Origin of the sequence: Shinella sp. (genome assembly GCF_035998705.1) — a bacterium.
Taxonomy (GTDB): Bacteria; Pseudomonadota; Alphaproteobacteria; order Rhizobiales; family Rhizobiaceae; genus Shinella.
On sequence record NZ_DASYHH010000009.1, the window covers coordinates 164,630 to 222,156 of the forward strand.

47 protein-coding genes and 1 pseudogene (2 of these 48 running past the window's edge) are annotated in these 57,527 nt (G+C 64.2%); 26 read left to right on the forward strand and 22 right to left on the reverse strand.

Annotation, left to right across the window (positions count from 1 at the left end; all coding sequences use genetic code 11):
- The 5 genes in view from lpxD to lpxB are tightly spaced (at most 5 nt apart) and all read left to right on the forward strand, a layout consistent with a single transcriptional unit that may run on beyond the window.
- On the forward strand, window positions 1-81 hold the end of the coding sequence (lpxD, locus tag VGN93_RS07565; RefSeq protein WP_327507007.1) for a UDP-3-O-(3-hydroxymyristoyl)glucosamine N-acyltransferase. It extends 984 nt beyond the left edge of the window; only the last 81 of its 1,065 coding nucleotides appear in the window; the start codon falls outside the window, past its left edge; it ends in the stop codon at window positions 79-81.
- Window positions 74-541 (forward strand): 3-hydroxyacyl-ACP dehydratase FabZ, encoded by a 468-nt coding sequence (gene fabZ, locus VGN93_RS07570; protein WP_319319804.1) that lies wholly within the window; start codon window positions 74-76, stop codon window positions 539-541. Before lpxD ends, fabZ begins: the two co-directional genes overlap by 8 nt.
- Window positions 538-1,353, forward strand: coding sequence for an acyl-ACP--UDP-N-acetylglucosamine O-acyltransferase (gene lpxA / locus VGN93_RS07575; protein ID WP_327507008.1), 816 nt, complete (start codon window positions 538-540; stop codon window positions 1,351-1,353). The genes fabZ and lpxA overlap by 4 nt, the downstream gene beginning before the upstream one ends.
- Before the next feature lie 5 nt (window positions 1,354-1,358).
- Entirely contained in the window at window positions 1,359-2,237 is an 879-nt protein-coding gene (locus tag VGN93_RS07580) for an LpxI family protein (RefSeq protein ID WP_327506959.1), read from the forward strand.
- Entirely contained in the window at window positions 2,234-3,406 is a 1,173-nt protein-coding gene (gene lpxB, locus VGN93_RS07585; RefSeq protein ID WP_327506960.1) for a lipid-A-disaccharide synthase, read from the forward strand. Before VGN93_RS07580 ends, lpxB begins: the two co-directional genes overlap by 4 nt.
- 29 nt (window positions 3,407-3,435) lie before the next feature.
- Here lpxB and gltA read toward each other — a convergent pair whose 3' ends face one another.
- Window positions 3,436-4,725 carry a citrate synthase gene (gltA, locus tag VGN93_RS07590; protein ID WP_319318791.1) on the reverse strand — a complete coding sequence of 430 codons (1,290 nt, stop codon included), beginning with the start codon at window positions 4,723-4,725 and terminating at the stop codon, window positions 3,436-3,438.
- Between the two features lie 307 nt (window positions 4,726-5,032).
- On the opposite strand from gltA, the gene VGN93_RS07595 reads away from it, so the two are divergent.
- The gene (locus tag VGN93_RS07595) at window positions 5,033-7,501 is read left to right on the forward strand and encodes a ComEC/Rec2 family competence protein (protein WP_327506961.1); all 2,469 of its coding nucleotides are present in this window, start codon (window positions 5,033-5,035) and stop codon (window positions 7,499-7,501) included.
- On the opposite strand, the gene lexA is transcribed toward VGN93_RS07595, so the two are convergent.
- The 6 genes from lexA to VGN93_RS07625 form a co-directional block, all read right to left on the reverse strand.
- Window positions 7,482-8,201, reverse strand: a complete 720-nt coding sequence (gene lexA / locus VGN93_RS07600; protein WP_327506963.1) for a transcriptional repressor LexA — start codon at window positions 8,199-8,201, stop codon at window positions 7,482-7,484. The two genes, VGN93_RS07595 and lexA, sit on opposite strands and share 20 nt — an antisense overlap.
- 109 nt (window positions 8,202-8,310) lie before the next feature.
- Entirely contained in the window at window positions 8,311-9,534 is a 1,224-nt protein-coding gene (gene glp, locus VGN93_RS07605; protein WP_327506964.1) for a gephyrin-like molybdotransferase Glp, read from the reverse strand.
- Entirely contained in the window at window positions 9,534-10,028 is a 495-nt protein-coding gene (moaC, locus tag VGN93_RS07610; RefSeq protein WP_327506965.1) for a cyclic pyranopterin monophosphate synthase MoaC, read from the reverse strand. Before moaC ends, glp begins: the two co-directional genes overlap by 1 nt.
- On the reverse strand, window positions 10,028-10,843 hold the full coding sequence (gene trpC, locus VGN93_RS07615; protein ID WP_327506966.1) for an indole-3-glycerol phosphate synthase TrpC: 816 nt from the start codon (window positions 10,841-10,843) through the stop codon (window positions 10,028-10,030). The genes moaC and trpC overlap by 1 nt, the downstream gene beginning before the upstream one ends.
- An 8-nt stretch (window positions 10,844-10,851) precedes the next feature.
- Window positions 10,852-11,874: an anthranilate phosphoribosyltransferase gene (gene trpD, locus VGN93_RS07620; protein ID WP_327506967.1), complete on the reverse strand. Its 1,023-nt coding sequence runs from the start codon at window positions 11,872-11,874 to the stop codon at window positions 10,852-10,854.
- Between the two features lie 17 nt (window positions 11,875-11,891).
- On the reverse strand, window positions 11,892-13,781 hold the full coding sequence (locus tag VGN93_RS07625) for a peptidylprolyl isomerase (protein ID WP_327506968.1): 1,890 nt from the start codon (window positions 13,779-13,781) through the stop codon (window positions 11,892-11,894).
- A gap of 284 nt (window positions 13,782-14,065) precedes the next feature.
- Here VGN93_RS07625 and VGN93_RS07630 point away from each other — a divergent pair, with 284 nt between their 5' ends.
- The 6 genes and pseudogenes from VGN93_RS07630 to VGN93_RS07655 form a co-directional block, all read left to right on the forward strand.
- Complete coding sequence (locus VGN93_RS07630) at window positions 14,066-15,712, forward strand: Na/Pi cotransporter family protein (RefSeq protein WP_327506969.1); 1,647 nt, start codon at window positions 14,066-14,068, stop codon at window positions 15,710-15,712.
- A 69-nt stretch (window positions 15,713-15,781) separates the two neighbouring features.
- Entirely contained in the window at window positions 15,782-17,161 is a 1,380-nt protein-coding gene (glmU, locus tag VGN93_RS07635; RefSeq protein WP_327506970.1) for a bifunctional UDP-N-acetylglucosamine diphosphorylase/glucosamine-1-phosphate N-acetyltransferase GlmU, read from the forward strand.
- Window positions 17,162-17,275: 114 nt separating this feature from the next.
- Entirely contained in the window at window positions 17,276-19,102 is a 1,827-nt protein-coding gene (gene glmS, locus VGN93_RS07640) for a glutamine--fructose-6-phosphate transaminase (isomerizing) (protein ID WP_327506971.1), read from the forward strand.
- Window positions 19,099-19,593, forward strand: coding sequence for an N-acetyltransferase (locus VGN93_RS07645; RefSeq protein WP_327506972.1), 495 nt, complete (start codon window positions 19,099-19,101; stop codon window positions 19,591-19,593). The genes glmS and VGN93_RS07645 overlap by 4 nt, the downstream gene beginning before the upstream one ends.
- A gap of 35 nt (window positions 19,594-19,628) precedes the next feature.
- Window positions 19,629-20,333 carry a DUF502 domain-containing protein gene (locus tag VGN93_RS07650; RefSeq protein WP_327506973.1) on the forward strand — a complete coding sequence of 235 codons (705 nt, stop codon included), beginning with the start codon at window positions 19,629-19,631 and terminating at the stop codon, window positions 20,331-20,333.
- A gap of 4 nt (window positions 20,334-20,337) precedes the next feature.
- Window positions 20,338-20,477, forward strand: a pseudogene (locus VGN93_RS07655) (IS30 family transposase); the annotation flags it as partial.
- Between the two features lie 20 nt (window positions 20,478-20,497).
- Here the strand turns inward: VGN93_RS07655 and VGN93_RS07660 are convergent.
- Together VGN93_RS07660 and VGN93_RS07665 are read right to left on the reverse strand one after the other, a co-directional pair.
- A complete protein-coding gene (locus VGN93_RS07660) occupies window positions 20,498-21,553 on the reverse strand; it encodes a LacI family DNA-binding transcriptional regulator (protein ID WP_327506974.1) in 1,056 nt (351 codons plus the stop codon).
- A gap of 61 nt (window positions 21,554-21,614) precedes the next feature.
- Window positions 21,615-22,520 (reverse strand): SMP-30/gluconolactonase/LRE family protein, encoded by a 906-nt coding sequence (locus tag VGN93_RS07665; RefSeq protein ID WP_327506975.1) that lies wholly within the window; start codon window positions 22,518-22,520, stop codon window positions 21,615-21,617.
- Window positions 22,521-22,836: 316 nt separating this feature from the next.
- Between VGN93_RS07665 and VGN93_RS07670 the strand changes: the two genes are divergently transcribed.
- From VGN93_RS07670 to VGN93_RS07690, 5 genes are all read left to right on the forward strand, one after another.
- Complete coding sequence (locus tag VGN93_RS07670) at window positions 22,837-23,961, forward strand: sugar ABC transporter substrate-binding protein (protein ID WP_327506976.1); 1,125 nt, start codon at window positions 22,837-22,839, stop codon at window positions 23,959-23,961.
- A gap of 69 nt (window positions 23,962-24,030) precedes the next feature.
- The gene (locus tag VGN93_RS07675) at window positions 24,031-25,572 is read left to right on the forward strand and encodes a sugar ABC transporter ATP-binding protein (RefSeq protein WP_327506977.1); all 1,542 of its coding nucleotides are present in this window, start codon (window positions 24,031-24,033) and stop codon (window positions 25,570-25,572) included.
- Entirely contained in the window at window positions 25,569-26,549 is a 981-nt protein-coding gene (locus VGN93_RS07680; protein WP_327506978.1) for an ABC transporter permease, read from the forward strand. The genes VGN93_RS07675 and VGN93_RS07680 overlap by 4 nt, the downstream gene beginning before the upstream one ends.
- Window positions 26,550-26,560: 11 nt before the next feature.
- Complete coding sequence (locus VGN93_RS07685; RefSeq protein WP_327506979.1) at window positions 26,561-27,532, forward strand: ABC transporter permease; 972 nt, start codon at window positions 26,561-26,563, stop codon at window positions 27,530-27,532.
- A gap of 498 nt (window positions 27,533-28,030) precedes the next feature.
- Window positions 28,031-29,065, forward strand: coding sequence for an ornithine cyclodeaminase family protein (locus VGN93_RS07690; protein WP_327506980.1), 1,035 nt, complete (start codon window positions 28,031-28,033; stop codon window positions 29,063-29,065).
- 2 nt (window positions 29,066-29,067) lie between these two features.
- On the opposite strand, the gene VGN93_RS07695 is transcribed toward VGN93_RS07690, so the two are convergent.
- A complete protein-coding gene (locus VGN93_RS07695) occupies window positions 29,068-31,071 on the reverse strand; it encodes a PAS domain-containing protein (RefSeq protein WP_327506981.1) in 2,004 nt (667 codons plus the stop codon).
- 28 nt (window positions 31,072-31,099) lie between these two features.
- Entirely contained in the window at window positions 31,100-32,611 is a 1,512-nt protein-coding gene (locus VGN93_RS07700) for an ATPase domain-containing protein (protein WP_327506982.1), read from the reverse strand.
- A 248-nt stretch (window positions 32,612-32,859) separates the two neighbouring features.
- Between VGN93_RS07700 and VGN93_RS07705 the strand changes: the two genes are divergently transcribed.
- Window positions 32,860-33,945 carry an amidohydrolase gene (locus VGN93_RS07705; protein WP_327506983.1) on the forward strand — a complete coding sequence of 362 codons (1,086 nt, stop codon included), beginning with the start codon at window positions 32,860-32,862 and terminating at the stop codon, window positions 33,943-33,945.
- Between the two features lie 119 nt (window positions 33,946-34,064).
- Here the strand turns inward: VGN93_RS07705 and VGN93_RS07710 are convergent, their stop codons facing one another.
- Both VGN93_RS07710 and recG read right to left on the reverse strand, forming a co-directional pair.
- Window positions 34,065-34,280: a hypothetical protein gene (locus VGN93_RS07710; protein WP_319318714.1), complete on the reverse strand. Its 216-nt coding sequence runs from the start codon at window positions 34,278-34,280 to the stop codon at window positions 34,065-34,067.
- 106 nt (window positions 34,281-34,386) lie between these two features.
- Window positions 34,387-36,489: an ATP-dependent DNA helicase RecG gene (recG, locus tag VGN93_RS07715; RefSeq protein WP_327506984.1), complete on the reverse strand. Its 2,103-nt coding sequence runs from the start codon at window positions 36,487-36,489 to the stop codon at window positions 34,387-34,389.
- A gap of 108 nt (window positions 36,490-36,597) precedes the next feature.
- On the opposite strand from recG, the gene VGN93_RS07720 reads away from it, so the two are divergent.
- From VGN93_RS07720 to VGN93_RS07730, 3 genes are read left to right on the forward strand one after another with little or no spacing between them, the layout of a single operon-like run.
- The gene (locus VGN93_RS07720; protein ID WP_327506985.1) at window positions 36,598-36,906 is read left to right on the forward strand and encodes a succinate dehydrogenase assembly factor 2; all 309 of its coding nucleotides are present in this window, start codon (window positions 36,598-36,600) and stop codon (window positions 36,904-36,906) included.
- On the forward strand, window positions 36,903-40,418 hold the full coding sequence (gene mfd / locus VGN93_RS07725; protein WP_327506986.1) for a transcription-repair coupling factor: 3,516 nt from the start codon (window positions 36,903-36,905) through the stop codon (window positions 40,416-40,418). Before VGN93_RS07720 ends, mfd begins: the two co-directional genes overlap by 4 nt.
- Window positions 40,419-40,450: 32 nt before the next feature.
- Window positions 40,451-41,086: a glutathione S-transferase family protein gene (locus VGN93_RS07730; protein ID WP_327506987.1), complete on the forward strand. Its 636-nt coding sequence runs from the start codon at window positions 40,451-40,453 to the stop codon at window positions 41,084-41,086.
- A gap of 7 nt (window positions 41,087-41,093) precedes the next feature.
- Here the strand turns inward: VGN93_RS07730 and VGN93_RS07735 are convergent, their stop codons facing one another.
- Complete coding sequence (locus VGN93_RS07735) at window positions 41,094-41,765, reverse strand: DsbA family oxidoreductase (protein WP_327506988.1); 672 nt, start codon at window positions 41,763-41,765, stop codon at window positions 41,094-41,096.
- Window positions 41,766-41,867: 102 nt separating this feature from the next.
- Entirely contained in the window at window positions 41,868-43,664 is a 1,797-nt protein-coding gene (locus VGN93_RS07740; RefSeq protein WP_327507009.1) for an extracellular solute-binding protein, read from the reverse strand.
- Window positions 43,665-43,954: 290 nt separating this feature from the next.
- Here VGN93_RS07740 and VGN93_RS07745 point away from each other — a divergent pair, with 290 nt between their 5' ends.
- Window positions 43,955-44,581 (forward strand): invasion associated locus B family protein, encoded by a 627-nt coding sequence (locus VGN93_RS07745; protein WP_319318698.1) that lies wholly within the window; start codon window positions 43,955-43,957, stop codon window positions 44,579-44,581.
- Window positions 44,582-44,657: 76 nt separating this feature from the next.
- Here the strand turns inward: VGN93_RS07745 and hspQ are convergent, their stop codons facing one another.
- Window positions 44,658-44,990 (reverse strand): heat shock protein HspQ, encoded by a 333-nt coding sequence (hspQ, locus tag VGN93_RS07750; RefSeq protein WP_256115932.1) that lies wholly within the window; start codon window positions 44,988-44,990, stop codon window positions 44,658-44,660.
- Between the two features lie 154 nt (window positions 44,991-45,144).
- Here hspQ and VGN93_RS07755 point away from each other — a divergent pair, with 154 nt between their 5' ends.
- Both VGN93_RS07755 and VGN93_RS07760 read left to right on the forward strand, forming a co-directional pair.
- Window positions 45,145-46,173 (forward strand): hypothetical protein, encoded by a 1,029-nt coding sequence (locus tag VGN93_RS07755; RefSeq protein WP_327506989.1) that lies wholly within the window; start codon window positions 45,145-45,147, stop codon window positions 46,171-46,173.
- A gap of 44 nt (window positions 46,174-46,217) precedes the next feature.
- Window positions 46,218-47,252: a TAXI family TRAP transporter solute-binding subunit gene (locus VGN93_RS07760; RefSeq protein WP_327506990.1), complete on the forward strand. Its 1,035-nt coding sequence runs from the start codon at window positions 46,218-46,220 to the stop codon at window positions 47,250-47,252.
- Between the two features lie 93 nt (window positions 47,253-47,345).
- Here VGN93_RS07760 and glnA read toward each other — a convergent pair whose 3' ends face one another.
- On the reverse strand, window positions 47,346-48,755 hold the full coding sequence (glnA, locus tag VGN93_RS07765) for a type I glutamate--ammonia ligase (RefSeq protein WP_327506991.1): 1,410 nt from the start codon (window positions 48,753-48,755) through the stop codon (window positions 47,346-47,348).
- 60 nt (window positions 48,756-48,815) lie between these two features.
- The gene (locus VGN93_RS07770) at window positions 48,816-49,154 is read right to left on the reverse strand and encodes a P-II family nitrogen regulator (RefSeq protein WP_003508042.1); all 339 of its coding nucleotides are present in this window, start codon (window positions 49,152-49,154) and stop codon (window positions 48,816-48,818) included.
- 362 nt (window positions 49,155-49,516) lie between these two features.
- Between VGN93_RS07770 and VGN93_RS07775 the strand changes: the two genes are divergently transcribed.
- The gene (locus VGN93_RS07775; protein WP_327506992.1) at window positions 49,517-51,004 is read left to right on the forward strand and encodes an NAD(P)H-hydrate dehydratase; all 1,488 of its coding nucleotides are present in this window, start codon (window positions 49,517-49,519) and stop codon (window positions 51,002-51,004) included.
- 89 nt (window positions 51,005-51,093) lie between these two features.
- On the opposite strand, the gene VGN93_RS07780 is transcribed toward VGN93_RS07775, so the two are convergent.
- From VGN93_RS07780 to uvrA, 3 genes are read right to left on the reverse strand one after another with little or no spacing between them, the layout of a single operon-like run.
- Entirely contained in the window at window positions 51,094-51,897 is an 804-nt protein-coding gene (locus tag VGN93_RS07780; RefSeq protein WP_327506993.1) for a DUF72 domain-containing protein, read from the reverse strand.
- Complete coding sequence (locus VGN93_RS07785) at window positions 51,894-52,619, reverse strand: HNH endonuclease (RefSeq protein ID WP_327506994.1); 726 nt, start codon at window positions 52,617-52,619, stop codon at window positions 51,894-51,896. The genes VGN93_RS07780 and VGN93_RS07785 overlap by 4 nt, the downstream gene beginning before the upstream one ends.
- Before the next feature lie 30 nt (window positions 52,620-52,649).
- A complete protein-coding gene (uvrA, locus tag VGN93_RS07790) occupies window positions 52,650-55,568 on the reverse strand; it encodes an excinuclease ABC subunit UvrA (RefSeq protein WP_327506995.1) in 2,919 nt (972 codons plus the stop codon).
- A 288-nt stretch (window positions 55,569-55,856) separates the two neighbouring features.
- On the opposite strand from uvrA, the gene VGN93_RS07795 reads away from it, so the two are divergent.
- On the forward strand, window positions 55,857-56,378 hold the full coding sequence (locus VGN93_RS07795; RefSeq protein WP_327506996.1) for a single-stranded DNA-binding protein: 522 nt from the start codon (window positions 55,857-55,859) through the stop codon (window positions 56,376-56,378).
- Between the two features lie 78 nt (window positions 56,379-56,456).
- Here VGN93_RS07795 and VGN93_RS07800 read toward each other — a convergent pair whose 3' ends face one another.
- On the reverse strand, window positions 56,457-57,527 hold the 3' portion of the coding sequence (locus VGN93_RS07800; protein WP_327506997.1) for a hypothetical protein. 684 nt of this gene lie beyond the right edge of the window; the window shows 1,071 of its 1,755 coding nt (coding positions 685-1,755); its start codon lies off the right edge, out of view; its stop codon occupies window positions 56,457-56,459.

Sequence of the window (57,527 nt, forward strand, 5' to 3'; positions counted from 1 at the left end):
CGCGACTTCCTACGCGACATGGCGGAGATCGCCATGCGTTCCAGCACTCGAGTCCAGAAGAAGGGGGGCAATGATGAGTGAAGAGACCAAGGCAACGCTTGGCGTGGCTGATCTGCGTGAAATCCTCACGCTACTTCCTCACCGCTACCCCTTTCTCCTCGTCGACAAGATCATCGAGATCGACGGCGACGACCGGGCGATCGGCATCAAGAACGTGACGGTGAACGAGCCCCATTTCATGGGCCACTTCCCCGATCATCCGATCATGCCCGGCGTGCTGCTCATCGAAGGCATGGCGCAGACCGCGGGTGCCATCTGCGCGCGTAAATCGCGTTCCGGCTCCAGCCTCGTCTACTTCATGACCATCGACAATGCCCGCTTCCGCAAGCCCGTCGTGCCCGGCGACCGCGTCGAATTCCACGTCGTGAAGCAGAAGCAGCGCGGCAATATCTGGAAGTTTCATTGCGATGCAAAAGTTGATGGGCAACTTGTCGCCGAAGCTGATATCGGCGCGATGATCGTGAAGAAGGAAGACGCCTGAAAATGATTGCCGCCAGCGCGAAGATCCATCCGCTCTCCGTCATCGAGGACGGGGCGGTCGTCGGTGAGAACGTCGTCGTCGGCCCCTTCTGCCATGTCGGGCCCAAGGTCGTTCTCGGCGATGACGTGGAGCTTCTGACGCATGTGGTGGTCACCGGCCGCACCGATATCGGTCGCGGCACGCGCATCTTCGCCAATGCCGTCATCGGCGGCGATCCGCAGAGCGTGCATCATGACGGCGCCGAGACGACGCTGTCCGTCGGCGCGCAATGCGTGATCCGCGAAGGCGTGACGATGAATACCGGCACCACCGAGGGCGGCGGCAGGACGGTGGTCGGCGACTTTAACCTGTTCCTGGCCAATTCGCACGTCGCGCATGATTGCCAGCTCGCCAACCACATCATCCTGTCGAACAATGTCATGCTCGCCGGCCATGTGACGATCGAGGATCGCGTCATCCTCGGCGGCGGCTCGGCCGTGCACCAGTTCACCCGCATCGGCCGCCAGGCCTTCATCGGCGGCCTTTCGGCGGTCTCCTACGACGTGATCCCCTACGGCATGCTGAATGGCAATCCCGGCGTGCTGGGCGGCCTCAATGTCGTGGGCATGAGCCGCGCCGGCATGGAAAAGGCGACGATCCACCAGGTCCGCCGCGCCTTCAAGCAGATCTTCGAGGGCGAGGGCTCGATCCGCATCAATGCCGCCGCGATCCGCGACGACTATACCGATTGCGCGCCGGTCATGCACATCCTCGATTTCATCGCCGCCGACAGCGACCGCGCGCTCTCCTCGCCGAACCGCGGCAAGGGCTGACCGGCATGGCGGACGGCCGGCCCCTCGCGCGCGACCGGCTGGCCATCATCGCCGGCGGCGGTCTGCTGCCGCGCTACGTCGCGGATGCGGCGCGCGCCCGCGGCGAAAATCCCTACATTCTCGCGCTCACCGACGAATCCGCGCAGGACTGGTCCGGCTTCGACCATCAGGTGATCTCGATCGGCAACTATGCCGGCATCGGCGCCGCCTTCCGGGCGCAGGGCATCGGCCGCGCCGTGCTGTCCGGCTCCGTGCGCCGCCGCCCGGAATGGCGCGATATCCGCGCACCGCTGAAGGCGCTGACGGCGCTGCCGTCCGTCGTGCGCACGCTGCTGAAGGGCGGCGACGACACCGTGCTGAAGATGGTCATCCGCCTGATCGAGGCCGAAGGCGTGCGCGTCGTCGGCGCGCAGGATATCGTGCCGGATCTTCTGGGCAGCGAAGGCCCCCTCGGCGCCGTCGCGCCGGATGAGGCCGCCAGAGCCGATATCGCCGCCGCCGCTGCCGCGGCGCTGGCACTCGGCCGGCTCGATGTGGGGCAGGGCGCCGTCGCGCTTGGCGGCCGCGTCGTGGCGCTGGAGGGCGCGGAAGGCACGGATGCCATGCTGGAGCGCGTGGCGGGCCTGCGCGCCGCCGGCCGCATCTCCGCCCGCCGCAAGGGTGTGCTGGTCAAACTCTGCAAGCCGGAACAGGACCTGCGCGCCGACCTGCCGTCGATCGGCGTGGAAACGCTGCGCCGCGCCCATGCCGCCGGGCTTGCCGGCATTGCCGTCGAAGCCGGGCGTTCGCTGGTGCTGGAGCGCGCGGCGCTGGTCGCCGAGGCGGACGCGCATGGCCTCTTCGTGACGGGGATCGTGCCGGAACGAGCGGAGATGCGGCGATGACGGAAAGACCCTTGAAAATCGGCATCATCGCCGGCGAGGTATCCGGCGACCTCCTCGGCGGCGATCTGATCGCGGCCCTGCGCAAGGCCCATGCCGGCGAAATCGACCTCATCGGCGTCGGCGGCGAAGCGTTGGAGAAGCAGGGCCTCAAATCCCTGTTCGATTTCTCCGAACTCTCCATCATGGGCATTTCGCAGGTGCTGAAGCGCCTTCCGTCGCTGCTCCGTCGCATCCGCCAGACCGCGGAGGCCATCGTCGCGACGCGCCCGGACCTGCTTATCATCATCGACAGTCCGGATTTCACCCATCGCGTCGCGCGCCGCGTGCGCAAGGCGCTGCCGGACCTGCCGGTCGTCAACTATGTCTGCCCGAGCGTCTGGGCCTGGAAGGAAGAGCGCGCGCTGCGCATGCGCGCCTATGTCGACCATGTGCTCGCGCTGCTGCCCTTCGAGCCGGCCGTGATGGCACGCCTCGGCGGCCCCGCGACCACCTATGTCGGCCACCGGCTGATCGGCGATCCCGATATCCAGCGCGTGCGCGCCGCACGGCTCGCCCGGCCGGAGCGGAGCGAACCCGTCTGCCTGCTGCTTCCCGGCTCGCGCAGCACCGAGATCAGCCGCCTGCTGCCGGCCTTCGGCGAGGCGGCCAAGGAACTGACCGCCCGCACGCCCGGCACCCGTTTCCTGCTGCCCACCGTGCCGTGGCAGGAGGCGCTGGTGCGGAAACTGACGGCGGACTGGCCGGTGAAGCCGCAGATCACCACCTCCACCGCGGAAAAATGGCAGGCTTTCGCGAACGCCGATGCCGCGATCGCGGCCTCCGGCACGGTCATCCTGGAGCTGGCGCTCGCCCGCGTCCCGGTCATCTCCACCTATCGGCTCGATTGGCTGGCGAACCTCTATCTCGGGCGCATCCGGGTCTGGACGGCGGCGATCCCCAACATGATCGCCGACTATGCCGTCGTGCCGGAATACCTGAACGACATGGTGCGCCCCGGTGCGCTCACGCGCTGGTTCGAGCGGCTTTCCGCCGACACCACCGAGCGCCGCGCCATGCTGGAGGGTTACGATCTCGTCTACCGGCGCATGCAGACCGGGCGCCCGCCCGGCGAGACCGGCGCGGCGGTCATCCTCGATCTGCTGGCAACAAAAAAGCCCGGTCGAAACTGACCGGGCTTTTTCATGTCGTTCGGTAGGGTTCAGCGCTTGGAAACCGGCAGGTAATCGCGCTTCGGCTCGCCGATATAGAGCTGGCGCGGGCGGCCGATGCGCTGTTCCGGATCCTCGATCATCTCGTTCCACTGGGCGATCCAGCCGACCGTGCGGGCGAGCGCGAAGAGCACGGTGAACATGGTGGTGGGGAAGCCCAGCGCCTTCAGCGTGATGCCGGAGTAGAAGTCGATGTTCGGATAGAGCTTCTTCTCGACGAAATAATCGTCCGTCAGCGCGATGCGCTCGAGCTCCATCGCGACGTCCAGCATCGGATCGTCCTTGATGCCGAGTTCGCCGAGAACCTCGTGCGTCGTCTTCTGCATGATGCGCGCGCGCGGATCGTAGTTCTTGTAGACGCGGTGGCCGAAGCCCATCAGGCGGAACGGATCGTTCTTGTCCTTGGCGCGCGCGATGAACTCCGGAATGCGGTCGACCGAGCCGATTTCGGCGAGCATGTTGAGGGCAGCCTCGTTCGCGCCGCCGTGCGCCGGGCCCCAGAGGCAGGCGATGCCGGCGGCGATGCAGGCGAACGGGTTGGCGCCCGAGGAGCCGGCGAGGCGCACGGTGGAGGTCGAGGCGTTCTGCTCGTGGTCGGCATGCAGGATGAAGATGCGGTCCATGGCGCGGGCCAGAACCGGGTTCGCCACATAATCCTCGCAGGGCACGGCAAAACACATGCGCAGGAAGTTCGACGCATAGTCGAGGTCGTTCTTCGGGTAAACGAAGGGCTGGCCGATATGATACTTGTAGGCCATGGCGGCGATCGTCGGCATCTTGGCGATCATGCGCAGCGACGCGACCATGCGTTGGTGCGGATCGGTGATGTCGGTCGAGTCGTGGTAGAAGGCCGACAGTGCGCCGACGCAGCCGCACATGACGGCCATCGGATGCGCATCGCGGCGGAAGCCGGTGAAGAAGCGGCTCATCTGCTCGTGCACCATGGTGTGGTGCGTGACGCGGTAGTCGAAGTCGTCCTTCTGGGTCTTGGTCGGCAGTTCGCCGTACAGGAGAAGGTAGCAGACTTCCAGGAAATCACCGTGTTCGGCAAGCTGCTCGATCGGGTAGCCGCGGTGCAGAAGCACGCCTTCGTCGCCGTCGATATAGGTGATCTTCGATTCACACGAGGCGGTAGACGTGAAGCCGGGATCGTAGGTGAAGGCGCCGGTATTCTTGTAGAGCGTGCCGATGTCGATCACATCGGGACCAATCGTACCGGCCCGCGTCGGCAGTTCGACCGACTTGCCACCGAACGATATATCCGCGCTTGTTCCTGTCATAACGATCCTCCGTTGTTTCAAATGGTGGCACGGTTTCGTGCTGTAACCATGAACATGCTCGTTTTGCTAGCCCATTTACGATGCCCTGCCAAGCGATACGAAAGACAAATTGTGCATTGCGATAACGGACGTTCCGGCAACGCAATATCTACCCTTTCCGACAAGTTGCAAGCAACTTCTGAGGGTGGTTTCGGCTTTCGGAGGGCGCATGCCTTCTGTCTGGCTTAGTATTATTTCGCCCTACTGGTGATTGAAAAATTTCCTGCCAGGTTGCATAATCGCCAGGGGAACCGGCGGGGCCGAGCGCATGGCCAGGATCGACATCGCGGAGAGGCGGGAGGTGCGCGAGGCGGAAGCCTGGGGCGTCGCGCCCGCCGGCGATTCGCTGCCGATGCCGGTTCCGCCAAAGCCGCGCCGCATCGCCCCGCTTGCCGCCAGCGCGCGTGCCGTCGGCCGGGTTCGCGAGAGCCTTGCAGGTCAGAAGATCGACGCCGCCTTCGCCGAGGAGCGGGCGCACGGCCACTTCTTCCTGTTCGTTCCCGTCTTCCTCGGGATCGGCGCGGCCCTTTGGTTTGCCGCTGCCGCCGACCCGCCGCCCTATGCCCTGCTGCTGCTTGCCTGCGTCACGATCTGGCCTGCCTGGCGGCTGCGCCACCGAGAGGACTGGGTGGCGCTTGCCGCGGGTGCCGCCTTTCTCGTTCCCCTCGGCATGCTGCTCGCCGCGCTGGAGAGCGCCCGGCTCGACACGGTCATTCTGGACACACCGGTCACCACGCAGATCAGCGGTCGCGTTCTGTCACGCGAGAGCGACGCGCGGGGCGCAATCCGTTACCGCATCGCGCTGGAGGCAACGCGCGATCCGGTCCTGAAACGGGCGCCCGGCGTCGTGACGCTGCTCTCCCGCAGCCGGCATGAGCCGATCGCGATCGGCACGGGCATAACAGGGCGCGCGCGCCTCGGGCCGCCCTCCGGCCCGGCCTTGGCCGGCCTCAACGATTTCGCCTTCGATGCCTATTTCGCCGGCACGGGCGCCGTCGGCTATTTTTACAGCGCGCCAAAAACCGTGGCGACCGGAGAGGCCGGGCTGGAAGGCCGGATCCGGCAGGAGATCGCGCGCTGGAGAAACAACCTGACCGAGCATATCCGCGGTCGCATCGGCGGTGACGCCGGGGCGATCGCAGCGGCGCTGGTGACGGCGGAACAGCGGGCGATCGGTGATGAGACGGTCGAGGCGCTGCGGCAGGCGGGGCTTGCCCATGTGCTGGCGATTTCCGGGCTCAACATGGTGCTCGCCGCCGGCACCTTTCTCGTCGGCGCGCGCATGCTGATGGCGCTGATCCCGGGCTTTTCCGAGCGATATCCGGCCAAGAAGATCGCCGCCGTCGGCGCGCTCATCATGGTGACGCTCTATATCCTCGTCTCGGGCGGCGCGCTCTCGGCCGTGCGATCGTGGATCATGATCTGCGTCATGCTCGTGGCCGTGCTCTTCGGGCGATCGGCCATCAGCCTGCGCAATGTCGCGCTCTCGGCGATCCTCATCCTCATCGTCACCCCGTCGGCCGTCACCAATCCGGGTTTCCAGATGTCCTATGCGGCGACACTCGGGCTCGTCGCCGGCTATGCCGCCTGGCGCGAGCGGCCGATGCGGCGGGAAAGCCGGGGAGGGCCCTTGCAGATGTTCGGCGGCTCGCTCGGCCGCTTCTTCGGCGGGCTCATGCTGTCTTCGCTGATCGGCGGTTTTTCGACGCTGATCTATTCCATAGGCCATTTCCACCGCATCCCCGCCTATGGCCTTGCCGGCAATCTGCTGGCGATGCCGGTGATCAGCGCGATCGTCATGCCCTTCGGTCTCATCGCCGTGCTGCTGATGCCCTTCGGCCTCGATGCGATCCCCTTCGCGATCATGGGCCAGGGCATCGAATGGATGATCGCGCTGTCGACCTGGGTCGCAAGCTGGGAGGGCGAAGTGGTTACCGGCCGCATCCCGCAATCCGCCTTCCTGCTGATCGGCCTCGGCGGCGGCCTGGCATGCATCCTGCGCACCCGGCTGCGCCACGCCGGAACGCTGCTCGTCCTGTTCGGCATCGTCATCGCCTGCTGGCCGGACGAACACCGTGCGCCGGAAGTGCTGGTCTCGGAAGACGGCCGCCTCGTGGCGATCCGGCGCGGTGAAACCGTTGCGACCAACCGCGCAAGACCGCCGGATTTCATCTATTCGCAGTGGCGCCGCGCGCTACGGCTCGGTGACCTCGTCAAGCCGGAGATGCGCAACAGCGAAGGCCTGACGGTGGCAGAGGCGAGCGGAGCCGTCGAAGGAACGGAAAAGCGGAAAAAACCACGTCGCAAGGCGGACCGGCAGAAGGCGAAGGACGCCATGGCATCCGCCCTGGAGGCGGCGGGAAAGGGCACCGGCTTCATCTGCGAAACAAAGGCGTTCTGCGCCGCCGTCTCGCCGAGCGGCTGGCGGATCGTCACGCTGGAAGACCTTGCCTTCCTTGGAACCGCCTGCGATGCCGCCGATCTCGTCGTCGTGCCCCAGGCCCTGCGGCTGGAGGCATGCCGCTCCGGCGCCCGGCTGATGACGGCGCGTCACCTGCGACACACGGGCGCCCTGGAAATCCGGCCCGACACCGAAAAGTCCGTTTTTGCGCTATCCGAAGCCAGAATCACCCCCGCCGTCGAGACCCTTGAGCGGCCGTGGTCCCGACACCGCACCTATGATTGGCGCAGCGGCACCTTCGAGGCGACAGCGGCAATCAATGATAACGGCGAATGAGTCCGACGAGCTTGCCCTGGATCTTGACGCGGTCCGGCCCGAAGATGCGGGTCTCGTAGGCCGGGTTCGCGGCTTCGAGCGCAATGGAGGCGCCCTTGCGGCGGAAACGCTTCAGCGTCGCTTCCTCGTCGTCGACGAGCGCCACGATGATTTCGCCCGGGTTCGCGGTGGTGGCGTTGCGGATGATGACCGTGTCGCCGTCGAGGATGCCGGCCTCGATCATCGAGTCGCCCTTGACCTCGAGCGCATAATGATCGCCGTTGCCGACCATCTCGGCCGGCACCATGATCTCATGGGTGTTGTTCTGGATGGCGGAGATCGGCACACCGGCGGCGATGCGTCCCATGACCGGCACGGATACCGAAGCCGACATCTCCGCCTGCGGGTTGCGTTGCGCGGGGGCGGCTGCCACCGGCTGCTTGCCGCGACTGCCCTCGATGACGGCCGGCGAAAAGCCGCGCCGCGGCTGGAGGCTCGGCGAATAGGCTTCCGGAAGCTTGATCACTTCCAGCGCGCGCGCCCGGTTGGGCAGGCGGCGGATGAAGCCGCGCTCTTCCAACGCCGTGATGAGGCGGTGGATGCCGGACTTGGACGCGAGATCCAGCGCATCCTTCATCTCGTCGAAGGAGGGAGGAATACCGGACTCCTTCATCCGTTCATGAATGAACAGGAGAAGTTCCTGTTGTTTCCGCGTGAGCATGGCCCCTCCACCGAGAATCTTGAAACAATCCAGAATCGTGAAACAAATCCAGAACAGACACTATCTGTTCCATATGTGTTCCGCAAGGGCTTGGAAATAATAATATTGTTCAGGCAGAGGGGTCGCGCAGGAGGAGCACCTCGCAGGGGGTGCCTGCGGGCACGGCCGGGGCATGCGGCGGGCGGATCAGCAGGCCTTCCGCCTCGGCGAAGATCTTCATCATCGATGAATCCTGCTTGTCGAAGGGCGTGACATGCAGGTCGCCGGCAGGGCCGCGGGTGATGCGGGAGCGGATGTAGTCCTGCCGCTGGTCGTTTGCCTTGAGCGGCACGGCGGCGACGGCTGGGTGCACGCGGTTTTTTGCGGGCAGGCGGGCGAGGCGGGCCACCAGCGGTTCCAGGAAGAGCAGCGCGCAGACGAGGCTGGAGACCGGATTGCCCGGCAGGCCCAGCACCTGGATGTCGCCGAGCCGGCCGACCATCAGCGGTTTTCCCGGCCGCATCGCGATGCGCCAGAAATCGAGCTCCATGCCGGCCTCGCCGAGCACCGGCTGCACGAGGTCGAAATCGCCGACGGAGGCGCCGCCGAGCGTGACGAGCACGTCGATGTCGAGCGTCAGCGCATTGCGCACGGCCTCCAGGATCGCCTGCTTGTCGTCGGCGACGATGCCGAGGTCGATCACCTCGGCGCCGGCTGCCCGCGCGATCGCCGAAACGCCGTAGGTGTTGGAGGCGATGATCTGGCTGGCGCCGGGCGGTGTGCCGGGCGGGACGAGCTCGTCGCCGGTCGCGAGCACCGCGATGCGGGGGCGGGCGTAGACGGCGAGCGCCGGATGGTTCATCGCGGCGGCGACGGTGAGGCGGCCCGCATCGAGCACGGCGCCGGCTTTCAACACGGTCTCGCCTTCGGAAAAATCCTGTCCGCGCGGGCGGATATGGCGACCCTTCGGCGTGAGGAAGGTCGTGCGGATACGGCCGTCTTCCAGCTTTTCCGCGTCTTCCTGCAAAAGCACGGTATCGGCGAAAGCGGGCAAGGGGGCGCCCGTGAAAATGCGCACGGCCTCGCCGGGGCCGGCAGAGCCTTCGAAGGCGTGGCCGGCGGAGGAAATGCCGGCGACCTTGAGGATGGCGCCGAGCGTCGCGATGTCCGCGTGGCGGACGGCATAGCCGTCCATGGCGGAATTGTCGAAGGGCGGCTGGGTCAGCCGGGCAGCGATGTCTTCGGCGAGCACGCGTCCATGCGCTTCGTGCAGGGAAACCGTCTCCGTGCGCTGCGTCGGCTTGGCCCCGGAAAGCAGGCGGTCGAGGGCGTCTGCGACGGGCAGGAGCGACATCAGGTGTTTGCCCGCTTGTAATCGCCGGAGCGGCCGCCGGATTTTTCGACGAGCCGAATGCCGCCGATCTCCATCTCGCGGTCGGCGGCCTTCGCCATGTCGTAGATGGTGAGGCAGGCGACGCTGACGGCGGTGAGCGCCTCCATTTCGACGCCGGTGCGGCCGGTGAGCTTCGCCATGGCCTCGACGCGCAGGCCCGGGAGCGCGGGGTCCTCGCGGATCTCGACGGCGACCTTGGTCAGCATCAGCGGATGGCAGAGCGGGATGAGGCTCGACGTCTGCTTGGCGGCCATGATGCCGGCAAGGCGCGCCGTGCCGATCACGTCGCCCTTCTTGGCGTCGCCCTTGCGGATGAGGTCGAGGGTCGCAGGCGCCATGCGGATGAAACCTTCGGCGACCGCGATGCGCACCGTCTCCGCCTTGTCGCCGACATCCACCATGTTGGCTTCGCCGGAGGCGTCGATATGGGTGAGCGTGCCGGCCTTTTCGGCCATCACTCGGCCGCCATCCTGCCGGCGGAACCGGTCAAGAGTTCCCGCGTCGCGGCGGCCACGTCGTCCTTGCGCATCAGGCTTTCGCCGACGAGGAAGGTGGAAATGCCGACCTTGCCGAGGCGTTCGCAATCCGCATGGGTGAAGACGCCGCTTTCGCCCACGAGAAGCCGGTCGTCCGGCACCATGCCGGCGAGCCTTTCCGACACCGCGAGATCGACCTCGAAGGTGCGCAGGTTGCGGTTGTTGATGCCGACGAGCTTGGACTTGAGCTTCAGCGCCCGTTCCATTTCCGGTTCGTCGTGCACTTCGATCAGCACGTCCATGCCGAGCGCAAAGGCGGCGTCCTCCAGCATCTTCGCATCGTCGTCGCTGAGCGACGCCATGATGATGAGGATGCAGTCGGCGCCCCAGGCGCGGGCTTCCAGCACCTGGTAGCTGTCGAACATGAAATCCTTGCGCAGCGCCGGCAGCGCGCAGGCCTGGCGGGCGGCGGTGAGGAATTCGGGCGCGCCCTGGAAACTCGGCGTGTCCGTCAGCACCGAGAGGCAGGCGGCACCGCCGGCCTCATAGGCCCTGGCAAGCGCCGGCGGATCGAAATCCGGGCGGATGAGGCCTTTCGACGGGCTCGCCTTCTTGATCTCGGCGATCAGGCCGAAACTGCCGGCGGCCTTTCTGGCCTTGAGGCTTGCGAAGAAGCCGCGCGGCGGCTCCTGGTCGCGGATCCGGGCGCGAAGTTCGGCGGGGGCCACGCGCGCCTTGGCGGCGGCGATTTCTGTGAGCTTGTAGGCTTCGATCGTCTTCAGGATATCGGTCATCGCCAATCCTACTCCGCATGGCCTTCGTTGGAAACCGCAACGAGGCGTTCGAGCACCGTGCGGGCGCGGCCGCTTTCCAGCGCCTCGGTTGCCTTCGCCATGCCGTCCTTCAGCGTTTCCGCCTTGCCGGCGATGACGAGGCCGGCCGCGGCATTGGCGAGCGCCACGTCGCGATAGGGCATATGCGTGCCGCCGAGCACCGAGAGGAGGGCTGCGGCATTGTGCGCGCCGTCGCCGCCGCGGATGTCGTCGAGCGTCACCTGGGGCAGGCCGAAATCGGCGGGCGTCAGCTCGAAGGTGCGGATTTTGCCGTCTTCGAGGGCTGCGACCTGCGTGGTGCCGGTCGTGGTGATTTCATCGAGGCCCGAGCCGTGCACGACCCAGACGCTCTCGGAGCCGAGATCACGCAGCACTTCGGCCAGCGGCACCAGCCATTGCGGCGCGAAGACGCCGAGCAGCTGGCGCTTGACGCTGCCGGGATTGGAGAGCGGTCCGAGCAGGTTGAAGATCGTGCGCGTGCCGAGCTCGACGCGCGACGGGCCGACATGTTTCATCGCCGGATGGTGCAGCTGCGCGAACATGAAGCCGAGGCCGGCATCGTGCACGCAGCGGGCGATTTCGACCGGGCCGATATCGAGCTTCACGCCGAGGCAGGACAGCGCATCCGCGGTGCCCGCCTTGGAGCTCAGCGCACGGTTGCCGTGTTTGGCGACGGGTACGCCGGCGCCGGCGGTGATGATCGCGGCGAGCGTCGAGATATTGTAGGTGCCCGTGCCGTCGCCGCCCGTGCCGACGATGTCGATGGCATCGGCCGGAACCGAGACCGGCAGCATGCGGGCGCGCATCGAGCCGACGGCGCCGTAGATCTCGTCGACGGTCTCGCCGCGCACGCGCAGCGCCATCAGGAAGCCGCCGATCTGCGAGGGCGTGGCGGCGCCCGACATGATGATCTCGAAGGCGCCGCGGGCGTCCTCGCGGTCGAGCGCGTTACCGGCGGCGACCTTGGCGATATAGGGTTTCAGGTCGGACATGCGGTTCCTGTCTTCCTCTATCGAGCGATGCTCTGTTCGGCGAGCGTGCGGTTGATCGACACGCCATAGGCGGTCTGCAGCGAGCTCACCATCTGGTCGAGGATGTCGTCGCCGCTGGCGCGCGCGACGGCGGCAATCTGCTGGTCCTCGTTGGAAAGCGCGTCGGTCGCCGAGGTGGTGTTCACGTCCGTCACCTTCAGCAGGATCTGGCCTTCGCCATCGACGCCGGGCGTGTTGGCGACATGGCCGACCGGGCCGGCGAAGGCGGCGGCGACGGCGGCCGGGCTCAGCACCGGATCCTGCGCACTGCGGTGTACGCCAGCCTTGTTTTCGACGGCCATGCCGAGTTCGCCGGCAATCGCGGCGAGATCGCCGCCCTTGCGCACGCGCTCGGCCAGCTCTTCCGCCTTCTTGGCGAGCGTCTGGCGCTGCTGCTCGGCCGTCCAGTCGGCCACCACGCGCTCGCGCACCTCGTCGAGCGTGCGGTCGCGATCCGGGATCACGTCGAGCACTTCGAACCAGGCATAACCCTCGCGGCCGACATTGATCGGCTGGGTTTCCGTGCCGACATCCGTCTTGAAGATCTCACCGAGCAGGGCGGCCTTCTCCGGCAGGCCGTTGACCTCTTCGCCCTTCTGGTCGTTGCCCTGGGCGTCGATGCCGTCGATCGTCACGGCCTTCAGGTTGTTCTTGGCGGCGGCTTCCGCAAGGCCGAGGCCGTCGGCGCGGCTGTCCTCCATGCGGTCGTGCACCGCGAGAATGCCGTCGGCGGCTTCGCTCAGCGCCAGCTCGCTGCGCAGCTCTTCCTTCACCTCGTCGAAGGTCTTCAGGTTTTCCGGCTTGATGTTCGTCACGCGCAGGATGATCGGGCCGAAGGTGCCGTCGATGACCGGCGTCGTGCCGCCGTCTGCGGCAACGGCGAAGGCGGGTTCGGCGAACTTCTGGTCCGGCACGTTCGCCTGCGTGAAGTCGCCCAGCAGCACGTCGGTCGCGGTCTTGCCCTGTTCGGCGACGAGCGCGTCGAAGGTCGTGCCGGACGCGAGCTTGGCGGCGGCGGCGTCTGCCGCGGCGCGGTCGGCGAAGGTCAGCTGCTCGATCGTGCGGGTCGCCGGCGTGCGGTACTTTTCCTTGTTCTTGTCATAGTCGGCCTGCAACGCCTCGTCGGTGATGGCGGCCGCGTCCATGATGTCCTTCGGCTCGAGCGCGACATAGACGACCTTGCGGTATTCCGGCGCGCGGTATTTTGCCTTGTTCTGTTCGAACCAGGGGGCGAGCACGTCGTCGCCCGGGGCCTTGACCGGGTCGATATTGGCGTTGCTGAGAATGAGATAGTCGATGGTGCGCGCTTCGTTGCGGTATTGGCGCAGCGCCTCGGTCAGCACGTCCGGCGCCTTGTAGCCGTCGGAGACGGCCTCGACGACCTGCGTGCGGATCGCCACCTGGCTGCGGTTGTTGATATAGTCGTTTTCGCGCAGGCCCGCATTGCGCAGCACCGAGGAGAAGGCGAGGCGGTCGAACTGGCCGTTGACGCCGCGGAAGGCCGGATCGTCGGCGATCAGCTGGGCGAGGCGGCCTTCCGACAGGCCGAGGTTCATGTCGCGCGACAGCTGGTCGAGGGCGGCGCCCGCGACGAGCTCGGCGAAGACCTGGTTCTCGATGCCGAAGGCGCGCGCCTGCTCGGCATTCAGCCGCATGCCGAAGCGCTGCGACATGGTGGCGACCTGGCGCTCATAGGCGAGGCGGAAATCCGTCGGCGACACGCTGACGTCGCCGACGGTCACGACGGAGTTCGCCGTGCCGGTGACGAGAGAGCTCGAAACGCCCCAGACAGCGAAGGAACCGACCAGTACGATCAGCAGGGCTTTTGCCACCCAGGTCTGGGAGGAGCGTCTCAGGGCTTCGAGCATCGTCTAAATTTCCTCAATATCGGCGGCCATGCGGCCGGAAACCGTCTCTTATCGGAAAGTTCACGGGAATTGAAGTCTACTGCGGCGTCGCAATGCGTGGGAAAACGGGAGGTGACGCAAATGTGTCAGGCCGTGCCGATTTCCTTTGCCGGCAAACGAAAATTTTCTGAAATTATTGGCAGAATTTCGCTATTCTGCCCTATCAAGATGCGAAACTTCGTGATCGGATGCGGGATTAGGCAGGTGAGTCCGGTTTTTACCAATATTGATGGAGGTGCACCGACGTGGAATCCACTGTTGTCATGATCAACCTTTTCGGCGCGGTTGCGCTGCTCCTGTTCGGCCTCGCACAGGTGAAGGACGGCATGACGCGGGCTTTCGGCGTGCGGTTGCGCTCCGGACTGGCGCTCGGCACGCGCGGGCCGTTCCGCTCCTTCTTTGCCGGTTTCGTCGCGACGATCGCGTTGCAGAGTTCCACAGCCACCGCGTTGATGATCGCCTCCTTCGTCGAGCGCAAGCTTGTGCGCGCCCGCATGGCGCAGATCGTGCTGCTCGGCGCCAATGTCGGCACGGCCGTCACCGCCTGGCTGGTGGCGACCGGGATCGAATCGGTTTCGCCGCTGGTCATCCTCGTCGGCGTCGTGCTCTACAAGTCGAGCAGTTCGACGGCGCGCCAGGGGCTCGGCGCCGCGCTGGTCGGTATCGGCCTCATGCTGCTGTCGCTGCATCTGCTGAGCCTTGCGACGGAGCCAATGCGCCAGTCGCCCGCGCTCGCAGCCTTCCTGACGCTGCTCGACGGTGCCTGGCCGGTAGCGCTCGCCTTCTCGACGGTGCTTGCCATCATCTCCTCGTCGAGCCTTGCGGTGGTCGTGCTCATCCTGTCGCTGACGGCAATGGGCATCCTGTCGCCGGCGCTGACGGTCATCCTCGTGCTCGGCGCCAATCTCGGCGGCGCCGTGCCGCCGGTCATCGCCACGCTGAAGGCGGCGGCGTCGGCACGGCGCGTGACGCTTGGAAACCTGCTGGTGCGGGGCGTCGGCTGCCTCTGCGTGCTGCCCTTCGCGGGACAGGTCGCAAACCTGCTGGCGCTGCTGCCCATCCCGGCCTCCAAACTGCCGGTCGACGTGCATCTCGCCTTCAACCTGGTGGTGGCGCTGGTGCTCTGGCCCTTGTCCGGGATCGTATCGCGGCTCATGGAAAAGCTCGTTCCGGAAGAAAAGCAGCCGGAGACGGGGCCGAAATATCTCGACGATTCGGCGCTTTCCACCCCGGTCATCGCGCTGTCCGGCGCGACGCGGGAGGTGCTGCGCGTCGGCGATCTCATCGAATCCATGCTGATCCGCTCCATGCGCGCCTTCAACGACAACAATCTCGCCCCGCTCGGCGAGATCGTCGAACTGGAGCGGCAGGTCGATGCCTTGCAGCAGGAAGTGAAGATCTACCTCTCGCGGCTCGGCCGGCAGGGCATCAGCGGCGAAGGTGCCGCGCGGTCGATCGTCATCATCGACTATGCGATCAACCTCGAACATGTCGGCGACATCATCGAGAAGGGGTTGCAGGAGCAGGTGCGCAAGAAAATCGTCAACGGCCTGAAATTCTCCGACGACGGCTACAAGGAGCTTTCCAACCTGTTCAACCTGACGATCGAGAACCTGCGCATCGCCCAAACGATCTTCGTCACGCGCGACGCGGCGCTGGCGCGCCAGCTGGTCGAGGTGAAGGTCGATGTTCGGCGCATGGAGAAACAGTCCTCCGAGCGGCACCTGGAGCGCCTGCGCGACGGCCGGCTCGACAGCCTCCAGACGAGCTCGCTGCATCTCGACATGCTGCGTGACCTGAAGCGCGTCAATGCGCACCTCGTTTCCGTCGCCTATCCTATCCTCGACGAAAGCGGACTGCTGACGGAAAGCCGCCTGCGCAGCGCCAATTAAATCCCTTTGTCTCGCCCCCGGCCTTTTTGCTAAGGAACGGCGACGATTTCGAGTGGACGAGGGATTCCCATGACTGCAGACCGGACGAAGCGCAACTGCCTGGCCGTGATCCTGGCCGCCGGCGAAAGCACGCGGATGAAGTCTTCCAAGTCGAAGGTGCTGCATCCCGTCGCCGGCCGGCCGATGATCGCCCATGTGGTGGATGCGCTGGCCAGGGCCGGCATTTCCGATATCGCGCTGGTGCTCGGCCGCGATGCCGACAAGGTCGAGGCGGCGGCGAAGAATGCCGCCGTGAAGAACTCCGTGCACATCCAGACCGAACGCCTCGGCACCGCCCATGCCGTGCTTGCCGCCCGCGATGCGATCGCCAAGGGGTATGACGACGTGCTCGTCGTGTTCGGCGATACGCCGCTCATCACCGACGCCCCGCTGAAAGCCGCGCGGGACGGCCTTGCCAAGGGCGTCGATGTCGTCGTCATCGGCTTCGAGACGGCCGACCCGACCGGTTACGGCCGCCTGATCGTGGAAGACGGCGAGCTGATCGCGATCCGCGAGCAGAAGGACGCGAGCGAGGCCGAGCGCGCCATCACCTATTGCAACGGCGGCCTGATGGCGATCGACGGGCGCAAGGCGCTCGACCTCATCGACCGTATCGGCAACGACAACGCCAAGGGCGAATATTATCTCACCGACATCGTCGAGGTGGTGCGGGCCTCCGGTGGCCACGCCATCGCCGTCGAGGCGCCCGAGGAGGAACTGACCGGCTGCAACACCCGCGCCGAACTCGCCGTCATCGAACGGCTCTGGCAGCAGCGCCGCCGGCTGGAGATGATGCTGGAGGGCGTGTCGATGATCGCGCCCGAAACCGTCTTCCTCGCCTTTGACACGAAGATCGAGCGCGACGTGACGATCGAGCCGAACGTCTTCTTCGGCCCGGGCGTGACGATCGAAAGCGGCGCCCTCATCCATTCCTTCTCGCATATCGAGGGCGCGCATATTTCAGCGGATGCCGAAGTCGGCCCCTATGCGCGGCTCCGGCCCGGCGCCAATCTCGGCGAAGGCTCGAAGGTCGGCAATTTCTGCGAGGTGAAGAAGGCGGAGATCGGCCGGGGGGCCAAGGTCAACCACCTTACCTATATCGGTGATGCCATCATCGGCGAAAAGACGAATATCGGCGCCGGCACCATCACGTGTAACTATGACGGCATCAACAAGCACCTGACGCAGATCGGCGCCCATGCCTTCATCGGCTCCAATTCGTCGCTGGTCGCCCCGGTCTCGATCGGCAACGGTGCCTATATCGCGTCCGGCAGCGTCGTCACCATGGACGTGCCGGACGACGCCGTCGCCTTCGCCCGTGCGCGGCAGGAGAACAAGGAGGGCAGGGCGGTGCTGATCCGCGCGCGCAACCAGGCGCTCAAGGATGCCAAGAAGAAGGCCGCCGAATAGCGGGCGCCTGCATTAACGGTTGCAATCGAAAGTGAGTGCCGGCGAGTTGCGCCGCAGCAAAAAACCACTACGAAAAGAACGCAATAGAAACTTTTCGAAAGCGCGGAGCGGGCCATGTGCGGAATTGTCGGTATCGTCGGAAACCAGCCTGTCGCCGGGCGGCTCGTCGATGCGCTGAAGCGCCTTGAATACCGCGGCTACGATTCCGCCGGCGTCGCCACCATCGTCGACGGCAAGCTCGCGCGCCGCCGCGCCGAAGGCAAACTCTTCAACCTGGAAAAGCGCCTTTCCGAGGAGCCGCTTGCCGGTACCCTCGGCATCGCCCACACCCGCTGGGCGACGCACGGCGCGCCGACGGAAGCCAATGCCCACCCGCATTTCGTCGATGGCGTGGCGGTCGTGCACAACGGCATCATCGAGAACTTTTCCGAGCTGAAGGACGAACTGATCGCCGGGGGCGCCACCTTCGCCACGCAGACCGACACCGAGGTGGTCGCCCAGCTCGTGGCGAAATACCGCCGCGACGGTCTCGGCCGGCGCGAGGCGATGCACGCCATGCTGCGCCGCGTCACCGGCGCCTATGCGCTCGCCGTGATCTTCGAAGACGACCCGTCGACCATCATGGCCGCCCGCAGCGGCCCGCCGCTCGCCATCGGCTACGGCCGGGGCGAGATGTTTTTGGGCTCCGACGCGATCGCGCTTGCCCCCTTCACCAATGAAATCACCTATCTCGTCGATGGCGACTGGGCGGTGATCGGCCGCGACGGCGCGCATATCTTCGGCCTCGACGGCAACCGCGTCGAGCGCCCGCGCCAGGTGTCTTCCGCCGCCGCCTATCTCATCGACAAGGGCAACCACCGGCACTTCATGGAAAAGGAAATCCATGAACAGCCGGAGGCGATTTCGCACGCGCTCAGCCACTATGTCGATTTCCTCGCCCATACGGTTCGCCCCATTGCCTCGGCGATCGATTTCGCCAAGGTGCCGAGCCTTGCCATATCCGCCTGCGGCACGGCCTATCTCGCGGGCCTCGTCGGCAAATACTGGTTCGAGCGTTATGCCCGCCTGCCGGTCGAGATCGACGTCGCCTCGGAATTCCGCTACCGCGAGATCCCGCTGAACCCGGCCTCGGCCGCGCTCTTCATCTCGCAGTCCGGCGAAACCGCCGATACGCTCGCGTCGCTGCGCTACTGCAAGGAAAACGGCCTGAAGATCGGCGCCGTGGTCAATACGCGCGAATCGTCGATCGCCCGCGAATCGGATGCCGTCTTCCCGATCCTCGCGGGTCCGGAAATCGGCGTCGCCTCCACCAAGGCCTTCACCTGCCAGCTCGCGGTGCTTGCAGCCCTCGCTGTCGGCGCGGGCCGGGCGCGTGGCACGATCAGCGAGGCGGAAGAGAAGGCGCTGGTGCGCAACCTTGCCGAAATGCCGCGCGTCATGGCGGGCGTGCTCAACACCATCCAGCCGTCGATCGAGCAGCTTTCGCGTGAACTCTCGAAGTGCAAGGACGTGCTCTATCTCGGCCGCGGCACCAGCTATCCGCTCGCCATGGAAGGCGCGCTGAAACTGAAGGAAATCTCCTATATTCACGCGGAAGGGTATGCGGCTGGCGAATTGAAACACGGGCCGATCGCGCTGATCGACGAGAACATGCCGGTCATCGTCATTGCGCCGCACGACCGCTTCTTCGACAAGACCGTCTCGAACATGCAGGAAGTGGCGGCGCGCGGCGGCCGGATCATCTTCATCACCGACGAGAAGGGTGCTTCCGCCTCCAAGCTCGAAACCATGGCGACGATCGTGCTGCCGAATGTCGACGAGATCATCGCGCCGATGATCTATTCGCTGCCGATCCAGCTTCTCGCCTACCACACCGCCGTCTTCATGGGCACCGATGTCGACCAGCCGCGCAACCTCGCCAAGTCGGTGACGGTGGAATGATCATCCGTCCTGAACGCGCCGGCGATATCGACGCGATCCGCGCGCTGACGGAGACCGCGTTCAAGACGGCGCCGCACGCCGACGGCACGGAACACATCATCATCGACCGCCTGCGTGCGGCCGGCGCCCTGACGCTTTCGCTCGTCGCGGAGGCCGATGGCGCCGTGGTCGGCCACGTCGCCTTTTCGCCGGTCTCGGTCTCCGATGGCAGCCCGGACTGGTACGGCCTCGGCCCGATCGCCGTCGATCCCGCGCGGCAGGGCGAGGGTATCGGCTCCGGGTTGGTGCGCGAAGGGCTCGCACGATTGAAGGCCCTGGGCGCCGCGGGCTGCGTGCTGCTGGGCGATCCCGTCTATTACGGCCGCTTCGGCTTTGCGCCGGACCCGAAATTGACGCTCGACGGCGTCCCGCCGGAGTATTTCATGCGTGTGGCGTTTTCTCCGGTTTACGGCGGGGGAACCGTTTCCTATCATCCGGGTTTCTACGGCTGAGTGGCCTCCCACGCTCGCCTCACGCTGGATATTCGATGACCGAACTCATCCCGAGACAGTCGCTCGCCACGCGGCTGCGCAACAATTTCCTGACCGGCCTCGTCATCTGCGCGCCGATCGCCATCACCATATGGCTGACCTGGACCTTCATCCGCTGGGCCGACAGCTGGGTAAAACCCTATATTCCGGCGCGCTACAACCCGGAAAGCTACCTCCAGTTCGCCATCCCCGGTTTCGGCCTGCTGACCGCGCTGGTGCTGATCACGCTGGTCGGCTTCCTCGGCAAGAACCTCATCGGCCGCTCGATCGTCGAGTTCGGCGACGGGCTGTTCAACCGCACGCCGCTTGTCCGTACGGTGCACAAGAGCCTGAAGCAGATCTTCGAGACCGTGCTGAAGGACAAGGGCACGTCGTTCAACAAGGCGGCGATGATCGAATATCCCAGCCCCGGCCTCTGGGCGATCGTCTTCGTGGCGACGGATGCGCGCGGCGAGATCGCCTCGAAATTCAAGGCGATGGGCAAGGACATGGTCGCCTGCTTCCTGCCGCCGACGCCGTTTCCGACCGCCGGTTTCCTCGTCTATGTGCCGCGCGAAAAGCTGGTGCCGCTCGATATGAGCGCCGAGGATGCCGCCAAGCTCATCATCTCCGTCGGCCTCGTCACGCCGCCGGAAAAGGCGCTGCAACTGATCGAGGGCGAGGAGCCGCAGCGCAAGGCCAAGAGCAAGAAGAAGAGCTGAGAAAGAGCCGTCGTCGCCCACCGACGATGATCTGAAGGAGATCTGCGACCGGTTGAACACGCCGCCGCGCAAGTGCCTCGGATACAGACGCCGGTCGAGGTGTTCCGCCAGAAGCTGCTCGCGCAGATGCGGTCGGGAGGATAGGATCACCAAGCCCGCAAGTGCTACCGCATCGTGCTTTCGCGCACTTGAAGCTCGAAACCGAGATCGACGATCGACGGGGAAACCGGCCGGTTCGCCAGGCGGTCCAGCACCATCTGCACGGAGCGCCGGCCGATCTCGTAGCGGGGCGTGCGCACGCTGGTCAGCGGCGGATAGGCGACGCGCATCATGTCGAGGTCGTTGAAGCCGCAGATGCCCATGCGGTGCGGCACGGCGATCGCCGCCCGCTGGCATTCGAACAGCACGCCCATGGCCAGGTCGTCATTGTTGCAGAAGACGGCGTCGAGATCGTGGGCTTTCGCCAGCGCATCGGCCAGCAACTGGCCGCCCAGCGACACGCTCGACGGGGTCAGCGTTGTCGTCACCAGCCGGGGGTCGAAGAGCTGTGCCTCCTCCAGCGCCCAGCGATAGCCGGCGAGGCGGCGTTGCGAGCGGGGGTCCATGCGGGCGCCGATGAAGCCGATGCGGCGATAGCCCGCCTCCAGCAGGTGGTTGGTCGCCGTCTTGCCGCCTTCGAAATGGGAAAAGCCGATCAGCATGTCGACCGGATCCTCGCCATGTTCCATGATCTGCACGACCGGGCAGCCGGCGGTTTCGAGCAGTTTTCGTGTGGTCTGCGTCTGGTCGATGCCCGACACGATGAGCGCCGAGGGCCGCTGGCTCAGGAACATGCGGACCAGACGCTCCTCTTCCCGCGGGGAATAGTGGGTGTTGCCCATCTGGATCTGCAACGGGCTTTCGCCGAGCTCATCATAGATGCCGCGCACCGTGTCGGCGAAGACGATGTTGGTCAGCGACGGCACGAGGACGCCGATCACATCGGCCCGCGAGGAGGCGAGTGCGCGCGCGTTCGGGTCGGGCGCATAACCGAGCTGCACGACCGCCGTGTCGATCTGGGCGCGCAGTTCGGCCGAGACGAGGGACGGATCGCGCAGCGCCCGCGACACCGTGATCGCGGCGACGCCGGCGAGCTTGGCGACGTCGGCGATGGTCGGCCGGCCGCTGCCGCGCCGGCTCGCCCTGCGGCCCCGGTCCTTGGAGATGATGTCGTCTGCCACGTCGGCTCCTGCCAGAGCACTCCCGATGAAACAGGATTAGCAGAGTGCTCTATCTCTTTGTTTATCTTGCGCCGTTGACCATGAGCCGCACCGCATAGAGCGAGCTGGTCGCGCAGATGTAGAGGATGTTGCGTTTGGGTCCGCCGAAGACGCAATTGGCGGTGATTTCCGGAACCCGCACCTTGCCGATCAGGGTGCCGTCCGGGTCGTAGCAATGGATGCCGTCCTGCGCGCTGGTCCAGATCCGGCCCGCATCATCCAGCCGGAAGCCGTCGAACAGGCCGACGGTGCAATCGGCAAAGACGCGCCCGCCCGAAACCGTGCCTGCGGCGTCGACATCGAAGACCCGCATATGCGCGGGGTTTTCCGGGCCGTGCGTGCGGCCGGTATCGACGACATAGAGCTGTTTTTCGTCGAGCGAGAAGGCAAGGCCGTTCGGCCGCACCATGTCGGTGATGACCGCGGCGATCTCGCCGGTCGCCGGGTCGACGCGGTAGACGTGGCAGGCGCCGATCTCGCTGTCGGCCTTGTGGCCTTCATAGTCCGTCTCGATGCCGTAGGCGGGATCGGTGAACCAGATGGAGCCGTCCGAGCGCACGACGACGTCGTTCGGCGAATTCAACCGCTTGCCGTTCCAGCGCTCGGCGATCGTGGTGATGCTGCCGTCGTGCTCTGTGCGGCTCACCCGCCGTCCACCGTGCTCGCAGGTCACCAGCCGGCCCTGCCGGTCCGTGGTGTTGCCGTTGGAAAAGTTCGCCGGCTGGCGGAAGACGCTGACGTGACCGTCGGTCTCGTCGTAGCGCAGCATGCGGTCGTTTGGGATGTCCGACCAGACGACGTAGCGCCCGGCGGCAAAGTAGGCAGGGCCTTCGGCCCAGCGGCATCCGGTATGAAGCTGCTCCACCCGGGCACTGTGATTGACCAGACGGGCGAAGCGCCGGTCCAGAATTTCGAAATCGTCAGCCATGGTTCTCCCCCTCGTGCGCGCATGATAGCGCTATCATATGGGAAGTGAATAGCTTTTTTGCGTTGCGATGCATGAATGTGTAAATTCACTGATAATAGGCTAAAGTCCGTGCCTTTCGACCGATAAAAATTCCTTTACAATTTATCATGGTAGCGCTAACCAATTGCAAGACAGCAGCGTTTTCGGGAGGAGAACCAGGACGCTTCGTCAGGGGTTGAGCCGGGCATCCCGCGTGCCGATGCCGGCACTATTCGTGCTGTTTCCGCCTTCGGATCGACGGCCGAAAAAGGCGCGCGCCAAAAGGGAGGAAATGTTGATGGTGAAGTCACTGGCTGGCGGCATCGTTGCCGCCACTGCATTCCTGATGCTTGGATCCGCGGCCTATGCCGAACCCGAGATCGTTACGGGACCATCCGCCGAGCCGGAGTGTTTTGCGCCCTGGTCCGCGGAGACCAAATTTCTCAAATTTCCGAAGAAGGACGGGCCTTATCGCATAGCGCTGGCGAACGGCTACATCGCCAATACCTGGCGCATCCAGATGGTGCAGACCGCCAAGGCCTATGCCGCGCAATCCGATGTCGCGGCCAAGCTGAAAGAGTTCAAGGTCGTCTCGACGGGTGAGGACGTGCCCGCCCAGATCTCGGCGATCAACAACTTCATCGATTCCGGCTACGACGCCATCGTCGTCAACGCCCAGAACCCGACCGCATTCGCACCCGTCATCAAGCGGGCGAAGGAAGCCGGCGTCGTGCTGGTCGCCTTCGACAACATCCTGGATACCGAGGACGCCATCAACGTCAATGTCGACCAGAAGGGTCTCGGCGAGCTGTGGGGCGACTGGCTGGTCAAGCACCTGCCGGAAGGCGGCAAGGTGCTGGAAGTGCGCGGCGTCGCCGGCACGTCGGTCGATACCGACCGGCACGAGGGGATCCATGAGAAGCTCAACGCGTCGGGCAAGACCTTCGAGGTCACCGAGGTCATGGGCAAATGGGACGACGGCGTGGCCCAGAAGGTGACGGCGGACGCCATTGCGACCAGCGGCCCGTTCGACGGCATTACCGGCCAGGGCGGCGATACCGGCATCGTGCAGGCGATGATCGATGCCAAACATCCGTTCGTGCCGTTTGGCGGCGAGACGGAGAACGGCTTCCGCAAGTTCTGCGCCAAATTTGCCGCCGAGGGCCTGAAATGCACGTCGGCCGGGTCCGGTCCGGCCCAGGTCGCGGTTGCGATCAAGACCGCGATCGCGGCACTTGAAGGCCAGGTCGTGCCGCAGGAGGTCAAGCTGCCGCTGGCCATCACGTCCGATCCCGATTTCAAGGATGGCCAGGACTATTTCCCCACCGAATCCGACAATTTCTTCGTCGGCAATGCCTTCCCCAGCTGCGGCATCAATTTCACCGCGCAGGAGATCATGGGGCAGAGCAAGGAAAACCAGTAGGCCCGGCAAGATCGGGCATCGCGCAGGCGTGCGATGCCCGCCTCGGCAAAACGGTTTTCGGGGAGAGTAATGGAACGTGCCGCACCGCTCTTTCGCATGGATGGCATATCGAAACGCTATGGCGGGGTCCGGGCGCTTGAAAAGGCCGAGCTGTCGGTAAGGGCGGGGGCCATCCATGCCATCCTGGGCGAGAACGGCGCCGGCAAGTCGACGCTGATCAAGATCATGGCGGGCGTGGTGGCGCCGGACGAGGGGCAGATGATGCTCGACGGCCGGGCGGTGGATTTTGCCTCGCCGGCGGCGGCGAACGATGCCGGCATCGTCTGCGTCTTCCAGGAACTGTCGCTGATCCCGGAACTGAGCGTCGCCGACAATATCATCATCTCCAATCCGCCGACGCGCTTCGGCATGATCGACCGCAAGGCCCAGCGGCGCCTGGCGGAAGAGGCGCTGGCGCGGGCCGGCGCTGACGACATCCATCCGCTCGCGCTGGTCAAGGACCTGCCGCTGTCGCGCCGGCAGATGGTGGAGATCGCCAAGGCGCTGGCGCGCAAGCCGCGCATCCTCATCCTCGACGAGGCGACCTCGGCGCTGACGGCGGCCGACGTGTCGAAGGTCTTCGCGGTGCTGAAGCGCCTGCGTTCGGAAGGGCTGGCGCTGCTCTACATCTCGCACCGCATGAACGAGATCGCGGAACTGGCGGACGACTGCACCGTCTTTCGCAACGGCAGCAAGGTCGCAAGCTATCCGGCGGGCTCCAGGAGCGACGAGGAGGTCATCGAGATGATGATCGGCCGCGAATATCACAGCGTCTATCCGCCGAAGCCCGACCGTCGCCTGGACAGCGCGCCAATCCTCGAAACGCGCAACCTCACCTGGACGGACCGGCTGCACGACATATCCTTTTCGCTGCGCGCCGGCGAAATCGTCGGTCTCGGCGGACTGGACGGGCAGGGGCAGCGCGACCTTCTTCTGGCGCTGTTCGGGGTGCTGCGCGGGCTGCGCGGCACGGTTCTCGTCGACGGCAAGCCGGTCGCCATCGCCAGCCCGTCGCAGGCGCGTGCGCACGGCATCGGCATGGCGCTCATCCCGGAAGACCGCAAGACCGAGGGGCTGATGCTGCCGATGACGGTGCGCGACAATCTTTCCTTCGCCTCCCTCGACCGGTTGACGCGCGCCGGCATCGTCGACCGCGCAAAGGAACAGGATTTCATCGACCGCATGATGACGCTGCTCGCCATCAAGGCGGGCAGCATCGACGCGCCGGTGGGCGCGCTTTCCGGCGGCAACCAGCAGAAGGTCGTCATCGCGAAATGGCTGATGCGCCAGCCGCGCATCATCCTGCTCAACGATCCGACGCGCGGCATCGATGTCGGCACCAAGCAGGAAATCTACCAGCTGCTGCGCCGGCTGGCCGACGAGGGCGCGGCGATCCTGTTCTATTCGACGGATTATGCCGAACTCATCGGCTGCTGCGACCGCGTCCTCGTCCTCTACGACGGAGCCGTGAAACGGGAGCTGGTGGGGGCGGAGATAACGGAACACGCCTTGATCGCCAGCGCGCTCAACATTCGCTCCGCCGAGAGCATCCATGAGGGAGCCGTGTCATGAAGGACTGGCAATACCGGCTCGCCGAGCAACGGGGCACGCTGACGGCGCTCGTGATCTTCGTCTTGATGTTCGTCATCTATACGGCGAACCATCCGGCGGGTTTCACGGCCAATGTCGTGCAGACTGCTGCCAACAAGGGTGTGCTTCTCGCCTTCATCGCCATGGCGCAGACGCTGGTGGTCATCACCGCCGGCATCGACCTGTCGATCGGCATGATCTTCCTGCTCACCAACTGCCTGGCCTCCTGGCTTGTCGTCGGCACACCGCTGGAGACGGCCTTCGGCGTCATCGTCGTGCTGGCCGTCGGCGCGCTCTGCGGGGCGATCAACGGCGCCATCGTCATCTACGGCCGGCTTCAGCCCATCGTGGCGACGATCGCGACGGGCGCGGTCTATTTCGGTATTGCGCTGCTGCTGCGGCCATTCCCCGGCGGGTCCGTCAACGAGGACCTCGCGGATGCCCTGACGGGGCGGATATTCGGCAGCGTTCCGGCAAGCCTCGTGGCGCTCGCGGCGGTGGTCGTCCTGGTCTGGGTGCCGTTCAGCCGGTCGGTCTACGGCCGCGCCGCCTATGCCGCCGGCTCTTCCGAAACCGCGGCCTACATGTCCGGCATGCCGATCCGGCGCGGCAAGTTCCTCGCCTATACGCTCGCCGGTTTCGTGGCGGCCATCGGCGGGCTGTTCCTCACCTTCTTCACCTATACCGGCGACGCCGCCTATGCGAGCGGCAACGCCTATACGCTGTTCTCGATAGCGGCCGTGGTGCTGGGCGGCGTGTCGCTGTTCGGCGGCAAGGGCAGCGCGATCGGCGCGGTCTTCGGCGCGCTGGCGTTCCGCACGATCGGCGACCTGCTGTTCGTCTTCGATCTCGATCCGCTCTGGCAACCGCTGTTCCAGGGCCTTATTCTGCTTGCGGCGGTCAGCCTGGGCGCCTTCGCGCTGTTCCGGGTGCGCAACCGGTTGGAGTGGTTCCTGTGAGCGAGACGGCAATGACGCGTGCAACGGGGCGCAAGCCGGGCTTTATTCGTCGCTTCGATCCGGCGGTGCTGACGGCCTTCGGCTGCATCATCCTCCTTCTCGTTCTGGGCAGCCTCTATTCCCGCAACTTCCTGTCGCCGGACTATCTGTTGCAGCAGCTGAAAGTGGCGTCCTTCCTCGGCGTCATCGCCACGGGCATGATGCTCGTCATCCTGCTCGGGCAGATCGACCTTTCCGTGCCATGGGCCGTGGCGACCGGCGCGATGATGGCCTGCGCGGCTGCCGCCTACGGCCCCTTCGGCGTGGCGCTGGCCATCCCGTTCGGCATTCTCTGCGGCGTCGCCATCGGTGTCGTCAACGGCATCGGGGTCGCCTATCTGCGCATCCCGTCGATGATCGTGACGCTCGCCACCAATGCCGTGGCGCAAGGCGTGATGGTGGTCTATACGGGCGGCTTCTCGCCGCAGGATTCCGCCACCGAGGCCATGCGCTTTCTCGCCACCGGTGCCCTCATCCCCCGCGTCCCGAACGTCGTCTTCATCTGGGCGCTGATCGGCGCGGCCATGGTCTTCGTCCTCGGACGAACCGGTTTCGGCCGCGCGGTCTACGGCATCGGCAATCGCGAGCGCGCGGCCTATCTCTCCGGCATCAACACCCGGCGCATCGTCATGATCGCCTTCGCCGTCTCGGGCGGCCTTTCGGCCTTCGGTGGCGTTCTGCTCGCCGGCTATGCCTCCAAAGCCGCGCAATCCATGGGCGACGCCTATCTGCTGCCGGCGATCGCCGCGGTCGTTCTCGGCGGAACCTCCATCCTCGGCGGCCGGGGCACCTATCTCGGCACCGTCGCCGGCGTCATCCTCATCACGCTGCTGCAATCGATCCTCTCCGTCATGCAGATGCCGGAAGCCGGACGCCAGATCATCTACGGCCTGGTGATCGTGCTCATGCTGCTGCTCTACGGCCGCGCGCCGGCGAGCCGCTAACCCTGTCCCCATCCCAGGGGCCGCCGTAGAAGGTCTTGTCGATATGGCTGCGCATGTCGCGGAAGTCGGCGGCATCAGCTGGCCCTGCGCGTCAAAGGCCGCAGCGCCCGGAGAAACCACCGCCGTCGCGTCGAGAATCTCAGTGATCCGGTGCCAACACCGCCCATAAAGCCGCGTCGCGACAGGCTGAATTGTGAGTGATCCATTTATTCCCCTCATTGTATGCAATTATTGTGAACCTCAAGCGCCTTTGCGCCATCAAAAATTGATCCTGGCGAATGAGGGTGGTTCCGCCCGTCGTCTGTTGGCAGGTCCGGCAAGCAATGAGGCGCCAAAATGTATACAGTTATTAGTATTACTCCGCGCAATTATTTCCAAAAATTTGTAAGCAAAAATTCTTGACATTGCATACAGGTGCCGTAGCCTGAATTCCTGGAAGATGAAAATCCCTGCCGACGATACGAATTCCAACATCACCCGAAGCCAGCGAGAACGCCGATGGATGTCGATATCAGAACCGACCGTCACCTCTCACCACGCACGACCCTCGTATTGTCCCGGTCCGAGATCGAAGGGTTGGTGACCATGGCGGAGGTCATCGAGGCCGTGGAGGCCGCCCATGCCGATATGTCCAACGGCACGGCCGCGCAGCCGGCGGCAACTGCGATGAGGCTTCCTTCCGGCACGGGCGCCTTCCTGGCGATGCCGGCACTCGCCGACCGTCAAGGGCTCGCCGTCGTCAAGCTCCTGGCCGATATTCCCGACAATACGGCGCGCAACCTGCCGATGCAGCGATCGGTCGCCCTGCTGGTGTCGCAGGAGACGGGCGCGCCGGTGGCGATCTTTCATGGCCAGATCCCGACCCGCATCCGGACGGCGGCGGCGAGTGCGGTGGCCACGCGGCACCTGTCACGCCTCGATAGCCGTGTGCTCGGCTTGATCGGCGCAGGTGCCCTTGCCGTCGAGCATGTGCGCGCCATCAGCGAGGTCCGCTCCATCGAGCGCGTGCTGGTGTGGTCGCGCACGGCCGCCACCGTCGCCGGCTTCATCGAACGGGTCGGCAAGGACTTCCCCGATCTCGTGCTGGAGGCCGCCGCCTCGCCGCAGGATGTTTTTGCGCAATCCGATGTGGTCTGTACGCTGACGCCGTCGCGCGAGGCCCATGTGGAGGGCGCCTGGTTCAAGCCGGGCCAGCACATCAATGCGGTCGGCGCGCCGCCGCGCCCGGACCACCGCGAGATCGATGCCGCAGGCATGGCGCGGGCGCGGGTCTTCCTCGACAGCGTGCCGATGGCCATGCACGATTCTGGCGACCTGCTGATGGCCATCGCCGAGGGCGCGATCACCAAGGAACAGGCGTCCACCGAGATCGGCGACGTCATCACGGGGGCTGCCTCGGGCCGGACGTCGGCGGAGGAGATCACCCTGTTCAACTCCGTCGGCCTCGCCGTCCAGGACCTGGCGATCGGCGCGCTTCTTGTCGCAAGAGCGCGCGAAAAGGGCGTCGGCATGGAAATCGACCTCACCGCCTGATCCTACGCGGTATCGAGGACCTTGGAAATTTCCAGCGCGAGTTGCTGCTGCGTGTAGGGCTTTCCGAGGCGCGCGACTTCGAAGCCCAGTTCGGCCGGCAGTTCGGAATATCCCGATGCGATCAGGATGGGCAGGTCCGGAAAGAGGGCGCGGGCGGCCTTGGCGAGTTCGCCGCCGTTCATGCCCGGCATGGAATAGTCCGTTATCAAAAGGTCGATGGGTCCGTCCTGCTTGAGACGTTCGAGCGCGTCCTTGCCCGAATGCGCTTCCACGACCTCGTGGCCGAGATCCGCCAGCATGTCGACCGAACTCATCGCGATCAGGAAATCATCGTCCACCAGCAGGATGCGCTTCGGACCGGAATTGCGGCCTTGCGGGGAGGGTGCCGGTTCGTTCGGCTGGGCGGGCGCCTGTTTCGAGACGGGGACCCAGAGTTCGGCGGTCGTGCCTTTTCCAGGCGCACTGACGAGCCGCAATCCGCCCTTCAACTGCAATGCCAGGCCGTGGATCATCGACAATCCCAGCCCCGTGCCTTTGCCCAGTTCCTTTGTCGAAAAGAAGGGCTCGATCGCCTTCTGCAACGTTTCCTCGTCCATGCCATGGCCTTGGTCGGTCACCGAAAGAACGCCGTATCGTCCCGGCGCGAGCTCGTCGTCCCGATGCGGCCGATCGCGCTCGGTCAACGCGATGCGGATGGTTCCCCCGTCCGGCATGGCATCGCGCGCATTGACGACGAGATTGAGCAAAGCCAATTCCAGCTGATTGGAGTCGGCGAGCACCGGGTCCAGACCGTCGGGGATGGCGGTTTCGATAACGACGCCGGTGCCCACGGAGCGTTTCATCAGGTCGTCCATTCCCCGCACCAGTCCGCCGAGATCGACCGAACCGATGTGAAGGTCCTGGCGCCGGGCGAAGGCGAGAAGCCGCTGCGTCAACGATGCGCCCCGCCTGGCGCCTTGAAGGGCGCCATCGATCAGCCGGATGGCGTTCGGATTGTCGCCGGTGTGTTTTCGCAGCAATTCGAGGTTCGCAAGCACCGCCATCAACAGATTGTTGAAATCGTGCGCGACGCCGCCTGTCAGCTGGCCGATCGCTTCCATCTTCTGGGCCTGCCGGAGCTGCTCCTCGGCATGTTCCCGCTGCGCCACTTCCGCCATCACGACGGCATGGGCTTCGTGCAGTTCGGCGGTCCGCTCCGCGACCCGCTCCTCCAGCACTTCGTTGAGCTGGCGCTGGTGTTCCTCCGACCGCATCCGGGCGGTGATGTCGGACGACACGCCAACCATCTTCACGGCTTTGCCGGTTCTGTCCCGGTAGAGTTGCGCCCTGATTTCCGCCCAATGCGTGGAGCCGTCCGGCCGGATCGTGCGATATTCAATCGCATAATCCGCGCCCGTTTCGATCGTTGCCTTCACCGCCGCCTTCATTCGCTCCACGTCGTCGGGGTGAATGCGCTCCAGAAGCTGCTCGTAGGTGAAGCCCTCCTCGGGATCGAACCCGAAGACGGCGCGGCAGGTCGGCGACGTCGTCAGGGCATTCGTAGCGAGGTCGAGCTCCCAGGCACCCAGTCGACCCGCTTCCAGGGCCGTCTGAAGCCTTCTCTCGCCTTCATCCAGTGCCTCCATGCGCAAGCGGGCCTCATATTGACGCCGCCGGCCGCGTAGCGCCGAGCGTGCAACGCTTACGAACGTGGTGGCGTGGAACGGCCTTTCGATGAAACTGACATTCCCAAGAGTCTCCAAAACCCGCGCGGCCGCGGGGTTGCGCTCGGGCCCGCCACCGCGATGCGTGAGGATGATGAAGGGGAGGTCGGACCAGCTCGGCTGCGCCTCGAGCCAACTTGAAATCTGCCGAAGGTCGGAGGAACGCAGCGCCTCCTCGGTGATGATCGCAAAGGCGGTGTCTTCATCGAGCGCGTCGATGAAAGCCTGGAGATTAGGCGCCGTCTTCGACGGAATCCCGGCTTCGGCCAGAAGCGAAGCGGCGATCTGCGCATCGCGTCCCATCGGGGCGTGAAGAAGGGCGAAGGCGTTTCTACTGGGAATCGGCCTGCCCCTCTCTTGTCGGTGTCAGCAACGGTTGTCTTTCGCCGACGAATGTCGGCACGCCGCGCAAGACGCCCTGGAAGCCGGAGAGCGGTTCGCCCAGCATTAGCCCGGTATTGCCGATGCGGAATTCACGGATGGTATCTTCGTGCCAGCCGGTCCGTTTTTTGATGACCGAAACGGCGCGCCTGACTTTTCCAAGCGCTTCGAAATAGCGCAAAAGAATAACGGTATCGGCAAGATAGGTCACATCGACCGGCGACTTCATGTCTCCGACGAGGCCGTGCTGGGCGACCGTGACAAAGGTGTTGGTTCCCTGGCGATTGAGATATTGCAGTAGCTCATGCATGTGGAGAATGAGCGCATTTTCCTCCGGCATCGACGCCTGATACCCATTGACGCTGTCGATGACGACCGTCTTCGCATTAAAGCTTGCGACGCGGTCGCGGACACGTTGGGTGAATTCCCCGGGCGACAGCTCGGCTGCATCCAACTGCTCGATATGGATGAGCCCATCCCTCTGGTACTGTTCCAGGTCCATGTCCATTGCCTTCGTCCGGGAAAACAGCAGCCCCAGTTCCTCGTCGAAGATGAAGATTGCCGCCTTTTCTCCCCGTTGCACGGCCGCTTTGACGAATTGCAGCGTAAAAAGGCTCTTGCCCGTGCCTGCCGGCCCGATGAGGAGTGTGCTCGATCCGCGCTCGATGCCGCCGCCAAGCAACTGGTCGAACTGGGCAATTCCGCTTTTCAGCGTATCGCGCTCGAAGCTTGCCCGGTGTTCCACGGCGCGAAGACGCGGGAAAACGGAGATACCGCCGGTTCTGATGATGAAATCATGGTATCCGCCGCGAAAGGCCTGCCCGCGGTATTTCGTTACCCGCAGACGGCGCCTTTCGGAACCATAGCCCGGCGCGAGCTGCTCCAGATGGATGACGCCGTGCACGATGCTGTGGACCGTCTTGTCGAGGGTGTCGGCCGTCATGTCGTCGAGAAGCAGAACGGTTGCTCCGGTCTTCGAGAAGAAGTGTTTCAAGGCCAGGATCTGCCGGCGATAGCGCAGCGAACTCTGTGCCAGAAGCCTGATTTCCGAAAGGCTGTCGAGCACGACCCGGTTCGGTTGCAGCGTTTCGAATGCTTCGAAGATCATCCGCGTGGTTTCGCCGAGCTCCAGATCGGAGGAATAGAGCAGGCTCTGGCGCTGGTCTTCGTCCAGCAGGCTTTCCGGCGGCACGAGCTCGAAGATCTTGATCGTATCCGCAATCTCCATGCCGTGCGACGCCGCACTGTCGCGCAGTTCCTCCTCGGTCTCGGACAGCGTGATGTAGAGACACTTTTCTCCACGCTCTGCACCCTCCCGGAGAAATTGCAGCGCAATCGTCGTCTTGCCGGTGCCGGGCGATCCTTCGAGAAGGAAAACGTGACGGCGCGTCAGGCCGCCGGCCAGGACATCGTCAAGCCCGTCAACGCCCGTAAGTGCCTTTGTTCGTGTGGTTTCGCCCATGCATCTTCCTCTATCGCGTCGGGCGATACATAGAGCCGGTCAGCGACATGGCAACAGCGGCGAGGCGGCACGAACGTCCAATTTTGTTACATTGATGGGAGTGCCTCGTTCATCGACGACAGGCTTGGAAGCGCAAGAAGCCGATCATAAAGACCGTCGTCCGCATCGTAGCCACCCCATTCCAGGCAGTCGGCAAACTTCCGCCGCCGTTGATCCGCGTCCAGCGCATCCTCGCGGGCGCCTTTGGCATGCAGGCCCGCATGGCGCTCGCGCGGCACCTGACGGAGAGCGGCCTGCCGGGCACCGTGCGCTACTACGGCTGCCCCGGCGAGGAGGGCGGTTCCGGCAAGACCTTCATGGTGCGGGCGGGACTGTTTGCGGATGTCGATGCGGCGCTGACCTGGCATCCCGCGCCCTTCAACGGTGTGCGCTCGACCAACAATCTCGCGGTGCTCGAATATTACTATCGTTTCAAGGGTATCGCCGCCCATGCCGCCAATGCCGCGCATCTCGGCCGGTCCGCGCTGGATGCCGTCGAACTGATGAATGTCGGCGTCAATTTCCTGCGCGAACACATGCCGCAGGATTGCCGCGTGCACTATGCCATCACCGATACCGGCGGCCGCGCCGCGAATGTCGTGCAGGCGCAGGCCGAGGTGCTGTATCTCATCCGCGCGCCGGAGATGCGCCAGGCGCTCGATCTGGCGGCGCGTGTCGGGAAGGTGGCGCAGGGGGCTGCCATGATGACCGAAACCCGGGTGGAGACCGTCTTCGATACGGCGTCCACCAATCTCCTGCCCAACATCACGCTGGAGACCACCATGCACGAGAACATGGTGGCGCTCGGCCCCATCGCCTTCGATGAAGCCGACCTTTCCTTCGCGCGCTCGATCCAGCAGACGTTCACGGAGGAAGCGATCCGGAGCAGCATCCGCCTTTACCAGATCAAGGGCGACGTCTTTTCCAATGCCAAGATCGACGGTTCGACGCCGCTGCATCTGGGCTTACGCGAATTCGAAGGCCAGTCGCATTTCCGCGCCGGCTCGACCGATGTTGGCGATGTCAGCTGGGTGACGCCGACGGCCCAGTGCTGGACGCCGGCTTGGGCGATCGGCACGAACCCGCATACCTGGCAGGTGGTGGCGCAGGGCAAGAGCCCGGCGGCGCACAAGGCGATGGCGCATGCCGCCAAGGTGCTCGCCACGACCGGATTTTCATTGCTGACGTCGCCGCAATTGCTGGCAGCTGCCAAGGCGGAATGGGCGGACAAGACGGACGGCAGACCCTATGTCTGCCCCATCCCGCCGGAGGTGATGCCGAACGCCCGCCATTAGGCGGCGTTGCAGGCATCCAACGGGCATGCCAAGGCGAGCTGGCTGACGCGCATCCTCGCCTCGGCGTTGGTCGAATTCTCCTGGCCCGGCGCGATCATGCGCACAGGTCATGGACGACCTTATTTCGCGGCTGTCGCGTCCTTCCGGTCTTCCAGAATCAGCGCATCGGCTTCTGCCGGCAGGCGGGATTGTTTTTCGGTGGTGTTGACGCTTGCCGTCGTGATCGTCCTGTCGACGTCCGCTTCGGCCGAGCCCTTGGTGTGATAGGCGCAATCCGCAAAGGCGGCGGATGCCGAAAGGCCAAACGCTGCTGCGACTACGAGAACTGTCTTCATGGCATTTCTCCTTCTTCGCTGGTGCACAGCCAGTATGCCTTCACGCGCGATATCGGCGAAATCACGATTTTGTGGCTGTAGCGTTTCCGCACTTTGCCGGGATTTCTTAGCCGGCTCTGAGGAATCGTATCGCCTCGTCGCGGCGGTAGAGATAGAGCAGCGTGCGGATCGCTTCGCCGCGCTCGCCCGTCAGCTCCGGGTCGCGCTCCAGCATATAGGCGGCGTCCTTGCGGGCGATCTCCAGCAGGTCGCCATGCGCTTCGAGGCTCGCCACCAGGAAACCCGGCGTGCCGGACTGGCGCGTGCCCAGAAGCTCACCTTCACCGCGCAGCTTCAGATCCTCCTCGGCAATGCGAAACCCGTCCTCCGTCTCGCGCAGGATGGAAAGACGCGCGCGGCCGTTTTCGCTGAGCGGCCCCTTGTAGAGCAGGATGCAGCTCGACGCTTCCTCGCCGCGCCCGACGCGTCCGCGCAGCTGGTGAAGCTGGGCGAGGCCGAATCGTTCGGCATGCTCGATCACCATGATGGACGCATCCGGCACGTCCACGCCGACCTCCACGACCGTCGTCGCGACGAGCAGCCGCGTTTCGCCGCTCTTGAAGGCGAGCATGGCCGCATCCTTCTCCGGCCCGCTCATCCGCCCATGCACCAGCCCCGCCGCCGGGCCGAAGACGCTCGCAAGCGTCGCGTGCCGCTCCTCGACGGACATCAGGTCGCTTTCCTCGGATTCTTCCACCAGCGGGCAGATCCAATAGGCCTTCTTGCCCTCGGCAAGGGCGGCGCGCAGGCGATCGACGATCTCGCCGACGCGCTCCTGCGCCATCACGACGGTCTGGATCGGCTTGCGGCCGGCCGGTTTTTCCGTGAGCTTCGAGACGTCCATGTCGCCGAAGGCGGCCAGCACCAGCGTTCGCGGGATCGGCGTCGCCGTCATCACCAGCATGTGCGGCGAGATGCCCTTCGCCGTCAGCCGCAGGCGCTGGTGCACGCCGAAACGGTGCTGCTCGTCGACGACGGCGAGCACGAGGTCCTTGTAGGCGACATTGTCCTGGAACAGCGCATGCGTGCCGATGACGATCTGCGTTTGCCCGGATGCGATGCGGTCGAGAATGGCCTCGCGCTCGCGCCCCTTCGTGCGGCCGGTCAGGACGTCGATGGTGACGCCCGCCGGTGCTGCCATGCGCGACAGCGTCGCAAAATGCTGCCGGGCGAGGATTTCCGTTGGGGCCATCAACACGGCCTGTCCGCCGGATTCGACTGCCGCAAGCATCGCCATCAGCGCCACCGCCGTCTTGCCCGCGCCGACATCGCCTTGCAGCAGCCGCAGCATGCGCTGTTCGGCGGTCATGTCCTTCAGCACTTCAGCGATCGCCACCTGCTGGCTGTTGGTCAGCGAAAAGGGCAGGGCGTCGATGACCGGACGGCTGAGCTTTCCGGTCGCAACGACCGGCCGGCCGGCGACCTTGCGCAGGCGCTGGCGCACCAGGGCGAGCGAAATCTGGCCCGCCAGGAACTCGTCATAGGCGAGCCGGCGACGGGCCGGGGCCTGCGGGTCGAGGTCCGTCTCGTCGCGCGGATCGTGCAGGCGGTGGAAGGCATCGAAGGCGGAGGGGAAATCCTGCCGCTGCAACAGCGTCGCCTCGATCCATTCCGGCAGGTGCGGCACCCGCGCGATCGCCGCCTCGACGACCTTGCGCAGCACGCGCGATGTGAGCCCGGCGGTCAGCCCATGCACCGGCTCGACCAGCGGAACGTTGTCCGCTTCGCCAAGCCGCGCCATGTAGTCCGGATGCACCATGGAGGCGCGGCCGTTGAACCAGTCGACCTTGCCGCTGACCACGACGGTCTCGTCCACCGGCAGCGCCTTCTCCAGCCAGTTGCCCTTGACCCGGAAGAAGGTCAGCGCCAGTTCCCCGGTCTCGTCGTGGAGGAAGACGCGATAGGGCTGGTTCGATTTGCCGGGCGGCGGCTGGTGGCGATCGACCCGGCCGGTGATCGTGACGATGACGCCCGGCGGCGCATGGGCGATTCCCGGCTGGTTGCGGCGATCGACGATCGAGTGCGGAAAATGGAAGACGAGGTCGATGACCCGGCAATCCTCGATGCTCTCGTGGTTCAGCAGGCGCGCGAACAGATCCCCGAGCTTCGGGCCGATGCCGGGAAGCGAGGAGAGGGGGGCGAAGAGCGGATCGAGCAGGGCGGGACGCATGACCGGCAAAATCGCCGGAGAAGGACGCTTTGGCAAGGCTGACAAGTGGCTTTTGCCGGTCTATAGAAGCGCCGGATGGTTGAGGTTGTTGGAAAAGGCAGGACGATCATGACGGGAACGACACGCTCGAGCGCCGAGATCGACCCGCGCCGCAAGCGCATCCTGTTCCGCTGCTGGCACCGCGGCATCCGCGAGATGGACCTGGTGCTCGGCAGCTTCGCCGATGCCGAGATCGAGACGCTCGACGAGGCCGAGCTCGACGAGCTGGAGCGCATCATGGCCGAGGAGGACAACGACCTCGTAAAGTGGGTGACCGGCGAAAAGCCGGTGCCGGAGGCGTTTCGCGACGGCCTCTTTCCCCGCATCGCAGCCTATCGCCCCGATTTTTCGCCGCTCTTCAAAGACGACCGCGCATGATCCCCGGTTTTTCCCCAGAACGCATCGCGGCGGCCGGCCGTCCGCTGACGATCGGCGCCGTGCCATCGGGCATCGAGCCTTTGATCCTGGCCGACCTCGCCCGCAAGACCGGTCCCATCGCCTTCGTGTTGTCGGACGGCCAGCGCATTTCCGATCTAGAACAGATGCTCGGCTTCGTCGCGCCCGACATTCCGGTGCTGACGCTGCCCGGCTGGGACTGTCTGCCCTATGACCGCGTCTCGCCGAGCGCCGAAGTGTCCGCGCGAAGACTGTCGGCGCTGTCGGCGCTGATCGCCCACCAGAAGAAGCCGCATCCGGCGATCGTGCTCGTCACGGTCAATGCCATGCTGCAGAAGACGGCGCCGCGCGACGTCATCGAAAGCCTCGCCTTTTCGGCAAAGCCCGGCAACCAGATCCGCATGGACGACATCGCCGCCCGGCTGGAGCGCAACGGTTTCGATCGTGTCGCGACCGTGCGTGAGGTCGGCGAATATGCCGTGCGCGGCGGCATTCTCGATGTCTTCGTGCCCGGCAGCGGCGAACCGCTGCGCCTCGATTTCTTCGGCGATACGCTGGAAAGCATCCGCTCCTTCGATCCGGCCAGCCAGCGCACGACCGGCCAGGCGCGCAGCCTCAGCCTCAACCCGATGAGCGAGGTGTCGCTGACGCCGGAGACGATTTCCCGCTTCCGCACGCAATATCTCGCTTCCTTCGGCGCGGCGACGCGCGACGACGTGCTCTACCAGGCCATCTCCGAAGGTCGGCGCTATCCCGGCATGGAACACTGGCTGGCGCTGTTCTACGACGGGCTGGAGACGGCCTTCGACTACCTGCAAGGGTTTCGCATCGTCACCGACCATACGGTGCGGGAATCGGCCGTCGAGCGCGCGCGCCTGGTGCGCGATTATTACGATGCGCGCATGGCATCCGCGACGCCCGGCAAGGGGCAGGTGGCGCAGGCGACGCCCTACAAGCCCGTGCCGCCGGGCCAGCTTTATCTCGACGGCGAGCGCTTCGCGCAGGAACTCGACGCGCGCAACGCCATCCGCCTGTCGCCCTTCAACGAACACGAGGGCGAGGCGCGCCACGTCGTGAGCATCGAGGCGCGGCCGGGCATGCGCTGGGCGCGGCCATCGGGCAGCGAGGATGCGGACGGCGCCCGCGTCAACGTCTTCGACCAGGCGACGAAGCACATCGCCGACAAGCGGGCGGCGGGCGCCAAGGTGCTGGTGACGGGCTGGTCGGAAGGTTCGCTCGACCGCCTGTTGCAGGTGCTTTCCGAACACGGCCTCGGCAATGTCGTGCCGGTCGAGAAATTCGGCGATCTCGGCAAGCTGAAGCCGGGCGAGGCGGGGTCTGCGGTTCTCAGCCTCGAAAGCGGCTTCGAGACCGGCGACATCGTCGTCATCGGCGAGCAGGACATTCTCGGCGATCGCATGGTGCGGCGCTCGAAGCGGCGCAAGCGCGGCGCGGATTTCATCACCGAGGTTGCCGGCCTCGACGAAGGTTCGATCGTCGTGCATGCCGAACACGGCATCGGCCGTTTCGTCGGCCTGCGCACCATCGAGGCGGCCGGCGCGCCGCATGCATGCCTCGAACTGGTCTATGCCGACGAGGCAAAGCTCTTCCTGCCGGTCGAAAACATCGACCTGCTTTCGCGCTACGGCGGCGAGGGCAGCGACGCGATGCTCGACAAGCTCGGCGGCGTCGCCTGGCAGGCGCGCAAGGCCAAGCTGAAAAAACGCCTGCTCGACATGGCGAACGGCCTCATCCAGATCGCCGCCGCGCGCCTTGTGCGCCACGCGCCGGTGCTGGCCGCCCCCGATGGCATCTACGACGAATTCGCCGCCCGCTTCCCCTATGACGAGACCGACGACCAGGCGACCGCCATCGATTCCGTGCGCGAGGATCTCGGCGCCGGCCGGCCGATGGATCGCCTCATCTGCGGCGATGTCGGTTTCGGCAAGACGGAGGTGGCGCTGCGCGCCGCCTTCATCGCGGCGATGAACGGCGTGCAGGTCGCCGTCGTCGTGCCGACCACGCTGCTGTCCCGCCAGCACTTCAAGACGTTTTCGGAGCGTTTCCGCGGCCTGCCGATCCGCGTGCAACAGGCTTCCCGCCTTGTCGGCTCGAAGGAACTGGCGCTGACGAAGAAGGAACTGACCGAGGGCAAGACGGATATCGTCGTCGGCACGCATGCGCTGCTCGGCAGTTCCATCAAGTTTGCTAATCTCGGCCTGCTGATCATCGACGAGGAGCAGCATTTCGGCGTGAAGCACAAGGAGCGGCTGAAGGAGCTGAAAAGCGACGTGCATGTGCTGACGCTTTCGGCGACGCCGATCCCGCGCACGCTTCAACTCGCCATGACGGGCGTGCGCGAACTCTCGCTCATCACCACGCCGCCGGTCGACCGCATGGCCGTGCGCACCTTCATCTCGCCCTTCGACCCGCTGGTCATCCGCGAGACGCTGATGCGCGAGCACTATCGCGGCGGCCAGAGTTTTTACGTCTGCCCACGCTTGAGTGACCTCTCGGAAATCCACGACTTCCTCCGCCAGGATGTGCCCGAGCTGAAGGTTGCCGTTGCACACGGCCAGATGCCGGCGACGGAACTCGAAGACATCATGAACGCCTTCTACGAGGGCCGCTACGACGTGCTGCTGTCGACGACCATCGTCGAATCCGGCCTCGACGTGCCGACGGCGAACACGATGATCATCCACCGCGCCGACATGTTCGGCCTTGCCCAGCTCTACCAGCTGCGCGGCCGCGTCGGCCGGTCGAAGGTGCGCGCCTTCGCGCTGCTGACGCTGCCGGTCAACCGCACACTGACCGGCATGGCGGAACGCCGTCTCAAGGTGCTGCAATCGCTGGATACGCTCGGCGCCGGCTTCCAGCTTGCGAGCCACGACCTCGACATCCGCGGTGCCGGCAACCTGCTCGGTGAGGAACAGTCCGGCCATATCAAGGAGGTCGGCTTCGAACTCTACCAGCAGATGCTGGAAGAGGCGGTCGCCGAAATCAAGGGCGACGAGGAAGTGGCAGACAGCGGCTGGTCGCCGCAGATTTCCGTCGGCACGCCGGTCATGATCCCGGACGATTACGTGCCGGATCTGCACCTGCGCCTCGGCCTCTACCGCCGCCTCGGCGAGATCACCGAACTCGGCGATATCGACGCCTTCGGCGCCGAACTGATCGACCGCTTCGGTCCCCTCCCGATCGAGGTGCAGCACCTGCTGAAGATCGTCTACATCAAGTCGCTCTGCCGCACGGCCAATGTCGAAAAGCTCGAAGCGGGCCCGAAGGGCGTCGTCGTGCAGTTCCGCAACAAGCAGTTCCCGAACCCGGCGGCCCTGGTCGGCTACATCGCGAAGCAGGGCACGCTGGCAAAAATCCGGCCCGACCACAGCGTCTTCCTCGCCCGCGATTACCCGACGCCGGAAAAGCGCCTGACGGGCGCGGCGCAGGTGATGACGCAGCTTGCGGGGCTGGCGAAACAGGGAGCGCCCTGACCGGGAGAGGTATGCGCACAAAGGAGGAGAAATTGTCGGTTTCGAATTCGTCTGTCACCGTGTACGGCGCAGCCTATAGCGTCTATGTCCGGATCGTCCGGATCGCGCTTGGCGAAAAGGGCGTGTCCTACACGCTTGTGCCGGTCGACGTTTTCGCTGACGACGGCTTGCCGCCGGACTATCTTTCACGCCAGCCGTTTGGCCGCATTCCCGCCTTCGAACATGACGGGTTTTGTCTTTACGAGACAAGTGCGATCACCCGTTACATAGATGAGGCCTTTTCGGGGCCGTCACTTCAGCCACCGACTTTGCATCAGCGGGCGCGGATGAACCAGATCATTGCGATGCTGGATAACTACGGCTATGTGCCTATGGTTTGGGACGTTTATGTGCAGCGCCTGGAACGCGAGGCTGTGGACGAAGCTCGCATCGTCGCCGGGCTGGCCAAGGCGCGTATATTTATGAAGGCGCTCTCGACGCTGATCGGTACAAACCACTTTCTGGCCGGCGGAGAATTTTCGCTCGCCGACTGCCATTTCGCGCCAATGTTGGACCTTTTCGCCAAAGCGCCAGACGGCGCCGACCTGCTCTGTGAATTCGCGACTGTCCATGATTGGTGGGAGCGGGTCAAAAGCCGCCCTTCGATCTTCGCGGCAACGACGGCGTAGGCGGCTTTCAGGTCTTCGCGGCTGCTTCCTGCGCCTTCATCTTCGCGATCTCGCGGAAGGCGTTGGCCAGGACGTCGGGGGACTGGGCGCCCATCACGGCATATTTGTTGTCGATGATGAAGCAGGGCACGCCCGTGACGCCCATGTCGCGGGCCATGCCGATCTCTTGCTTGACGGAATCGACGTCGGCGCCGGCGGAGAAAAGCGCGGTCACCACGGCGCGGTCCATGCCGGAGGCTTCGGCGACATCGAGCAGCACGGCGTGGTCGCCGACATTGCGGCCTTCCTCGAAATAGGCCTTGAAGAGCGCCACCGCCACGCGCTCCTGCACCGCCGGACCTTCGATCATCGCCCAGCGCAGCAGGCGATGGGCGTCGAGCGTGTTCGGACTGATTTTCACCGCCGGGAAATCGAAGTCGATGCCGGCCGCATGGCCGAGGTCGGTCAGCATCTGGTGTGCGCGGTCGACGGCGTCGATCCCGCCGAGCTTTTCGGCGAGGTGTTTCTTGTGGTCGACGCCCTCCGGCGGCAGGTCCGGATTGAGCTGGTAGGGACGGAACGTCACCGCGACGGCAAGCTCGTCCTTGACGGTCTCGATCGCTTGTTCGAGCCGCTTCTTGCCGAGGTAGCACCAGGGGCAGACGACGTCAGAGACGACATCGATCGTGATCGCTTCCATCCGGGTTTCCTTTCGAGCGCACTGTTACAGCCGAGATAAGCTGACCCGCCGCGGCTTTCAACGGGTTACTTCAAGGTAACCCGAATTCTGGGGATGCCCTCTTTATTGTACCCGCTCATCCCACCATGCGGGGAGCTGGAAGCCCCAGAGCGGCGTCATCTCCGGTCGGCCGATCTGCTTGTTGCGCGCGATCCATTGCTCGCTCAGGTGATAGAGCGGCACGACATAATTGCCGGAAAGCAGCATTCTGTCCTGGAGGCGAACGGCGGAGCGGAAATCCTCCGCCGTGCGTGCCGACAGAATGGCCGTCATGACACGGTCCAAGTCGGGATCGGCCACGCCCGCGAAACTCTCGCTGCCTTCGGTGTCGCGCGCCTGCGATCCCCAGCGCCGCACCTGTTCGAGCCCCGGCGACAGGGAGGACAGGAAGGCCTTCATGATGACATCGTAGTCGAAGGTCTGGCTGCGGCTCTGATATTGCGAATCGTCGACGGTCCTGAGGCTGACCTGAATGCCGAGGGCGGCGAGGAAACGCTGATAGACGAGGGCAAGCTTCTCCTGGTCGGCGTTCTGCGTCATGATTTCAAAGGTCAGCGGCTTGCCGGACGCATCGACCATGCGACCGCCCTTGATGGAATAGCCGGCCTTTTCGAAATGGTTCATCGCTTCGCGCAGCACCTTGCGGTCGCGGCCCGAGCCGTCGGTCACCGGCAGGCGGTGCGTGCCGGCGAGGACGTCGGGATCGATGCGGCTCACGGCGTCGCCGATGATCTCGCGTTCGCGCGCATCGATCGGCGTGTTGATCGATGACAGGTCGGTATTCTGCCAAAAGCTTTCCGTCCGCGTATAGGCGTTTTCAAAGAGCGTGCGGTTGACCCACTCGAAATCGAAGGAATACAGCAGCGCCTTGCGCAATTCCGCATTCTGGAAAACCGGCCTTCGCGTGTTGAAGACGAAGCCGAACATGACCGACGGCAGTTTCGATTTCACGGCGTCCTTGATGACCGTACCGGACTGGACCGCAGGAAAATCGTAGCCGCGCGCCCATTTCGTCGGGTTGCCTTCCTGGTAGACGTCGATCACGCCTTTCTTGAAGGCCTCGAACAGCGAATTGTCCTGCAGGAAATATTCCACGGAGATTTCGTCGTAATTGTCGAAGCCGACCTTGGAGGGGATGTCTTTGCCCCAGTAGTTCGGATCGCGCTCGTAGACGATGCGCTCCCCGGGTTTTACGGCCTTGACCTTGTAGGGGCCGGAGCCGAGCGGCAAGGCGAGCGACGACCGGTCGAACGTCTCCACATCGATCGCGTGCTTCGGCAGGATCGGCGAGAAGGCGATCAGCAGCGGTGCCTCGCGGTCGCCCTTGTCGTTGAAGGTGAAGCGGACGCTGCGCTCGCCGGTTTTTTCCAGCTTTTCCACGGTGTTCAGGCGGATGCTGAAGGGGGCACGGCCCTTGTCGCGCAGGAGTTCGAAGGTGAAGATCACGTCCTCGGGGGTTACGGGCTTGCCATCCGCCCAGCGCGCCTTCGGGTTGAGGTGGAATTCGATGAAACTGCGGTCTTCGTCCCATTCCACGCTTTCCGCCAGCAGGCCATACATGGTGAAGGCTTCGTCGCGCGAGCGCACCATCAGCGATTCGTAGACGAGATTGCCGAATTCCGGATCCCACATGCCGCGCGCCGTCGTGCGCATGCTCTTGAGGATGAAGGGGTTGAGGCTGTCGAAGGTGCCGACGACGCCATAGGAGATGCGACCGCCCTTCTTCACATCCGGATTGACATAGCTGAAATGTTTGTAGTCCGCCGGAAGGGCCGGCTCGCCGTGCATGGCGATCCCGTGCAGGGGGGCGGCATGGCCTTGGGGGGCGATGAGGCCGAGCAGCGAGACGGCAATGGCCATCAGGAGTGGTCGCAAGGGTTTCTCCTCGTGGGACGCGAATGATTCTCCCCATTATACGCCTGCAAAAGGGGACGGCAGCGTGGCGGGTGTGGTAAATCGAAAGCAGGCGGAATTTTAGCAAGAAAAGCTGGATATCCGGCGCGGCCCATTGTAACAGGGTTCCCCGAAGCGGGTCATGCAAATGCCTCAATTCGCCGACAGGAGAGCGCACGGCTGACCAAAACGCCCGAGAGGGGCCCAAGAGGGGCGCTGTCGCTCCGGCACTGGATTTTCAGGAGACCGAAATCGTTATGATCTTCACATCGCACCTCATCAAGCGGACCGTGCTTTCCGCCTTCGCTGCTTCCGTTGCCATGGCGGCCGTGCCGTCCGCATCGCTTGCGCAGCAGCAGGCCCTGCCGCCGAAGGGCTGGTTCAAGGTCTGCACCAAGCAGGAAGACAACGATGTCTGCATCGTGCAGAACCTGCTGACGGCCAATAGCGGCCAGCTCATCACGGCCGTCGGCCTCATTACGGTCGCCGGCAAGACCAACCGCAAGATCATGCAGGTCTCCGTGCCGAGCGCCCGCCTGGTGATCCCGGGCGTCCAGATGCAGATCGACGGCGGCAAGGGCCTGAAGCTCGACTACGCCATCTGCATGCCCGACAAGTGCGTCGCCGAAGTGCCGCTGACGGACCAGATGATCGCCAGCCTCAAGAAGGGCGGCGAACTGGTCCTGACCTCGGTCAACTTCCAGCGCGCGCCGAACCCGATCAAAATCTCGCTTGAAGGCTTCACCGGCGTGTTCGACGGCGAGCCGATCGAACAGTCGCAGCTCGAAGAGCGCCAGCGCCTGCTGCAGGAAGAAATGCAGAAGAAGGCCGAGGAAGCCCGCAAGAAGCTCGAAGACGCCCAGAAGGCTGCCAAGAGCCAGTAAGCGTTTCGCTTCGGACGACACAAAAAACCCGGCCATCGGCCGGGTTTTTTATTGCTTTGATGCTGGTCGCGAGCGGCTAATGAAAGATGCCGCTCTCCTCTTTCCAGCGATAATGCCCCTGTTCCACATCCATCAGCGCGCGAACCTGCGGGTGGCGGATGGGCTTGCCGCTCTCGTCCGGCACGAGGTTCTGCTCGGAGACATAGGCGACGTATTCCGTATCCTCGTTCTCTGCGAACAGGTGGTAGAAGGGCTGATCCCGCGACGGGCGGATTTCAGCCGGAATGGCATTCCACCACTCTTCGGTGTTGGCGAATTCAGGGTCGACATCGAAGATCACGCCACGGAAGGGGAAGACCCGGTGGCGGACGATATCGCCGATAGCAAATTTTGCGTTACGCATCTTCATGGCGTACCTACCTTTCCTCCCATATTTGGGTAATTACGCCAAAACATCAATAGTTAGACCTCGTCATACGTCCTTCATGCAGAGGCTTGCGGCGCTTGCGCCTCCAGCCGTTTCAGCGTACCTCGAAAGTCAACGTCTCAGGCGGTCGGATGGCATGAACAATCAATGGGGCAGGAGCGGTGGCGGAACGGGGGCAGGCGGCGGCGGCATAGGCGGCATCCTGTTCGCCTCGGTGGTGAGCCTGGCATTGGGCGCGGCCGGCGGCTACGGCGCGTTCCGGATGATGGACGGCGCCGTTCCCACGAATGAAATCGAACAGCGCGACCAGCGCATTGCCACCCTCGCCAAGGAGCTCGACGCGCGTGTCGCACAGGTCGAGGAAAACAGCCAGAAGGCGCAGGCGCTCGCCGAGGAGAATGGCGGCCTGAAGCGCCAGATCGAGGCGCTGCGCAACGATTCCGGCACGTCCGATGCCGCCGCGGCACTGGCCGAAAATGTGCGGCTGAACCAGCAGGTGCCCGAACTCAAGAGCCAGCTGGAACTGGCCTCGCAACTCGTCGCCGACGCCGAGGCGCTGAAGAAGCGGGCGGAGGAAGCGGTCCGCGATCGCGACCGCCAGCTCTCGCTGCGCAGGGACGATATCGCCCGGCTGGAAAAGGCGCTGGCCGAGGCCCGCAGCCAGCAGCAGAGCACGACGCAAAGCGCCGAAGCGGAACGCCGGGAGGCCGAAGCGGCGCTCCGCCGTGAACTCGAGGAGGCGCAGCGCGCCAAGGATACGATCCAGACGACGGACCTGCCGGCGCTGCGCGACGAGATTGCCCGCAAGGACAAGGAGATCGCCGCGCTGAAGGCCGGCAACGCCGCTCTGACGTCACGGGTCAGCGCGCTCGAGAGCGCCGCACGCTCGGTTGCCGTTCCGGGCAAGCCGGACGACGGTGGCGACAAGCCGGTGCTCGACAACAAGAAGCCGGCACAGGTCCGCAATCCGCGCAGCGCCGTGCTGGTCTCGCTCGCGATCGACAACACGCCCGGCCTCGACCGCCTGAGCAGCACGCAGCGCGAACAGCTCGAACAGACGCTGGTCTCCGGCGAATGCGTGACCAAGGCGCTCGACAGCGCGTTGAAGCGCGTGCCGGTGCTGGCACTGCGCAACCTGATGCGTGATCTCGACAGCGACTGCTAATTCATGCGGCGGGTCAGCCGCCGGATTTTGGAAGGAGATTTTCGATGAAGCGATCCGTTCTGGCGGCAGCCCTCGGTCTTGCGCTTTTCGTGGGCGGGGCCTCGGCACAGGAATTCGAGCGCAACATCATGACCGGCGGTGCGCAGGGCACCTATATCAAGGTCGGCCGCGACATCGCAGCCCTCGGCGCCGAATGCGGCCTGAAGCTCAACGTCGTGGAAAGCGCCGGCTCGCTGGAAAATTTCGTCGGCGTGCGCAACCGCCGCAACACGCAGTTCGGCATCGTGCAGAGCGACGTGCTGGAATACCTGAAGACCTTCGAGGCGAACGACCCGGAGGTGCAGAAGGCGGTGAAGGGCGTACGCATCATGTTCCCGCTCTATAACGAAGAAATCCACGTGCTCGCCCGCAAGGACATCGGCAGCATGAAGGATCTTGCCGGCCGGAAGGTCGCCGTCGGCAAGAAGGATTCCGGCACCTTCCTGACCGCGACGCTGATCATGGACATCCTGCAGGTGAAGGCCGGCCAGCGCATGGACATCAACCCGGAGGAGGCGCTGCCGAAGCTGCTCTCCGGCGAAATCGACGCCTTCTTCTACGTGGCGGGCGCGCCCGCATCGCTGTTCTCCGGCAACGCGATCGACAAGGCGAAATTCCACCTCGTGCCGATCACCGAGGCGCCGTTGCTTGCGACCTACACGCCGTCGCGCATCGAGGCCGGCACCTACGCCTTCCAGGACCAGCCGGTCGATCTCATCGCGGTCAAGGCCGTGATGATGACCTACGACTACGACACCAAGCGCAACGCCTATCATCGCGACAGCTGCAAGACGGTGGCGGATTTCTCCAACCTGATCGTCTCCGGGCTCGACAAGCTGAAGACGACGGGCCATCCCAAATGGAAGACGGTGGACCTGACGGCGCTGCCGCCGGGCTGGCAGGTCGGCGTCTGCGTCAAGGCCGGCATGGCGCTCGACTACAAACCCGCCTGCAAGGCGGGTGCCGCGACCTCCGCCAGCGGTGGCGACGACAGCAACGAGGAATATCTCAACCTGCTCAAGCAGCGGCTCCAGCCCTAATTCTTCGACGGCGCGGCAACAAAAAACCCGGCCACTTGGCCGGGTTTTTCATTTGAAACCCTCCCGTCCGAAGACGGGAGGAACCTTTGCCGATCAGGCGGAGTAGTACATGTCGAATTCGACCGGGTGCGGCGTCATTTCGTAACGCATCACTTCGACCATCTTCAGCTCGATGTAGGAATCGATCTGGTCGTCGTCGAACACGCCGCCGGCGGTCAGGAACTTGCGATCCTTGTCGAGGCTTTCCAGCGCTTCACGCAAGCTACCGCAGACCGTCGGGATCTTCTTCAGTTCCTTCGGCGGCAGGTCGTACAGATCCTTGTCCATGGCCTTGCCGGGATGGATCTTGTTCTTGATGCCGTCGAGGCCGGCCATCAGCATGGAGGCGAAGCCGAGATACGGGTTGCCGAGCGGGTCGGGGAAGCGGATTTCGACGCGCTTGGACTTCGGACCCGTGCCGAACGGAATGCGGCACGAAGCCGAGCGGTTGCGGGCCGAGTAGGCGAGCAGAACCGGAGCCTCATAACCCGGGACGAGACGCTTGTAGGAGTTCGTCGTCGGGTTGGTGAAGGCGTTGATCGACTTGGCGTGCTTGATGATGCCGCCGATGAAGTAGAGGCACGATTCCGACAGGCCGGCATATTCGTCGCCGGCGAACTGCGGCTTGGAGTCCTTCCAGATCGACAGGTGGACGTGCATGCCCGAGCCGTTGTCGCCGAAGATCGGCTTCGGCATGAAGGTTGCCGTCTTGCCATAGGCATTGGCGACCTGGTGCACGACGTATTTGTAGATCTGCACCTTGTCGGCGCTGCGAACCAGCGTGTCGAACTTGACGCCGAGTTCGTGCTGGGCAGCGGCCACTTCATGGTGCTGCTTTTCGACGGTGACGCCCATCTCGGTGAGCACCGTCAGCATTTCGGAACGCATGTCCTGGCAGGAATCGACCGGGGGAACCGGGAAGTAGCCGCCCTTGACGCGCGGACGATGGCCGAGGTTGCCGGTCTCGTAGTCGGTGTCGTCGTTGGACGGCAGTTCCGACGAGTCGAGCTTGAAGCCCGTATTGTACGGGTCGGCCTTGTACTTGACGTCGTCGAAGACGAAGAATTCCGGTTCCGGGCCGGCATAGACGGTGTCGCCGATGCCCGAGGCCTTGAGGTAGGCTTCCGCCTTCTTGGCCGTGCCGCGCGGGTCGCGGTTATAGGATTCGCCCGAGACCGGGTCGAGAATGTCGCACATGATGACCATGGTGGACTGCGCGAAGAACGGGTCCATGTGAACCGTTGCCGTATCGGGCATCAGCACCATGTCGGACTCGTTGATCGCCTTCCAGCCGCCGATCGAGGAGCCGTCGAACATGACGCCATCGGCGAACATGTCTTCATCGACGACGCCGACGTCCATCGTGACGTGATGCATCTTACCCTTGGGATCGGTAAAGCGCAGGTCGACGAACTTTACGTCGTTTTCCTTGATTTGCTTGAGGATATCATTGGCAGTCGTCATTTTTTATAGTCCCTGTGTGTGATGACGAGGTGGAAGCCTTGGCCGAACGGCAAGGCGGGATTAGATAGCGTCGACGCCGGTCTCGCCGGTGCGGATGCGGATGACTTCTTCGATGTTGGAAACAAAGATCTTGCCATCGCCGATGCGGCCGGTCTGGGCTGCGTTGCGGATGGCCTCGATGACGGCCTCCGCATTCTCGTCGGCCAGAACGACCTCGACCTTCACCTTGGGCAGAAAGTCGACAACGTATTCGGCACCACGGTAGAGTTCCGTGTGCCCTTTTTGGCGTCCAAAACCTTTCGCCTCGGTGACGGTGATGCCCTGCAGGCCAACTTCCTGAAGGGCTTCCTTCACCTCATCGAGCTTGAAAGGCTTGATGATCGCTTCGATCTTTTTCATGAGAAAATGTCTCTCCGCTTTCCCGTTTGCGCAGGATCGCGCCTGCTGATCACTTCAAATGCACGTAGCATGCCAACTTGATGCGAAATTCCTGCCGGATCGGATGAAATCCGTTTCTTTCGTCATCCCGCTCGTCCTCACGCCGGGATGATGCGGCTTTCCGGGCAAAAGTTCTAGCGAATTCTGCCTAAAATTTGTCACTTTCTCCACCCGTTGGCCCGCGTGAGCGGCATGCGTCGTCCTCTTGTCGCGCGAAGCTGCAAATTTGAGCATATCGAATATGCAGATGATTAAAAAATGGGCGTTATGCCGGACGTTGAGCGGGCTTGTCTCGCTTGCGTCTTTGCGGGCATGGTAAAGGCATGCACCGGGAAATCGACACGCTCATCATCACGCCCGCCGATATGGGCCAAATCGACCAGGCGGCGGCCGCCTCGGGCCTCGCGAGCTACGGCCTGATGGAGCGGGCGGGGCAGGCCGTCGCGGCAACGGCACTTCGCCGTTTCCCCGGCGCCCTGCGGTTTGCCGTGCTCTGCGGCCCGGGCAACAATGGCGGCGACGGTTACGTCGCCGCGCGCGCCTTACAGGAAGCGGGTGCTTCGGTCGTGGCCCACGCCCTTGGCGAGACCGCAGCGCTGAAAGGTGACGCGAAACTGGCCTTCGAGGCTTTTGACGGCGAGGTTGCGCCGCTTGCGACCTATGCGCCCCGGCCGGGTGACGTGGTCATCGACGCCCTGTTCGGCGCGGGCCTATCGCGCGATGTGCCGGACGAGGTCGCGAAAACCATCGAGGCGGTGCGCAAGACCGTGCTTCCCGTGCTGGCGGTGGACCTGCCATCCGGTGTCGACGGCCGGACCGGGCAGGTGAAGGGCACGGCCTTCGAGGCTACCGCCACCATCACCTTCATGTGCCGCAAACCCGGCCACCTGCTCCTGCCCGGCAAAACCCTGGCCGGCGCGGTGGAAGTCTTCGACATCGGCATTCCCGTCCGCATCCTTGCCCGGCATGCCCATCATCTGCGCGTGAACACGCCCGCGATCTGGCGCGTCGCGCTGCCGGTACAGACGGACGCCACCCATAAATATGTCCGCGGGCACCTCGCCGTCTTCTCCGGCCCGGCGACGGCAACAGGCGCGGCACGCCTCTCCGCCATGGCGGGCATCCGCGCCGGCGCGGGCCTCGTCACGCTGCTCTCGCCGCGCGACGCGCTGCCGGCCAATGCCGCGCACCTCACGGCGGTGATGCTGAAGGCCATCGACAACGAGGCCGATCTCGCCGCGCTGCTGCAAGACGAGCGCCTGAAAACCTTCGTGCTCGGCCCCGGCTTCGGCGATGCCGGGAAGATAAGAGCCTACGCAAAACTGCTTGCGGCGCGAGATCGCCACCTCGTGCTGGACGCCGACGGCATCAGCGCCTTCCGCGATGAACCGGATGTCCTCTTCGCGCTTTTCGCCGCCGGCCGCACGAGGCTCGTGCTGACGCCGCATGACGGCGAATTCGCCCGGCTCTTCCCGGACCTCGCCGCGGACAAGGCCCTCTCGAAGATCGAACGCGCCCAGAAAGCGGCGCGCCGCAGCAACGGCGTCATCATCCTCAAAGGCGCCGACACGGTGATCGCCGCGCCGGACGGCCGCGCCCTCGTCAACGAAAACGCGCCGCCATGGTTGGCGACTGCGGGCTCCGGCGATGTGCTCGCCGGCATGGTCGGTGCGCACCTGACCCAGGGCATGCCCGCCTTCGAAGCCGCCGCCAGCGCCGTCTGGCGCCACGGCGAAGCGGGGCGCATCGCAGGCGAGGGGCTGACCGCAGAAGACCTGCCGGGCGCCATTCCGCCGTGGCCGGTGGCATGACGGTTTTGGTGTGGTCGAGAAGACTCGAACTTAAGAGATGGCGTTGAGCGCCGCCCATCACCGCGTCCAGCAAAGAATACCGCTAAATATCAGCCGACTAGCTTCTGTAGTTCACGCGCGCCGTTCGGCGCGTTTACCTTACCGGAGGTAATGAAGAAGGCGAAGACGTCGCGGGCTTTCTTGGCGGGCTTGGTGTCGGGGTCGATCTTCGGCAGGTCACCCGGTTCGCCGCCGGCGGCCCAATCCTTCAGCCGCGCCGCCCATTCGTCGAGCGCCTTTGGCGGATAGCAGGTCTTGATGTCGTCCGACCCCTTTTGCAGGCGCGCATAGACGAAATCGGCCGTGACATCGGCGATCTCCGGATAGTCCTCGTGCTGCGCATAGACGATCGCCGTCTTGTATTTGCGGGCAAGTGCGGCGAATTCCGGCACCAGGAACGTGTCGTTGCGCACTTCCAAGGCATGTTTCAGCGTGAGGCCGTCCAGCTTTTCCGGCAGGAGTTTCAAGAACCCCTCGAAATCCTCGGGCTCGAATTTCTTGGTCGGCGGGAACTGCCAGAGGATCGGACCGAGATGCTCGCCGAGTTCGGTGAGCCCCTGTGTCAGGAATTTCTCGACCGACTCTCCGCCGTCAGCCAAAACCTTGCGGTTGGTCGTGAAGCGGCTTGCCTTCAGCGAAAAGATGAAACCATCCGGCACTTCGGAGGCCCATTTGGCAAAAGTCTCCGGCTTCTGCGAGCCGTAATAGGTGCCGTTGACCTCGATTGCCGTCAATTCGCGGCTGGCGAATTCGAGCTGCCGCTTCTTCGTCAGCTTTTCCGGATAGAAGGTTCCCTCCCACGGATCGAAGGTCCAGCCGCCGATGCCGGTGCGAATGGTGCCTTTTTCGATCATAATTCGCGCTCCAATTCAGCAGTCACCATAATTCTTCTAAACTGCCGAACTCCTTCTGCATGCTTCTTTGCGCGTGCTTTTATGTCCGGCTTTAAATTCTCAGGAACTGTGTATGCGAACAAGCCAGGATCGTAATGGGGATCCAAGCCGTTGTGGCATGTATTACATAGGGTAATCAGATTTTTTTCATCAGTGATACCACCTTTGGACCATGGTCGAATGTGGTGAACATGTAGCTCAAGGTCGAGGTGATTATCGGGATTTCTACCACAAATCCTGCATTTCCTACCGTCGCGCTTTAAAATTTTCATGCGTAATTTTGGTGTCGGCATTCTTTTAAACGCGGAAATATCAAAAAGGCTAGTTCCCGCAAATCCCACATACCCATCAGGAATAGATATCATCGGTTTAAGGAAATCTCGAAAAGCATCCTCAAATAATGCTGGTTCGATAAGGGCATTTCCGCCGGAGAGCATAAAATTAAGCATCTGCCGTTCGGATCGAACTACACAAAACGGTTGGCTTATATCATGCCAAACTTTGGCAACTCGAGCAAACGCGAGGCTAGCCTCACGAATTTCGCGAGGTGGTATGTCATTTGTGAAGCCTACCCAGTGTGACTGGGTTGCCCAGACAATCCTATCTCCCTCGCCGAGTAGAGTAAGTGCATAAAACTCCTCCTCCTCACTAGAGAATTGAGCATAAAAGTCGCATTTCTCCATATTTCATTCCATAGCAAATCGGTGAATAGGTCACTCCGCCGCCACCTTCTTCATCGGCCGGCGCTCCAGCAGTTCCTTCAGGAAGTGGCCGGTATAGGAGCGCTTCACCTTGACGATATCCTCCGGCGTGCCTTCCGCGATGACCTCGCCGCCGCCGTCGCCGCCTTCGGGGCCGAAGTCGATGACCCAGTCGGCGGTCTTGATGACTTCCAGATTGTGCTCGATGACCACGACCGAATTGCCCTGGTTGACCAGTTCGTGCAGCACTTCCAGGAGCTTTGCCACGTCATGGAAGTGCAGGCCGGTGGTCGGCTCGTCGAGAATGTAGAGCGTGCGGCCGGTCGAACGCTTGGAGAGCTCCTTGGCGAGCTTGACGCGCTGCGCCTCGCCGCCGGACAGCGTGTTGGCCTGCTGGCCGACCTTGATATAGCCGAGGCCGACCTGGTTCAGCGTGACGAGCTTGTCGCGCACCGCGGGCACGGCTGCGAAGAATTCGACGCCTTCCTCCACCGTCATGTCCAGCACGTCGGCGATCGACTTGCCCTTGAAGGTGACGTCGAGCGTCTCGCGGTTGTAGCGCTTGCCGTGGCAGACGTCGCAGGTGACGTAGACGTCCGGCAGGAAGTGCATCTCGATCTTGATGACGCCGTCGCCCTGGCAGGCTTCGCAGCGCCCGCCCTTGACGTTGAAGGAGAAGCGGCCCGGCTGGTAGCCGCGCGCCTTCGCCTCCGGCAGGCCGGAAAACCAGTCGCGGATCGGCGTGAAGGCGCCGGTATAGGTGGCGGGGTTGGAGCGCGGCGTGCGGCCGATCGGCGACTGGTCGATATCGATGACCTTGTCGATGAATTCGAAACCGTCGATGCGCTCGTGTTCGGCCGGGATTTCGCGCGCGCCCATGATGCGGCGCGCGGCCGACTTGTAGAGCGTCTCGATCAGGAAGGTCGACTTGCCGCCGCCGGACACGCCGGTGACCGCGGTGAAGACGCCGAGCGGAATGGCAGCAGTGACATTCTTCAGGTTGTTGGCTTTCGCGCCGACGACCTTGATTTCCTTTTTCTTCTTCGGCTTGCGGCGTTCGCCCGGAATGGCAACCGAAAGCTCGCCGGAGAGATATTTGCCGGTGAGCGAAGCGGGGTTGGCGATCACCTCTCCGGGCGTGCCCTGGGCAATCACCTCGCCGCCATGGATGCCGGCGGCGGGGCCGATATCGACGACATAGTCCGCCGTCAGAATCGCGTCCTCGTCATGTTCGACGACGATGACCGTGTTGCCGATGTCGCGCAGATGCCGCAGCGTATCGAGCAGGCGAGCATTGTCGCGCTGGTGCAGGCCGATCGAGGGCTCGTCCAGCACGTAGAGCACGCCCGTCAGGCCCGAGCCGATCTGCGAGGCGAGCCGGATGCGCTGGCTCTCGCCGCCGGACAACGTGCCGGAATTGCGCGAGAGCGAGAGATATTCGAGGCCGACATCGTTGAGGAAGCGCAGGCGCTCGCGGATCTCCTTCAGGATGCGCACCGCGATTTCGTTCTGCTTGGTGTTCAGTTTTTCCGGCAGCACATCGAACCAGTCGCGTGCGACGCGGATCGACATCTGCGTCACCTCGCCGATATGCAGCTTGTTGATCTTGACCGCCAGCGCCTCGGGCTTCAGGCGAAAACCGTTGCAGGCCGGGCAGGGGGCGGCGGACATGTAGCGCTCGATCTCTTCGCGCGACCAGGCGGAATCCGTTTCCTTCCAGCGGCGTTCGAGGTTCGGCACGATGCCTTCGAAGGTCTTCACCGTCTTGTAGGAACGCGCCCCGTCCTTGTAGTTGAACTCGATCTTCTCCTTCGTGCCGTTGAGGATGGCGTCCTGCGCCTCCTCCGACAGTTCCGACCAGCGGTTGGAGAGCTTGAAGCCATAAGCGGCGCCGAGCGCTTCCAGCGTCTGGTTGTAATAGGGCGAGGAGGATTTCGCCCAGGGGGCCACGGCGCCGTCGCGCAGCGTGCGCTCCGTTTCCGGCACGATGAGGTCCGGGTCGATCTTCTGCTGGCTGCCGAGGCCGTCGCAGGTCGGGCAGGCGCCGAAAGGGTTGTTGAACGAGAAGAGCCGCGGCTCGATTTCCGAGATGGTGAAGCCGGAAACCGGGCAGGCGAACTTTTCGGAAAACAGCACGCGCTCATGCGTCTCGTTCAACGACTTGTTGGCCGAGCCGCCGGCAGAGGTCTCTTCGGCGGGCAGCGGCTTGTCGGCGAATTCCGCGATCGCCAGCCCGTCGGCGAGCTTCAGGCTGGTTTCGAGACTGTCCGCCAGGCGCGCGGCGAGGTCCGGCCGCACGACGACGCGGTCGACCACCACGTCGATATCGTGTTTGTACTTCTTGTCGAGCGCCGGCACGTCGGCGATCTCATGGAACTGGCCATCGACCTTGACGCGCTGAAAGCCCTTCTTCATCAGCTCGGCGAGTTCCTTCTTGTACTCGCCCTTGCGGCCACGCACGATGGGCGCCAGGATGTAGAGGCGTGTGCCTTCGCCGAATTCCAGCACCCGGTCGACCATCTGGCTGACGGTCTGGCTCTCGATCGGCAGGCCCGTCGCCGGCGAATAGGGAACGCCGACGCGCGCAAACAGGAGGCGCATGTAGTCGTAGATCTCGGTGACCGTGCCGACGGTCGAACGCGGGTTCTTCGACGTCGTCTTCTGCTCGATGGAGATGGCCGGCGAAAGCCCGTCGATCTGGTCGACATCCGGCTTCTGCATCATCTCCAGGAACTGGCGCGCATAGGCCGAGAGGCTCTCGACGTAACGGCGCTGGCCCTCGGCATAGATCGTGTCGAAGGCGAGAGACGACTTTCCCGAGCCCGAAAGCCCGGTCATGACGATCAGCTTGTTGCGGGGCAGGTCGAGATCGATGCCCTTGAGATTGTGTTCGCGTGCGCCGCGGATGGAAATTGTCTTGAGTTCGCTCATGGTATCCAGCGTCAGAAGTCGTTGCGCGTCCTAAAATAGGGGGTGGCCCCTATGTAGGGATAGGTTTGGGCCTGTCCATGCGCCGTCAGGAAATTCCGTGCCCGTTTCCGATTCGGTTGACAAGAGTGTAGGGAATTATTAGAACAAAAAAAGAACAAAATTTGCAATTGATCTGTGGATTACCTCTTATGCGGGGCGGCGCTGGCGGACGGCAGCCGATAAGATGCCGCATTCATGGTGTGAAATGATGACGGGCCGAGGCCCGGAGCGACAACGGGAAAGACGGGTATGGCTGGAAGCGTCAACAAGGTGATCTTGATCGGCAATGTCGGGGCGGACCCGGAAATCCGGCGCACGCAGGACGGTCGGCCGATCGCCAACCTGCGCATCGCCACGTCCGAGACCTGGCGCGACCGCAACAACGGCGAACGCCGCGAGAAGACGGAATGGCACAATGTCGTCGTCTTCAACGAGGGCCTGTGCAAGGTCGTCGAACAATATGTGAAGAAGGGCGCCAAGCTCTATATCGAGGGCGCGCTGCAGACCCGCAAATGGCAGGACCAGACCGGCAACGACCGTTATTCGACGGAAGTCGTGCTGCAGGGCTTCAATTCGACGCTGACCATGCTGGACGGCCGTGGCGAAGGCGGCGGCGCAAGCCGTGGTGGCGATTTTGGCGGCGGTGCGCCGAGCTATGACGACTACGGCTCGCGCCCGGCTTCGGGCGGCGCCAGCGGCGGAAGCAGCAGTGCCGGCCGTTCGAGCGGCACGCCGCTTTCGCGCGACATGGATGACGACATCCCGTTCTGAGAACGCTGACTGTTCGAAGAACACCGGGCAATTGATGACGGCGGCTTTGGGGGTGGACCCAAAGCCGCCGTCCCTGTTTTAGCTCGCGACGTTGCGGAGGCTTCCCCGCGCGAGATTGCTCAGCTGCTCGCGGTGGATCGTCTGTAGTTTGGGGGCGTGCGCCGGGAGGAGTTCGATCAGGGCTTCCGCCGCGGCTTGCAGCATGGCGAGCGCCGGCTTCTCGCGCGGCGGCGTGAAGCGATCGAGGCTCGTCATGAATTGTTCGAAAACCGCGCGGGAGGCGATGATCGCCTGGTGCATGTCGACGTCGAACTCGTTCGGCTGGGTGGTGATCGTGACCGAGCCGTTCCCGGCATGCGCGGCGACGGCCGAGCCGTCGAGCGACGCGTTCAGGCCTTCAAGGAACACGCGGTACTGGAAGAAATCGCGCCGCACCAGGGTATCGTATTTGGTTTCGTCCGGGGACACGGTCGGGTCGGTCACCAGTATGCACGGGCGCAGCCTGTCCTGAAGCTCCAGGCGATCGATGAGATGGGTCAGTGAATTGCCGGTTCCCACCACATCGATCAGCAGGGTCCGCGCGCCGAGGCGGCCACGCAGATAGGCCTCGTATTCGGTCGATTTGTCGTAACACAGCGTGCGCGACACCTGGAAATAGGACGCGGGCGGCATGCCGGCGCGGGCGAAATGGGTGGATGCCAGCATGTGATGCCACAGATTGCAATCGCGCGACGCCGCCAGAATCGTGTCCGCGCCGAAACGCTCGGCGCAATGCAGCGCCCAGAAGGCGCCCAGCACCATGAGGGGCAGGTTGACCGCGGCCTGCGCCTTCAGCACGTTGTGGATGGCGGGGTCGCGATGGAAGGTCTTGAGCCGCGTTTCCCGCAGCGCATGGGCGTAGGGCGCAAGGCCCGCGCTGTGAAGAATCTCTTCCGTGCGGTCCCATTTCGAGATGCTGACCAGCGTCGGGTTGATGCCGGCGGCGGCGGCACCGACGATATCCGCGTGGATGTTGTCGCCGAAATGCGTGCGGATCGTGTGTTCCGCGAGGATGCTCGGCCAGATGACGCGGTGATGCTTGCCGTAGTTGCTGAGGTAGAGCTTGTTGTCCAGGCCGCATTTCTCCGTGAGGATGCGGCTGACGAAGGC

Excerpts from the sequence above, each read along its gene's own strand:
- VGN93_RS07745 (WP_319318698.1), top strand. The coding sequence starts at position 43,955 with ATGATCTTCACATCGCACCTCATCAAGCGGACCGTGCTTTCCGCCTTC.
- gltA (WP_319318791.1), bottom strand. The coding sequence starts at position 4,725 with ATGACAGGAACAAGCGCGGATATATCGTTCGGTGGCAAGTCGGTCGAA.
- recG (WP_327506984.1), bottom strand. The coding sequence starts at position 36,489 with ATGCGTCCCGCCCTGCTCGATCCGCTCTTCGCCCCCCTCTCCTCGCTT.
- VGN93_RS07710 (WP_319318714.1), bottom strand. The coding sequence starts at position 34,280 with ATGAAGACAGTTCTCGTAGTCGCAGCAGCGTTTGGCCTTTCGGCATCC.
- glmS (WP_327506971.1), top strand. The coding sequence starts at position 17,276 with ATGTGCGGAATTGTCGGTATCGTCGGAAACCAGCCTGTCGCCGGGCGG.
- VGN93_RS07645 (WP_327506972.1), top strand. The coding sequence starts at position 19,099 with ATGATCATCCGTCCTGAACGCGCCGGCGATATCGACGCGATCCGCGCG.
- glmU (WP_327506970.1), top strand. The coding sequence starts at position 15,782 with ATGACTGCAGACCGGACGAAGCGCAACTGCCTGGCCGTGATCCTGGCC.
- lpxB (WP_327506960.1), top strand. The coding sequence starts at position 2,234 with ATGACGGAAAGACCCTTGAAAATCGGCATCATCGCCGGCGAGGTATCC.
- trpD (WP_327506967.1), bottom strand. The coding sequence starts at position 11,874 with ATGTCCGACCTGAAACCCTATATCGCCAAGGTCGCCGCCGGTAACGCG.
- VGN93_RS07770 (WP_003508042.1), bottom strand. The coding sequence starts at position 49,154 with ATGAAAAAGATCGAAGCGATCATCAAGCCTTTCAAGCTCGATGAGGTG.
- VGN93_RS07670 (WP_327506976.1), top strand. The coding sequence starts at position 22,837 with ATGGTGAAGTCACTGGCTGGCGGCATCGTTGCCGCCACTGCATTCCTG.
- moaC (WP_327506965.1), bottom strand. The coding sequence starts at position 10,028 with ATGGCCGAAAAGGCCGGCACGCTCACCCATATCGACGCCTCCGGCGAA.
- VGN93_RS07625 (WP_327506968.1), bottom strand. The coding sequence starts at position 13,781 with ATGCTCGAAGCCCTGAGACGCTCCTCCCAGACCTGGGTGGCAAAAGCC.
- VGN93_RS07680 (WP_327506978.1), top strand. The coding sequence starts at position 25,569 with ATGAAGGACTGGCAATACCGGCTCGCCGAGCAACGGGGCACGCTGACG.
- trpC (WP_327506966.1), bottom strand. The coding sequence starts at position 10,843 with ATGACCGATATCCTGAAGACGATCGAAGCCTACAAGCTCACAGAAATC.
- VGN93_RS07700 (WP_327506982.1), bottom strand. The coding sequence starts at position 32,611 with ATGGGCGAAACCACACGAACAAAGGCACTTACGGGCGTTGACGGGCTT.
- VGN93_RS07795 (WP_327506996.1), top strand. The coding sequence starts at position 55,857 with ATGGCTGGAAGCGTCAACAAGGTGATCTTGATCGGCAATGTCGGGGCG.
- VGN93_RS07780 (WP_327506993.1), bottom strand. The coding sequence starts at position 51,897 with ATGATCGAAAAAGGCACCATTCGCACCGGCATCGGCGGCTGGACCTTC.
- glnA (WP_327506991.1), bottom strand. The coding sequence starts at position 48,755 with ATGACGACTGCCAATGATATCCTCAAGCAAATCAAGGAAAACGACGTA.
- VGN93_RS07675 (WP_327506977.1), top strand. The coding sequence starts at position 24,031 with ATGGAACGTGCCGCACCGCTCTTTCGCATGGATGGCATATCGAAACGC.
- VGN93_RS07650 (WP_327506973.1), top strand. The coding sequence starts at position 19,629 with ATGACCGAACTCATCCCGAGACAGTCGCTCGCCACGCGGCTGCGCAAC.
- fabZ (WP_319319804.1), top strand. The coding sequence starts at position 74 with ATGAGTGAAGAGACCAAGGCAACGCTTGGCGTGGCTGATCTGCGTGAA.
- VGN93_RS07695 (WP_327506981.1), bottom strand. The coding sequence starts at position 31,071 with ATGGGACGCGATGCGCAGATCGCCGCTTCGCTTCTGGCCGAAGCCGGG.
- VGN93_RS07580 (WP_327506959.1), top strand. The coding sequence starts at position 1,359 with ATGGCGGACGGCCGGCCCCTCGCGCGCGACCGGCTGGCCATCATCGCC.
- VGN93_RS07690 (WP_327506980.1), top strand. The coding sequence starts at position 28,031 with ATGGATGTCGATATCAGAACCGACCGTCACCTCTCACCACGCACGACC.
- VGN93_RS07595 (WP_327506961.1), top strand. The coding sequence starts at position 5,033 with ATGGCCAGGATCGACATCGCGGAGAGGCGGGAGGTGCGCGAGGCGGAA.
- VGN93_RS07720 (WP_327506985.1), top strand. The coding sequence starts at position 36,598 with ATGACGGGAACGACACGCTCGAGCGCCGAGATCGACCCGCGCCGCAAG.
- VGN93_RS07705 (WP_327506983.1), top strand. The coding sequence starts at position 32,860 with ATGCAGGCCCGCATGGCGCTCGCGCGGCACCTGACGGAGAGCGGCCTG.
- VGN93_RS07755 (WP_327506989.1), top strand. The coding sequence starts at position 45,145 with ATGAACAATCAATGGGGCAGGAGCGGTGGCGGAACGGGGGCAGGCGGC.
- VGN93_RS07785 (WP_327506994.1), bottom strand. The coding sequence starts at position 52,619 with ATGGAGAAATGCGACTTTTATGCTCAATTCTCTAGTGAGGAGGAGGAG.
- mfd (WP_327506986.1), top strand. The coding sequence starts at position 36,903 with ATGATCCCCGGTTTTTCCCCAGAACGCATCGCGGCGGCCGGCCGTCCG.
- lexA (WP_327506963.1), bottom strand. The coding sequence starts at position 8,201 with ATGCTCACGCGGAAACAACAGGAACTTCTCCTGTTCATTCATGAACGG.
- VGN93_RS07665 (WP_327506975.1), bottom strand. The coding sequence starts at position 22,520 with ATGGCTGACGATTTCGAAATTCTGGACCGGCGCTTCGCCCGTCTGGTC.
- hspQ (WP_256115932.1), bottom strand. The coding sequence starts at position 44,990 with ATGAAGATGCGTAACGCAAAATTTGCTATCGGCGATATCGTCCGCCAC.
- VGN93_RS07775 (WP_327506992.1), top strand. The coding sequence starts at position 49,517 with ATGCACCGGGAAATCGACACGCTCATCATCACGCCCGCCGATATGGGC.
- VGN93_RS07760 (WP_327506990.1), top strand. The coding sequence starts at position 46,218 with ATGAAGCGATCCGTTCTGGCGGCAGCCCTCGGTCTTGCGCTTTTCGTG.
- VGN93_RS07685 (WP_327506979.1), top strand. The coding sequence starts at position 26,561 with ATGACGCGTGCAACGGGGCGCAAGCCGGGCTTTATTCGTCGCTTCGAT.
- glp (WP_327506964.1), bottom strand. The coding sequence starts at position 9,534 with ATGTCGCTCCTGCCCGTCGCAGACGCCCTCGACCGCCTGCTTTCCGGG.
- VGN93_RS07735 (WP_327506988.1), bottom strand. The coding sequence starts at position 41,765 with ATGGAAGCGATCACGATCGATGTCGTCTCTGACGTCGTCTGCCCCTGG.
- VGN93_RS07740 (WP_327507009.1), bottom strand. The coding sequence starts at position 43,664 with ATGGCCATTGCCGTCTCGCTGCTCGGCCTCATCGCCCCCCAAGGCCAT.
- uvrA (WP_327506995.1), bottom strand. The coding sequence starts at position 55,568 with ATGAGCGAACTCAAGACAATTTCCATCCGCGGCGCACGCGAACACAAT.